Source organism: Actinomyces sp. zg296, from assembly GCF_009829695.1.
GTDB lineage: Bacteria > Actinomycetota > Actinomycetes > Actinomycetales > Actinomycetaceae > Actinomyces > Actinomyces marmotae.
On sequence record NZ_VWPG01000011.1, the window covers coordinates 1 to 57,289 of the forward strand.

Annotated in this window: 45 protein-coding genes (1 of these 45 cut by a window edge); 7 read left to right on the plus strand and 38 right to left on the minus strand. The window is 72.5% G+C overall.

All coding sequences use genetic code 11. The annotated features are described in order from the left end of the window. Nucleotides 1-608: septum formation family protein (locus tag GVV76_RS08725; protein ID WP_201292227.1), on the plus strand; the 608-nt coding region annotated here is incomplete at its 5' end. Between the two features lie 26 nt (nt 609-634). Here GVV76_RS08725 and GVV76_RS08730 read toward each other — a convergent pair. Genes GVV76_RS08730 through GVV76_RS08750 form a run of 5 tightly spaced genes read right to left on the minus strand, consistent with a single transcriptional unit; the run spans nt 635 to nt 6,302 of the window. Further along, the gene (locus GVV76_RS08730) at nt 635-1,351 is read right to left on the minus strand and encodes a hypothetical protein (RefSeq protein WP_159626445.1); all 717 of its coding nucleotides are present in this window, start codon (nt 1,349-1,351) and stop codon (nt 635-637) included. After that, a complete protein-coding gene (gene hisB / locus GVV76_RS08735; protein ID WP_159626447.1) occupies nt 1,351-2,004 on the minus strand; it encodes an imidazoleglycerol-phosphate dehydratase HisB in 654 nt (217 codons plus the stop codon). Before hisB ends, GVV76_RS08730 begins: the two co-directional genes overlap by 1 nt. After that, nucleotides 2,001-3,158 (minus strand): histidinol-phosphate transaminase, encoded by a 1,158-nt coding sequence (locus GVV76_RS08740; protein ID WP_159626449.1) that lies wholly within the window; start codon nt 3,156-3,158, stop codon nt 2,001-2,003. Before GVV76_RS08740 ends, hisB begins: the two co-directional genes overlap by 4 nt. A gap of 11 nt (nt 3,159-3,169) precedes the next feature. Next, a complete protein-coding gene (locus GVV76_RS08745; RefSeq protein ID WP_159626451.1) occupies nt 3,170-5,089 on the minus strand; it encodes a cation:proton antiporter in 1,920 nt (639 codons plus the stop codon). 25 nt (nt 5,090-5,114) lie between these two features. Next, entirely contained in the window at nt 5,115-6,302 is a 1,188-nt protein-coding gene (locus GVV76_RS08750; protein WP_159626453.1) for a cobalamin-independent methionine synthase II family protein, read from the minus strand. A gap of 336 nt (nt 6,303-6,638) precedes the next feature. On the opposite strand from GVV76_RS08750, the gene GVV76_RS08755 reads away from it, so the two are divergent. Beyond that, a complete protein-coding gene (locus tag GVV76_RS08755) occupies nt 6,639-8,954 on the plus strand; it encodes a DEAD/DEAH box helicase (RefSeq protein ID WP_159626455.1) in 2,316 nt (771 codons plus the stop codon). A gap of 41 nt (nt 8,955-8,995) precedes the next feature. On the opposite strand, the gene GVV76_RS08760 is transcribed toward GVV76_RS08755, so the two are convergent. The 6 genes from GVV76_RS08760 to hisD form a co-directional block, all read right to left on the minus strand. Further along, nucleotides 8,996-10,630, minus strand: a complete 1,635-nt coding sequence (locus GVV76_RS08760) for a Tat pathway signal sequence (RefSeq protein WP_159626457.1) — start codon at nt 10,628-10,630, stop codon at nt 8,996-8,998. Beyond that, complete coding sequence (locus GVV76_RS08765) at nt 10,627-12,555, minus strand: DUF2334 domain-containing protein (protein ID WP_159626459.1); 1,929 nt, start codon at nt 12,553-12,555, stop codon at nt 10,627-10,629. Before GVV76_RS08765 ends, GVV76_RS08760 begins: the two co-directional genes overlap by 4 nt. Before the next feature lie 39 nt (nt 12,556-12,594). Then, nucleotides 12,595-13,797: a non-hydrolyzing UDP-N-acetylglucosamine 2-epimerase gene (gene wecB, locus GVV76_RS08770; protein ID WP_201292228.1), complete on the minus strand. Its 1,203-nt coding sequence runs from the start codon at nt 13,795-13,797 to the stop codon at nt 12,595-12,597. A gap of 20 nt (nt 13,798-13,817) precedes the next feature. After that, entirely contained in the window at nt 13,818-14,579 is a 762-nt protein-coding gene (locus tag GVV76_RS08775; RefSeq protein WP_159524516.1) for a hypothetical protein, read from the minus strand. Continuing rightward, nucleotides 14,576-16,075, minus strand: a complete 1,500-nt coding sequence (locus GVV76_RS08780; RefSeq protein ID WP_159524515.1) for a glycosyltransferase family 2 protein — start codon at nt 16,073-16,075, stop codon at nt 14,576-14,578. Before GVV76_RS08780 ends, GVV76_RS08775 begins: the two co-directional genes overlap by 4 nt. Before the next feature lie 650 nt (nt 16,076-16,725). Continuing rightward, a complete protein-coding gene (gene hisD / locus GVV76_RS08785) occupies nt 16,726-18,075 on the minus strand; it encodes a histidinol dehydrogenase (protein ID WP_159626461.1) in 1,350 nt (449 codons plus the stop codon). 198 nt (nt 18,076-18,273) lie between these two features. On the opposite strand from hisD, the gene GVV76_RS08790 reads away from it, so the two are divergent. After that, nucleotides 18,274-19,206, plus strand: coding sequence for a hypothetical protein (locus GVV76_RS08790; protein WP_159626463.1), 933 nt, complete (start codon nt 18,274-18,276; stop codon nt 19,204-19,206). Here GVV76_RS08790 and GVV76_RS08795 read toward each other — a convergent pair. Next, complete coding sequence (locus GVV76_RS08795) at nt 19,128-19,613, minus strand: hypothetical protein (protein WP_159626465.1); 486 nt, start codon at nt 19,611-19,613, stop codon at nt 19,128-19,130. The genes GVV76_RS08790 and GVV76_RS08795 overlap by 79 nt on opposite strands. Beyond that, entirely contained in the window at nt 19,610-21,871 is a 2,262-nt protein-coding gene (locus GVV76_RS08800; RefSeq protein WP_201292229.1) for a right-handed parallel beta-helix repeat-containing protein, read from the minus strand. The genes GVV76_RS08795 and GVV76_RS08800 overlap by 4 nt, the downstream gene beginning before the upstream one ends. 251 nt (nt 21,872-22,122) lie before the next feature. Between GVV76_RS08800 and GVV76_RS08805 the strand changes: the two genes are divergently transcribed. Next, nucleotides 22,123-22,353: an RNA-binding S4 domain-containing protein gene (locus GVV76_RS08805; RefSeq protein WP_159626528.1), complete on the plus strand. Its 231-nt coding sequence runs from the start codon at nt 22,123-22,125 to the stop codon at nt 22,351-22,353. 169 nt (nt 22,354-22,522) lie between these two features. Here the strand turns inward: GVV76_RS08805 and dnaE are convergent, their stop codons facing one another. The 23 genes from dnaE to dinB all read right to left on the minus strand — a co-directional run bounded on the left by dnaE (nt 22,523) and on the right by dinB (nt 49,830). Then, nucleotides 22,523-26,122, minus strand: coding sequence for a DNA polymerase III subunit alpha (gene dnaE / locus GVV76_RS08810; protein ID WP_159626468.1), 3,600 nt, complete (start codon nt 26,120-26,122; stop codon nt 22,523-22,525). 174 nt (nt 26,123-26,296) lie between these two features. After that, nucleotides 26,297-26,485: a hypothetical protein gene (locus GVV76_RS10470; protein ID WP_236263351.1), complete on the minus strand. Its 189-nt coding sequence runs from the start codon at nt 26,483-26,485 to the stop codon at nt 26,297-26,299. Between the two features lie 117 nt (nt 26,486-26,602). Continuing rightward, nucleotides 26,603-27,523 (minus strand): RluA family pseudouridine synthase, encoded by a 921-nt coding sequence (locus GVV76_RS08820; RefSeq protein ID WP_159626470.1) that lies wholly within the window; start codon nt 27,521-27,523, stop codon nt 26,603-26,605. After that, nucleotides 27,520-28,359, minus strand: a complete 840-nt coding sequence (gene lspA, locus GVV76_RS08825; RefSeq protein ID WP_328703569.1) for a signal peptidase II — start codon at nt 28,357-28,359, stop codon at nt 27,520-27,522. The genes GVV76_RS08820 and lspA overlap by 4 nt, the downstream gene beginning before the upstream one ends. Before the next feature lie 113 nt (nt 28,360-28,472). Then, nucleotides 28,473-29,111, minus strand: coding sequence for a DivIVA domain-containing protein (locus tag GVV76_RS08830; RefSeq protein ID WP_159524508.1), 639 nt, complete (start codon nt 29,109-29,111; stop codon nt 28,473-28,475). A 177-nt stretch (nt 29,112-29,288) separates the two neighbouring features. Continuing rightward, nucleotides 29,289-29,594, minus strand: coding sequence for a YggT family protein (locus GVV76_RS08835; protein WP_159524507.1), 306 nt, complete (start codon nt 29,592-29,594; stop codon nt 29,289-29,291). A gap of 9 nt (nt 29,595-29,603) precedes the next feature. Continuing rightward, a complete protein-coding gene (locus tag GVV76_RS08840) occupies nt 29,604-30,056 on the minus strand; it encodes a cell division protein SepF (RefSeq protein ID WP_159524506.1) in 453 nt (150 codons plus the stop codon). A 148-nt stretch (nt 30,057-30,204) separates the two neighbouring features. Then, a complete protein-coding gene (gene pgeF / locus GVV76_RS08845; protein WP_159626472.1) occupies nt 30,205-30,978 on the minus strand; it encodes a peptidoglycan editing factor PgeF in 774 nt (257 codons plus the stop codon). Between the two features lie 14 nt (nt 30,979-30,992). Then, on the minus strand, nt 30,993-32,315 hold the full coding sequence (ftsZ, locus tag GVV76_RS08850) for a cell division protein FtsZ (protein WP_159524504.1): 1,323 nt from the start codon (nt 32,313-32,315) through the stop codon (nt 30,993-30,995). A gap of 156 nt (nt 32,316-32,471) precedes the next feature. After that, nucleotides 32,472-33,476 carry a cell division protein FtsQ/DivIB gene (locus GVV76_RS08855; protein ID WP_159626474.1) on the minus strand — a complete coding sequence of 335 codons (1,005 nt, stop codon included), beginning with the start codon at nt 33,474-33,476 and terminating at the stop codon, nt 32,472-32,474. Then, nucleotides 33,473-34,975, minus strand: a complete 1,503-nt coding sequence (gene murC, locus GVV76_RS08860) for a UDP-N-acetylmuramate--L-alanine ligase (protein ID WP_159626476.1) — start codon at nt 34,973-34,975, stop codon at nt 33,473-33,475. Before murC ends, GVV76_RS08855 begins: the two co-directional genes overlap by 4 nt. Continuing rightward, a complete protein-coding gene (locus tag GVV76_RS08865) occupies nt 34,972-36,186 on the minus strand; it encodes a UDP-N-acetylglucosamine--N-acetylmuramyl-(pentapeptide) pyrophosphoryl-undecaprenol N-acetylglucosamine transferase (protein WP_159626479.1) in 1,215 nt (404 codons plus the stop codon). The genes murC and GVV76_RS08865 overlap by 4 nt, the downstream gene beginning before the upstream one ends. Next, nucleotides 36,179-37,591 (minus strand): FtsW/RodA/SpoVE family cell cycle protein, encoded by a 1,413-nt coding sequence (locus GVV76_RS08870; RefSeq protein ID WP_159626481.1) that lies wholly within the window; start codon nt 37,589-37,591, stop codon nt 36,179-36,181. Before GVV76_RS08870 ends, GVV76_RS08865 begins: the two co-directional genes overlap by 8 nt. Then, nucleotides 37,588-39,072, minus strand: coding sequence for a UDP-N-acetylmuramoyl-L-alanine--D-glutamate ligase (murD, locus tag GVV76_RS08875; protein WP_159626483.1), 1,485 nt, complete (start codon nt 39,070-39,072; stop codon nt 37,588-37,590). The genes GVV76_RS08870 and murD overlap by 4 nt, the downstream gene beginning before the upstream one ends. Nucleotides 39,073-39,166: 94 nt before the next feature. Beyond that, the gene (gene mraY / locus GVV76_RS08880) at nt 39,167-40,309 is read right to left on the minus strand and encodes a phospho-N-acetylmuramoyl-pentapeptide-transferase (RefSeq protein WP_159524358.1); all 1,143 of its coding nucleotides are present in this window, start codon (nt 40,307-40,309) and stop codon (nt 39,167-39,169) included. Beyond that, nucleotides 40,306-41,820 carry a UDP-N-acetylmuramoyl-tripeptide--D-alanyl-D-alanine ligase gene (locus tag GVV76_RS08885; RefSeq protein ID WP_159626485.1) on the minus strand — a complete coding sequence of 505 codons (1,515 nt, stop codon included), beginning with the start codon at nt 41,818-41,820 and terminating at the stop codon, nt 40,306-40,308. The genes mraY and GVV76_RS08885 overlap by 4 nt, the downstream gene beginning before the upstream one ends. After that, entirely contained in the window at nt 41,805-43,412 is a 1,608-nt protein-coding gene (locus GVV76_RS08890) for a UDP-N-acetylmuramoyl-L-alanyl-D-glutamate--2,6-diaminopimelate ligase (protein WP_159626487.1), read from the minus strand. The genes GVV76_RS08885 and GVV76_RS08890 overlap by 16 nt, the downstream gene beginning before the upstream one ends. 214 nt (nt 43,413-43,626) lie before the next feature. Then, entirely contained in the window at nt 43,627-45,453 is a 1,827-nt protein-coding gene (locus tag GVV76_RS08895) for a peptidoglycan D,D-transpeptidase FtsI family protein (RefSeq protein ID WP_159626489.1), read from the minus strand. A 6-nt stretch (nt 45,454-45,459) separates the two neighbouring features. Beyond that, nucleotides 45,460-45,963, minus strand: coding sequence for a hypothetical protein (locus GVV76_RS08900; protein WP_159626491.1), 504 nt, complete (start codon nt 45,961-45,963; stop codon nt 45,460-45,462). Then, entirely contained in the window at nt 45,960-47,042 is a 1,083-nt protein-coding gene (rsmH, locus tag GVV76_RS08905; protein WP_159626493.1) for a 16S rRNA (cytosine(1402)-N(4))-methyltransferase RsmH, read from the minus strand. Before rsmH ends, GVV76_RS08900 begins: the two co-directional genes overlap by 4 nt. Nucleotides 47,043-47,220: 178 nt before the next feature. After that, nucleotides 47,221-47,652 (minus strand): division/cell wall cluster transcriptional repressor MraZ, encoded by a 432-nt coding sequence (gene mraZ, locus GVV76_RS08910; protein ID WP_017176957.1) that lies wholly within the window; start codon nt 47,650-47,652, stop codon nt 47,221-47,223. Nucleotides 47,653-48,044: 392 nt separating this feature from the next. Then, a complete protein-coding gene (locus GVV76_RS08915) occupies nt 48,045-48,437 on the minus strand; it encodes a DUF3040 domain-containing protein (protein ID WP_159524364.1) in 393 nt (130 codons plus the stop codon). A 166-nt stretch (nt 48,438-48,603) separates the two neighbouring features. Then, the gene (gene dinB / locus GVV76_RS08920) at nt 48,604-49,830 is read right to left on the minus strand and encodes a DNA polymerase IV (RefSeq protein WP_159626495.1); all 1,227 of its coding nucleotides are present in this window, start codon (nt 49,828-49,830) and stop codon (nt 48,604-48,606) included. A gap of 170 nt (nt 49,831-50,000) precedes the next feature. Between dinB and GVV76_RS08925 the strand changes: the two genes are divergently transcribed. Further along, nucleotides 50,001-50,774, plus strand: coding sequence for a spermidine synthase (locus GVV76_RS08925; protein WP_175994109.1), 774 nt, complete (start codon nt 50,001-50,003; stop codon nt 50,772-50,774). Between the two features lie 28 nt (nt 50,775-50,802). Here GVV76_RS08925 and GVV76_RS08930 read toward each other — a convergent pair whose 3' ends face one another. Further along, on the minus strand, nt 50,803-51,717 hold the full coding sequence (locus tag GVV76_RS08930; RefSeq protein ID WP_159524367.1) for a PAC2 family protein: 915 nt from the start codon (nt 51,715-51,717) through the stop codon (nt 50,803-50,805). Nucleotides 51,718-52,089: 372 nt separating this feature from the next. Here GVV76_RS08930 and GVV76_RS08935 point away from each other — a divergent pair, with 372 nt between their 5' ends. Next, nucleotides 52,090-54,666 carry an AAA family ATPase gene (locus tag GVV76_RS08935; protein WP_159626499.1) on the plus strand — a complete coding sequence of 859 codons (2,577 nt, stop codon included), beginning with the start codon at nt 52,090-52,092 and terminating at the stop codon, nt 54,664-54,666. Nucleotides 54,667-54,725: 59 nt separating this feature from the next. Next, nucleotides 54,726-56,531 carry an AMP-binding protein gene (locus tag GVV76_RS08940; RefSeq protein ID WP_159626501.1) on the plus strand — a complete coding sequence of 602 codons (1,806 nt, stop codon included), beginning with the start codon at nt 54,726-54,728 and terminating at the stop codon, nt 56,529-56,531. Nucleotides 56,532-56,660: 129 nt separating this feature from the next. Here GVV76_RS08940 and GVV76_RS08945 read toward each other — a convergent pair whose 3' ends face one another. Beyond that, nucleotides 56,661-57,289, minus strand: partial view of an aldo/keto reductase gene (locus tag GVV76_RS08945; RefSeq protein ID WP_159626503.1) — the 3' portion only. 250 nt of this gene lie beyond the right edge of the window; the window shows 629 of its 879 coding nt (coding positions 251-879); its start codon lies beyond the right edge, outside the window; its stop codon occupies nt 56,661-56,663.

Below are 57,289 nucleotides of genomic sequence, written 5' to 3' on the forward strand. Positions count from 1 at the left end.
CGGCCATGGGCGCCCCCTCCGGGCGGCCGGCGCGCTCCCGCCCAGGGCGCCGCATCGCCGCCGCGGCCGCCGTCCTGGCCGTGGGGGCGGGCCTCGGCGCGGGTGGGGCGTGGCTCGCCTGGGACAGGGGCTCGGAGACGACGACGGCGATCGGCCACTCCTCATCGCCGCCCGCCACCGGCGCGGAGCCCGCGGACCGGCGGGCGGCACCGGCCGCCCAGGACGGCGCCGCGGGAGCCGCTGGCTCCACTGGGGTCGCGGGCTCCTCAGGCGCTCCCGAGACAGCCGCTTCCGAGCCGCCCCATCCCAAGGGCGCGTGCCTGGCCGGGATCACGTCGATCTCGGGCCAGTCGAGCGCCAGAGCAGTGGACTGCGCCCGGTCGCACTCCTGGAGGGTGTTCGCCGTCGGAACGCTGGATGCCACGACCGTCTCCGGCTCGGATGACAGCCTCATGGCCGACGCCGTGGTGCGCAAGACCTGCACATCGGCCGCCGCCGAGGCCTCCGGCTACGCCGACGACGATGCCAAGCTCACCGTGCTCGGCCCCTCGGAGGCGGCATGGCAGGCCGGCAGGCGCGGGTTCTCCTGCCTCGCGTCCACCGGCTGACGCCGCGCCGCCCAGGGCGACGCTCCTCAGTCCGCTCCGGGACGGCGCAGGCCGCGCCCGAACCAGCGCATCGCGCGCCCGGTCTTGACCTCGCTGGTCAGCACGGCGCCGGGGGCCTCCTCCGGCCGGGTGATCCCGAGCAGCACGTCCTCGACGACCTGATCCATCTGGGACAGGATGAGTCCGGCGGAGGCCTCCTCGCCCGGCTTGCCGCCGGCGAAGCGGCGCGCGGTGATCGTTCCGGACAGGCCCTGCTCGATGCCGACATCGGTGGCCAGATCCGCGGTGAGCAGCACGGATCCGCCGCGGCTCAGGCGGGACAGGGTGGCGGCGAGCTCGGCGGCCTCGGCCGGCTCGTTCTCCGAGCCGCCCAGGAGCTCGGCGATGTCCCACTCGGCGTGGGCGGAGGCGAACTCCTTGACGGCGAAGGCGCCGCTGGAGGCGGGCACGACGACGCAGTCGAGCCCACTCATGGCGCACAGGGAGGCGAGGGCCTCGGCGGTGGGCAGAGGCGTGAGGACGACGGCGATCTTGAGGGCGCGCGCGGCCGGGGAGCCAGTCGGCGCGGGGCGCGCCGCGCCTCCGTCCGGGGCCCCCGCCGCCCCATCCCAGGCGGTGAGGCCCTCGGGGCCCTGGCCCTGCCCGGTGGCGTCCTCGGCGCCGCCCAGGTCTAGGCCTTCCACGAGGGCGGCGAACTCGTCGTCGATGCGGTCGGCGTCGTCGGGGGTGGTCTGGTCGTTCATCACAGGGATCCCTTCGTGGAGGGGATGCCGTCCACCCGCGGGTCGGGCTCGACGGCGGTGCGCAGGGCTCGCGCGAGGGCCTTGAACTCTGCCTCGGCGATGTGGTGGGGGTCGCGCCCGGAGATGACGCGCACGTGCAGGCAGATCCCGGCGTGGTAGGCGATGGCCTCCAGGGCGTGGCGGACCATGGAGCCGGTGAAGTGCCCGCCGATGAGGTGGTGGACGAAGGCCTCGGGCTCGCCGTCGTGGACGAGGTAGGGGCGCCCGGAGATGTCGACGACGGCGGTGGCCAGCGCCTCGTCGAGCGGGACGGAGGCGTCGCCGAAGCGGCGGATGCCGCTCTTGTCCCCCAGGGCCTGGCGCAGGGCCTCTCCGATGCAGATGGCGGTGTCCTCCACGGTGTGGTGGACGTCGATGTGGGTGTCCCCCGTGGCGCGCACGGTGAGGTTCATGAGGGAGTGCTTGCCCAGCGCGGTGAGCATGTGGTCCCAGAAGGGGACGGTGGTGGAGATGTCGGTGGCGCCGGTGCCGTCGAGATCGAGGTCGACGACGACGCTGGACTCGCTCGTGGTCCGCTCGACGCGGGCGGCGCGGTCGACGCGGGCCGCGCGGGCGGCGCTGATGCGGCTGGCAGGGCTGGGGGTGCTGCTCATGCGGGTTCCTGGGGGTCGGGGCCGACGGCGCGGGCGCCGCTGAGGGCCTTGGTCAGGGCGGCGCGGAAGGCCGTCATCTCCTCGGGCGTCCCCACGCTGGCGCGCAGGAAGCCCTCGGGGCCGACGACGCGGATGAGCACGCCGTCGTCAAGGAGATCCTGCCAGACGCGGTGACGATCGGCGAAGGGGCCGAAGAGCACGAAGTTGGCGTCGGACTCGTGGGCGGTCAGGCCCTGGGAGCGCAGCCAGGCCACGAGGGAGTCGCGCTCCTCGCGCAGGGAGGCGACCTGTCCCATGAGTTCCTCCCGGTGGGCCAGTGCCGCCAGGGCGGCGGCCTGGGTGATCGCGGAGAGGTGGTAGGGCAGGCGCACGACGCGCAGCATGTCGACCAGCTCGCGGGAGGCGGCGAGGTAGCCCAGGCGCAGGCCGGCGGCGCCGAAGGCCTTGCTCATCGTGCGGGACACGGCCAGGTGGGGGTTGCCTTCCAGGAGCTCCAGGGCGCTGGGAACGCCGGGCCGGCGGAACTCCGCGTAGGCCTCGTCGATGACGACGACGCAGTCGGTGGGGGCGCCGTCGGCGGCGGTGGGCCCGTTGCCGCGGGCGGCCTCCAGCAGGGCGCGCGCGGCGGCCGGGGGCAGGGCGGTACCGGTGGGGTTGTTGGGGCTGGCGGTGATGAGCACGGCGGGGCGGCGCTCGGCGATGGCAGCAGCGGTGGCATCCACGTCGATGCTGAAGTCGTCCCGGCGCGGGATCGTCACGTACTCGGTGAGGGTGTCGCGGGCGTACTCGGGATACATAGAGTACGTAGGGGTGAGGGACAGGCAAGCCCGCCCGGGCCCACCGAAGGCCTGGAGGAGGTGGAGCATGACCTCGTTGGAGCCATTGGCCGCCCAGATCTGGTCCCGCCCCAGGCGCGCGCCGGACTCGACCCCGAGGTAGTCGGCCAGGGCCTGGCGCAGGGCGGGGAAGTCGCGGTCCGGGTAGCGGTTGAGACCGGAGGCGGCCCGGGCGACGGCGTCGGCGATGTCCGCGACGACGGCGGGACTGGGCGCGTAGGGGTTCTCGTTGACGTTGAGGCGCGCGGGCACGTCCAACTCCGGGGCCCCGTAGGGGGTCTGGCCCTCGAGCCCGGGGCGGATGGGAAGGCTGCTCACGGGCAGTGAGTCTACGGCGCCGTCGACGGCGCCGTGTGACCGCCCGACGGCACCGGGACGACCCGGGCCGGCGGGTCCTCGTGGATGGCCTCCCGGTAGACCAGGGTAATCTCCTCGTAGTCGAGCCGGGTCAGGGCGTACTCGATGAGCCCGGCGGAGTAGAGGCCGAGCTCGCCAGCGTCGAGCAGGGCCTGGCGCTGGGCCCGGACCATGTCGAGGGAGAGCGCCCGCGCGCGCGCCTGCTCCGCGCGCCGCGCGGCCCAGCCGGCGTCCTCGCCGCCCTCGAACGCCTCCTCCCGGGCCGCGTGGGCCACGAGGGCCGAGGCCCCCTGCGCGGCCAGGACGATGCGCCTGCGGGCGTCGTCGGTGAGGATGTGGTCATCGTCGTTCTCCGGGATGACACCCTTGGCCGCGCTGATGAGGAGCCCCATGAGTTCGCGGCGCTCGGCCTCATCGGCGGGGCCCTCCATCGTCGGCCTGACGGCCCTGACCACCCACGGCAGGGTCAGTCCCTGGACGACGAGGGAGCCGGCGGCCACCAGTATCGCGATGAGCAGGAGGAAGGGGCGGTTGGGGGCGTCGGCGGGGAGGGTCTGGGCGGCGGCGAGCGTGACGGCGCCGCGCATCCCCGCCCACACGATGATGGTCCCCTCCCGGGCCCCGAGGGGGGCCTGCTGGTAGTAGGCCATGTCGGCGTCGACCCGTCGGATCCTGTCGATCGCCTGCGCGGCGTGGGCACGCGCATGCGCGTGCCCCGTCCCTCGGCGCCCCTTGGCCAGGCGCTTGGCGAGGCCCTTGAGCCTGCGCCTCACGCCGCGGCGGCTGCTGTCCCAGGGGACGAGCATGTCCTTGGGGATCTCTCCGCGGGCGATCGCCTGGCAGCGCTCCTCGAACTCCTGGCGGGGCTCGCTCATCCCGTCCCATCTCTCGGCCCGGCGCGCTCCCCTGCGGCGCAGCCACAGGAGCATCGGGGCGACGATCGCGGCCCGCACGGCGACGCTCAGCACCCCGGCCAGGACGGCGAGCCAGACGGCGGTGGCGATCGGCGGCCCCTCGGCCCGGACGTCCTCCACGACCCCGAACAGCTGCAGGCCCATGACCAGGAAGATGAATCCCTCGAGGACGAGCTCGACGGTGTGCCAGGTCTCGTTGCCGGCGATGCGGTGGTCCGGGGGCAGGAGCCGGGGCGAGCGGTGCCCGGTCACCAGGCCGGCGACGACGGCCGCCACCAGGCCGCTGCCGCCCATGTGCTCGGCGGGGATGGCGGCGAGGAAGGGCACGGCGAAGGAGATGACCGTGTCGACGCTGGCGTCGGTGACGCGGGCGCGCAGGTGCAGCGTGAGCTCCCCGACGATCCAGCCCACGGCCACGGCGACGACGACGGCGAGCACGAAGTTGCCCAGGACTTCCCCCGCGCTGGTCCGCCCGGCCACGGCGGCCGAAATCGCCGAGGACAGGACCACCAGGGCGGTGGCGTCGTTGAGGAGCCCCTCGCCCTCCAGCACGGTGATGACGCGCTGGGTGACCCCGAGGCGCCGGGCGATGGAGATGGCCACGGCGTCGGTGGGGCTGAGCACCGCGCCCATGGCGACGGCCCAGGCCACGGACAGGCTGGGCAGGACCAGGGTGAGCACTCCCCCGATCACCGCCGAGGAGACGGCGACCAGGAGGACGGCGAGGATCGCGACGGGGGTGAACTCCCGGCGGAAGTTGATCGCGGGGATGGCCACCGCCGTCGCGTACAGGAGCGCCGGGAGGAGGCCCTCAAGGATGACCTCCGGCTCGATCACGATCGCGGGCACCGCCGGAAGGAACCCGACGGCGATCCCCATGGTCAGGAGCAGCAGCGCCGGCGCCACCCGGAGGCGGTCGCTGATCTGGCTGGCGCCGGCGATCGCCAGGAGTCCCGCGACGATGATGAGGAGGTTCATGGCGTCATTTTGCCATCCAGGGCCCTCAGAGCCGGTCGCCGGCCAGGCGGGCGCCCTCGGCCAGGGCCTCGAGCTTCGCCCAGGCGATGGAGGGGTAGACGCGCCCACCCAGGCCGCAATCGGTGGAGGCGACGACCCTCTCGGGACCCACGAGGCCCGCGAAGCGCGCGATGCGCTCGGCCACGAGCTCGGGGTGCTCCACGACGTTGGTGGCGTGGGAGACGACGCCCGGGATGAGGTACTTCTCGGCGGGGAGCTCGACTTCCTCCCAGATGCGCCACTCGTGCTCGTGGCGGGCGTTGGCGGCCTCGAAGCTCAGCCCGTTGGCGCTGACGCTCAGGGCGAGGTCCACGATGTGCTTGAAACCCAGGTCGGTTGAGTGCGGGCCGTGCCAGGAGCCCCAGCACACGTGGTAGCGCACGAGGGCGGGGTCGATGCCCTCCAGGGCATGGTTGAGGGCCTCGATGCGCACGGCGGAGAAGGCCCGGTAGTCCTCGAGACCCGGCTCGGTGATGAACTGGTCCCAGGACTCCGCCAGGTCGGGGGCGTCGATCTGGACGGTGAGCCCCGCATCGGTGATCGCCTTGTACTCCTCGCGCAGCGCCTCGGCCCAGGCCCACACAGCGGCCTCATCATCCTCGTAGTAGGTGTTGCCCACGCGCGCCGCCGACGCCGGGGACAGGGCCGCGACGAAGCCCTCTGAGAGCGGCTTGCCCGCCGCTTCCAGGCCGCGCTTGGTCAGGGCGATGTCGCGCGCGACGAGGTCGGCGCCGGTGTAGGCCAGGGGGCCGGTGACCGTGGGGAAGACCCAGGGCTGGCGGTTGGCGATGTGGATGCCGCTGGCCGGGTCGGCGTAGGCGTCGGCGAAGGCCACCCAGTCACGGCGGTCGGTCATCGCGTCGAGTTCGAGCTTGTCCGAGGGCTTGCGCGCGGGGGGCTCGGGGAGGACCTCGAGGCCGGAGAAGCGCAGGAAGGAGTAGCCCCACCAGGCGCCGTAGTCGACGGACTGGGTCATGAGGTGCCCGTACTCGCCGTCGTTGACGATGTCGATGCCGATGGAGGCCTGCCTGGCGATGACGGAGTCGACGGCCTCAGTGATGATGGCCTCGAAATCGGCGTCGGGCAGGGCGCCGTCCTGGTGATCCTTGTTGGCGGCGATGAGGGCGTCGGTGCGGGGAAGGGAGCCGACGTGGGTGGTGCGGATTCGTGTCATGGTGCGGTCCTCGATGATCCTGGCGGCAGCGCCGCCGTCCGGGGTGGTTCGGTTGGGACCGGAACCGCGCCTGGCGCGGCTTGGGGCTGAGGCGTCCGGGCGCCTCAGCGGCGCATGAGCGCCCCTGCGAGGCGCCGTGGCGCGCGCAGGGGGCACTCCGTCCTGGTGGGGGCGTGCGCCCCATCCCGTAGTGTCATCACTGGCCTTCCCCCACCTTAAGTGGTGGTGAGCCGAGGATAGTGCACGGCTCGGCCGTCGCACCCTCCCTGTCCCAGGAAGTGAGCCGCGGCCGAAGGCGCGCGCATTCGCGTCAGGGGCTCGGGCTACCGTGGGCCCATGAGCGCCCCAGCATCGTCCACGCCATCGTCGGCACCCCTGGCCGCGCTGCGCGAGCGCGCGGAGGCCGCGCTGCGCGCGCTCGTCGGCAGCCCGGACGCGCGGCTGCGCCCCGATCAGTGGCGGGCGATCGAGGCGCTGGTGGTGGGCCGCCGCCGAGCCCTCGTGGTGGAGAGGACGGGATGGGGTAAGTCCGCCGTCTACTTCGTGGCCACCACGCTGCTGCGCGAGGGCTGGGGCGAGTGGCACGGGGGAGACTCCCTCCCACCCCACGGGCGGGAGGGAGCGGGCGGCTCCGGACCCACGATCATCATCTCCCCACTATTGGCCCTCATGCGCGACCAGGTCGCCGCCGCCGAGCGCGCCGGCATCCGCGCCGTCACCATGAACTCGGCCAACAGCGCCCAGTGGGGCCAGGTCGAGGATGAGATCCGCGCCGGGCGCGCCGACGTCCTCCTGGTCTCGCCCGAGCGCCTCAACAACCCCGTGTTCCGGGATGAGGTCCTTCCGCATCTGGCAGCCAGCGCGGGCCTCGTCGTCATCGATGAGGCGCACTGCATCTCGGACTGGGGGCATGATTTCCGGCCGGACTACCGGCGCATCCGCACCCTGCTCGCCGGCCTGCCTCCCCGCACCCCCGTCCTGGCGACGACGGCCACGGCCAACGAGCGCGTGACCACGGATGTGGCCGAGCAGTTGGCCGGGCGGCAGATGGGCGTCCGGGCCCCGGAGGCGCTCGTGCTGCGCGGGAGCCTGCAGCGGGACTCCCTGCGCTTGGGCGTGGCGCGCCTGGAGGACTCGGCCACGCGCTTGGCGTGGCTCACCGACTACCTCCAGCGCACCCAGGGCTCCGGGATCGTCTACTGCCTCACCATCTCCGCGGCGGGTGAGACCGCCCAGGCCCTGCGTGCCGCCGGCCTGGAGGTGGCCACCTACACCGGCCAGACCGAGCCCGCGGAGCGCGAGCGCCTCGAAGCCGATCTCAAGGCCAACCGCGTGCGGGCGCTCGTGGCCACCAGCGCCCTGGGCATGGGATTCGACAAGCCCGACCTCGGATTCGTCATCCACATGGGCGCGCCCGCCTCGCCCGTGGCCTACTACCAGCAGGTGGGCCGCGCGGGGCGCGGCGTCGACAGGGCGGAGGCGATCCTGCTGCCCGGCGCGGAGGATCAGGCGATCTGGGACTGGTTCGGCTCCCAGGGCTTCCCGCCGCCCGAGCGGGTCCACGAGGTGCTCGACGCCCTTCAGGCGGCCGATGGCCCCCTGGGGATCGGCGCGCTGGAGACGGTGACGAGCCTGCGGCGCGCCCGCCTGGAGTCGATGCTCAAAGTGCTCGACGTCGACGGCGCCGTGCGCAGGGTCAGGGGCGGTTGGCTGGCCACGGGCGAGCCCTGGGCGTACGACGCCGAGCGCTACGCCCGGGTGGAGGAAGCCAGGCGGTCCGAGCAGGAGGCGATGCTCGCCTATGAGCGCCTTCGCGCCCCGGAGTGCCGAATGGCCTTCCTGCGAGCCGCGCTCGATGACCCGGAGATGCCCGAGGGCTGGCGCTGCGGCGCCTGCGACCTGTGCGGGGGCCTCACCCTCCCCCAGGGGCCGGATCCGCAGCGGGTGGGGGCGGCGCGGGAGTCGTTGGAGCGCGTCGGGATCGAGGTCCCCGCCCGGCGCCAGTGGCCCGTGGGCATGGAGAGGCTGGGGCTGGGCGCCCTGCGGGGCAGGATCCCGCCTGAGCGGCGGGCGGGCACGGGCATCGCCGTCGGCAGGCTTGACGGCCTGGGCATCTCGTCGGCGCTGCGCGGGCTCTTCGACTCCGGGGAGGACGGGCTCGTCCCTCCCGGGCTGCGGGCCCCCGTGCTGGAGGCAACGGACCGCCTGGCCGCTCTGGCCCGCGCCGAGGGCGGGGCCGACGGCGCCTCTGCGGGCGGCGCGAGCGCACCTGAGGGGCGGGGCGGCGCGGAGGGCGCCGAGGGGATCATCGACGCCGTCGTCATCATCGACTCCCACCGCCGCCCACGGCTGATCCGCCACCTGGGAGGGGCGGTCGCCCACCGCCTGGGCGCCGAGCGCCTGGGCGTCATCGCCACTGGCGGGCAGCCGGGGCGCCATGACGTCAACTCCGCGACCCGCCTGGCGACGGTGGCCCGGAGCCTGAGCCTCGACGGCTGGGGGCCCGACGCCCTGAGGCGCCTCGACGGCGCCAGGATCGCCCTTGTCGACGACTCAACGGACTCCGGATGGACCCTCACGGTCGCGGCGGATCTCCTGCGGGGCTCGGGCGCCGCGGCGGTCCACCCCCTCGTGCTCGCCCAGGGGTCCTAGCCACTGGGCGAGGGGCGGGGCCCGGCCCGCGGGGCCCGTTCTCAGGATCCGGGGGCCGAGGCGCGCTCCGAGGCCCGCTTGAGCGAGCGCCCCACCGGTCCAAGGCCCCCGGGCCCTCCGGCGGAGGCCCCGCCGCCGCTCCCGTCGGCGTCATCGGCGCCGCTCGCGCTGGCCTCCTCGTCATCCAGGAAGTACCACCAGAAGGGAGCCCCCCAGGCCTGGGGGCGGCCCAGGGCGGCGCCCGTCACCTGGGCGATGAGGGCGATCCGGGCGGCGTCGGCGTCTTCCCGGGAGCCGAACCACCAGGGCCCCTCATCCAGGTCGCCCCCTCCGTAGCCGAGTTCGGTGACGGCCACCCGCTTGCCGGGGAAGCGATCCGCGAGGGCGCTCATGACCCGGTCCGCCGCGGTTCCCAGCGGGTGGGACTGCGGGTAGACGGAGATGCCGACGACGTCGACGAGCCCCATGAGCTCGCCCCCCGCGAGCGAGGCCGCCACATTGAACAGGGCCCCCTGGGCCGCCGCCTGCCCGAGCTGGTAATAGAGGGTCAGGACGGTCAGAGCGCCGGTGCGCTCCTTCACGGCCCGGGCCGCGCGCGTCGCGCGCCCCACCGGGTCCTCCCCCAGCCAGTCGCCCCCGAGCTCGTTGCCTACCTCCCAGGAGTCCAGCCCCGGCAGGGCGGCCAGCACGGCGTCGAGCCTCTTGTCGAAGTCCGAGTCGCTCAAGGCGGCGAGGCCCTCGGAGTCGCAGATCTGCCCCATGACGTGGATCCCGGCGCGCTGGAGGGCGTCGGCCGCCTCCCGCCAGGCGGCGAGGGCCGGGGCGTTCGCGTCGTCGAGGACGAGCCGCACGGCTCCCCGCCTCGCGGAGCCGGTGGCGGCGATGACGGCGCCCCGCTGCTGCGGGCTGGGCGCCTCGGTGAGCGTCGCGCCGATGAGCGCGCCCGGCGGTGCCGCGCCGATGAGGGCGGTGTCGAGGGCGACCTGGGCGGTGGCGGCGAGCTCGAGGAGGCGCGCCCCCTGCTCGTCGCCGATGCCTGAGTCGATCGCGGACTGAGTCGCCGCGTGGGCGCGGCGCGAGGCCTCGAGGGCGCTGGCCGTGCGCCCAGTGGGGCCGGCCGCCCCACTCGGGTCGGCCAGGGCGGCGAGGGCCGCCCGCTGCCGCTGGTGCAGGTCCCTGGCAGCCAGGGCGAGGACCTCGGCGCTGCCGTGCGGGGGCAGGTCGGCGATCAGCGCGGAGTAGCCCTGGGACGTGGGCCAGGACAGGCACAGGGCGCAGTCCCGGCCCTCGGGCACGTCGACGAGGATCGCCCCGTCCTCCTCGTAGAGGGGCCCGATCGCTATGACCTCGAGGGTCGTGGAGTCCAGGAGGGCGTCGTCATAGCCGTCCTCGCCCCTGCCCGCGGACTGGATGGCGCGCGCCTGGGCCAGGGTCATCGGCGCGCCATCGGCGTCGCGCAGCACCAGGGTGATGGTGGTGGTGGGGCTCGCGCCGTCCGGGCCCAGGCGGGTCATCAGCGCGCCCGCGGCCCCACCGGCGAGCGCCAGGCCCCCCGCGGTGAGCAGGGCCCGACGACGCGTCATCCCCCGCCCGGTGGCCTCCGGAGCGCCGGGCGGGCCCGGGAGGCGGCTCGCGCCGTCCCCCGGGCCCGCTGGGGCGCCGCCGGGCTCCGTCATCGAAGGTCCTGGGCCGCCACGAAGGTGTAGCCCTGGGACTTGATGCCCTCGACGATCGTCTTGAGCTCGCTCAGCGGGTAGTAGGGGTGGAAGAAGAAGCTCGCCGTGGCGTGCGTGACCGCCAGGTTGAGGCGGGCGGAGTCGATCACCTGCTGGGCCGAGCGCGGCGGGTGGTTGTTGATGTCCTTGGGCTCGTAGTTGCCCAGGTTCTCGGGCAGGACGTGCGTGCCGTAGGGGTCGTTGACCGAGTAGGGGAAGAACTGGCCGATGTAGTCGTGCGGCCCGCCCGGCTTGCCGGTCAGGGTGCCCGCGTACATGAGCTCGCGCTCGTAGCGGGTCGAGTAGACCTTGTTGATGCCCTGGTAGCCGCTGCGGGAGGCCGAGTAGTGAGGGGTCTCGAAGATCTTGGGAGTGGGCAGGCCGAGCTTCTTGAAGTACTTGCGGCCCTCCTTGACGCGCTTCTTGGCCCACTTGGCGCTCGTGCCGGGAAGCTCCCCGCCGATCTGAACCCAGGAGTTCTGCTGGCAGGGCGCCACCGGCGCGTCCGGGGAGTTCTCATCGGAGCACCACGAGCGGATGAACTCGAAGTCGTCGCTGGACACGCCGTTGTAGGGGTTGTTCAGGTTGCCGAACTGGTGGGTGGTTCCGTGCTGGATGATGGTGCCGCCCTTCCTGACGGCGTCCTTGAGGACGGCGACGAGCTCAGGGGTGTCCTTGAGGGTGATCGACTGCGGCGTGCCGTCGTTCTTCGCCCCCGAGGGGTCCTTGTACACGGGGAAGACCGCCATCTGGAAGGGGACGCCCTGGGAGTACAGGTAGTCCACCATCGCCTGGAGCTCGGCCGGATCGGTGTCAGGGCCGACGTCCTCGATGCGCACTGCCGCCTGGCGGATCTGCTTGGCTCCGGGCTGGAGGGAGTCCAGGACGATGCCGGCCGCCGCGATGTAGCGGTCCTGCTCGCTCATGTAGGTGACGGGGACCTCGCCGATGAACGTCAGGCCGCCGGAGGACACCGCCCAGGGGAAGGACGTCGTGCCCGACTGGGCGATGCTGGCGCACTGGGTGGAGGCGCCGTCGGCCGAGGAGCACAGGGCCTTGCCGAGCACGGTGACGGCGCCCTGATCAGTGATGTGGGGGGCGGTGATGCCACCCTTGTTCAACTCGTTGCGGCCGAAGGTCCGGCCTTTGTACTCCACCTGGGTGACGCGGTCGGTGGCGTCGATGTAGGACGTGGCGGCGTCCCATCCGAAGCGGGCGGTGAAGGCCGCCCGGTCCGCGTCGGTCTTGACGAGCTGCCAGATGTTGAACCCGGACCACAGGACGGGGATGTTGCCGGTCAGGACGTCGTCGATGAAGGCGCGGGGCAGGGGCTCGTCATAGGTCGACCCCGTGTAGATGACGTTGGTGTAGCGCCCGGCCAGGCCGGCCTGGTAGTCGGCCACCGGCAGGGCGGTGACGAGCCCGGAGTGGCTGGCCAGGTTGCCCATGGCCATGGCGTAGTACTCGCCCAGCTTGCTCCAGTCCCCGGTGGTGTCGTAGAGGACCAGCGTGGAGGCGGGGCCGGCTCCCCGATGGGAGTAGGTCACGGCGCGTCTGGGCACCGCTGGCGGGTTGGCCCTCAGGTCGCGGACCTGGGGCGCTGCCCGGACGGGCGCGGGCGCGGCCAGGTCGACCGCCGCCGCGTTGTCGTTGGCCAGGGGAAGAACCTCGGCCTGGGCCGCGGCGGGCGCGGGCGGCGCCTCGAGCGGGGCGGCCGAGCCGAGGTCATCGGCGGGGCCGCCCGTCGCGGGCGCGAGGGCCGCGCTGCGCGCGGTCGGGGCGCCGTCGGCCGCATGGGCGGGGCCGACGAGGCCGATCGAGGCGCTGAGCGCCACGAGGGCCGCCAGGGCCGCTCGGCGCCGGCGCGCGTGGGTCGTTGTTCTCATAGGGGATCTCCTTGTCAGGGTGAGGGTCGGTCAGGGGGATCAGGCGCGGGAGGGCTCGAAGTCCGGCAGGGGCTCCCCCCTGCCGAACATGGCGGCGATCGCCGCCATGACTCTCTCGCAGGCCCGGCCGTCGCCGTAGGGGTTGGCGGCCTGGGCCATGGCCGCGTAGGCGGCGTCGTCGGTGAGCAGGGTGGTCACGGCCTCGACGATCCGCTCCTCGTCGGCTCCGACGAGCCTGGCGACGCCGTAGTCGATGGCCTCGGGGCGCTCGGTGCTCTCGCGCATGACGAGCACGGGCTTGGACAGCGCGGGGGCCTCCTCCTGGACGCCCCCGGAGTCGGTGAGGACGATGTGCGCCCGGTTCATGAGCGAGCAGAAGGCCCCGTACTCCAGGGGGTCGGTGACCACCACGTTGGGCAGCCCCTCGATCCTGGGCAGGAGGGCCCGGCGGACGATCGGGTTGCGGTGGGCGGGCAGGACAATGAGCGCGTCGGGATGGGCGCGGGCGAGGCGGGCGATCGCCCGCCCGATCCCCTCCATGGGCTCTCCCCAGGACTCGCGACGGTGCGCGGTCACCAGCACGACCCGGCGGGAGGGGTCCTCGAGGGCCTCGCGCAGCGCCGGGTCGGCGGGGGGCGTCGGCCTCGTGACCGCCTCCAGCAGGGCGTCGATGACGGTGTTGCCCGTGACGCGCAGTGAGGCGGGATTGACGTCCTCCCGCAGCAGGTTGTCCCGGCTGGTGGCCGTCGGGCACAGGTGCAGGGAGGTGATCTGCCCGACGAGCTTGCGGTTGGCTTCTTCGGGGAAGGGCGAGGTGATCGTGCCCGTGCGCAGCCCGGCCTCGAGGTGGAGGACGGGGGTGGAGTGGTAGAAGGCGGCCAGCCCCGCGGCGAACACCGAGGTGGTGTCGCCCTGGACCAGGACGGCGTCGCAGGGGTGCTCCTCCAGGGCCCCGCCCACGCCCTCCAGGCACCGGGTGGTGACCTGGGTGAGCGTCTGGCCCGGGGAGTGGATGTCGAGGTCGATGTCGGGGGTGATGCCGAAGAAGGTGTTGACCTGGTCGAGCATCTCGCGGTGCTGCCCGGTGACGACGATGACCGGGTCGAAGCGCTCGTCGGCGCGCATCCGGTTGATGAGGGGGGCGACCTTGATCGCCTCGGGCCTCGTGCCGTAGACCAGCATGATCCTCAGGGGCGCTCCCTGCGGCCGCTGATCGGATGGGGTCGCTGGCTCGGTGGTCATCGGTGCTCCTTGGTGTCGTGTCAGTTGCGTGAGTAGGTGGTCGCGGCGAAGGTGACGATGGCGTCCTCGGTGTAGGCACCCACGGGGCCACTGCGATAGGGGCTGTCGGCATCCTCGATGACGCCGAGGTCCTGGCCGTCCGCCGTGACGGTGAAGGAGACGGCATCACCCGTGGTGTCGACCCGCACCTGGACGAGGTGGGCCACGCCGACCTCGAAGGACGGCTCGTGGGCGGAGGCGAGGAATCGCTGGTTCCCGGGGTAGGCGGGGTCCTGCTTGGAGACCTCCCAGCCGTTGGGCTTGAGGGCGAGGGCGTAGAAGTGCTCGTTGTCCTGGAAGGACCACAGGAGCCAGGCGACCTCCCAGGGGTTGGGCGCGAGCCCCTCGCGCAGCTGCTTCTCAGTGGTCATCATGGAGGTGATGGTCTGCGTGGCCCGGTCCACGACGGCGGCGGCGGTGGAGATGGCCAGGGCGGCGTGCGTGCGCTCGTGCTCGGTGGCCGAGTTGGGAGCGAGCCGCAGGGCGCCGCCCTGGCACGTGGCCTCGCCGTAGCCGTCGAAGATGACCCTCCAGTCGTCGCAGCTCGTCTCCTGGGTGGAGAGGTAGCGGTACCCGAGCGCGGCCCCTCCCCCGATGAGCGACACGAGGGCTCCCCCGAGCACGAGACGACGGCGCAGCAGCGCGGACCTCGCACCCTCCTCCCAGTCCGACGGCGGGGCGGGCGCGCGCCGGCGATCCTCCGGCGGGGGGCCGGTCCGGGGGGAGGCCTCCGGGGCGCTCATGCGGCCACCTCATGCTCTCGGGGGACCGGCGGGCGCGGCGGGCGCGGTGGCCGCTGGGGCATGGGCGGGATGGCGGGGGCCGACGGCGAGGGCCGATCGACGCGCGAGAGCGCGGGCCGGATGCGGATGCCCTGCGGGTCCGGGGCGGCCTCTGGGCGCGCCGCCCCCGGCGCGGGGGCGGTCGGCCCCGCCGGCGCGGCCGCCCCCACCGGGTCCTCGGCCTCCCGGGCGGTCTTGGCCCACCCGGTGCGCCCGGTGATCTCGCGAAGCAGGGCCCGCCACCCGAAGAGGGCGGGGAGGAGCCCGTAGAGGACGAAGACGTGGGCGTAGGCGAGGGCCTTGAGCGGGCCGAGCCCCTCGGAGCGCTCGATCCTCCAGTACAGCAAGCCGAAGACGACGCCGGGGCCGAAGGCGAGGAGGTAGGCGCTGAGCAGCCACCACCAGGTCTGGCTGTGGCCGAGAACCGCCTTGGACACCACGATGAGCACGGTGATCGCGAATGAGGCCATGAGCAGCGAGGCCGCCAGGAGGACGTAGGGGGTGAGGATCTGCCAGGTGGTATCCGCCCTGGCCAGGCCGCGCTGCTCGCGCGCCGCGCGGCCGAGCAGGTTAAGGGACTGGATGTTGCCCTGGAACCAGCGCGTGCGCTGGCGCAGGAGCCTCCTGAGGCTGGTGACGCCCTGCTGGTGGACCGCCGCGGTGGGCCTGAAGTCATTGACCCACCGGGTGCCGTTGAGACGGACGCCGAGGTCGAAGTCCTCGGTGAGCGACTTGGTCCAAGGCTTGTCGCCCAGCGCGCTGAGGGCGTCGAGGCGGGCGAACTGCGCGTTGCCGCCCATGCCGACGCTGTGGAGATGGCGCCTCCCCCTCTGGAAGACCTCGGTGAAGATGACGAACTCCATGTCCTGCATGCGGGCGAGCAAAGAGGAGAAGCGGTTGTTGATCCGCACGCCGAACTGCACGGCGCCGATGCGCCGATTGCGGAAGGCCCGCCGGGCCTCGTCAATGGCCTGCGACTCGAGGCGGCCATCGGCATCGACCACCCCGACCACCACATCGGTGCCCGGGTCCCCGCCCCATGTGGCGCGCACGTGGTCCAAGGCGTCGTTGAGGGCCTCGCCCTTACCGAGGCGGGCGCGCGGGGGGACCCTGCGCATGACGCTCACGCGGGGATCCGGGATCGCCCTCACGACGTCGGCGGTCCCGTCGTCGGATCCGTCGTCGATGACGAGGACGCGCAGCCTGTCGTCGGGGATGTCGAGGAGACGGCCCACGCTCGCGCCGATGACCCCGGCCTCGTTGAGGCACGGCATGAGGATGACGACGAGGATGTCCTTCGCCCGGGAGCTGCCGCCGTGCCGGGGCCGCTCGATCCGCGGAGGCCGCCTGGAGATGAGGAGGAGGACGAGCACGTAGACAAGCCCCATCCCGATCATGATCACCGCACCCCAGTGGCCGATCATCTCGACCGGGTCGCCGGCGCCCCCGCCGATCATGCGCCCCTCCTGTGTCCCGGTCCCCGGTACCAGCCCAGGAGAACGCGCCTGAGGGCCCCGGTGAGGTTCACCCACAGCCAGGCGATGGCCACGACTGCGAAGAGGAATCCGGCCAGGAGGGAGAGAACATGCGCGATTGTCCCAGCGACAGCGAGAATACGCGCCATGGCGCCCGGACCGGGCAGCCACGAGGAATGCGCAAGAATCAGGGAGCAACTGCTCATCGCACCGTCATTTCGACTCAAGGGATCAGGGTGGAACCACGATGATGATCGTTCGCAGCGGGACACATCCAGATGGGGACTGGATGTATCTAAAACGAAGATAACAATTTGATATAGTCGAACAACACTGTGGAATCACACAATCTGAATATGTTTGAGTTGTGCTACACCACATGCCCGTTGGGATATCAGCGGTGCTCGGCGGCCCATCCCACTCCTGTGAGCTGATGTCAGTAGCGGCTATCACATTCTCAGCATTATTCGATCACCACCATCAGAAGCGCGATGGAATCTGGGCGACGATCGCTCCCCTTACAAGTCCCGTCAGCGCGGATGTACGAAAGCAGGATGCCCTTTCCTCCCTAGGACGAGAATCCGCGCCGAACACCCATCCATGGGCGCTCGGCGCGGATTCCAGGGGCGCGTTCAGTCGCGGCCGCGAAGACGCGCTCCGACGGCCTCCGCATGGGCGGGAAGATCCTCCGCCTGGGCCAGTGCCGCGAGCGGGCCGGACATCGCTCCCAGGGCCTGGGCGCTGTACTCGATCATCTGAACGGGCTTGAGGTAGGCCATCACGCTGAGCCCCGCCGCGAACCTCGCCGTGCCGCCGGTGGGCAGGACGTGGTTGGAGCCGGCGAGGTAGTCGCCGAGCGGGACGGGGCTGTAGGGGCCGACGAACACCGCCCCGGCATTGCGGATGCGGCGCGCCACGTCGGGCGCCCCCTCGGTGTGGATCTCGAGGTGCTCAGCGGCGTAGGCGTCGGCCACGGCGATGCCCTGCTCGATGTCCCGGACGAGCACCACCCCCGACTGCGCGCCACCCAGGGCGCGGGCGGCGCGCTCCCGGTGCCGCGTCGCCGCGAGCCGGCGCTCCAGCGCGGCGTCGACGGCGTCAGCCAGGGCGGGGCTGTCGGTGATGAGCACTGATCCCGCGTTCGGGTCGTGCTCTGCTTGGGACAGGAGGTCGGCGGCGACGTACTCGGGGTTAGCGGAGGCGTCGGCGAGGATGGCGATCTCGGTGGGCCCGGCCTCGGCGTCGATGCCGACGTCCCCAAGCACGGCCCGCTTGGCAGCGGCGACATACACATTGCCGGGCCCGGAGATGACGTCGACGGGCTCGCACAGGACACCGCCCGCGCTCGCCTCCTCATCGGCCTGGGTCTCGGGGCCGGCGCCGTACGCGAGCATGGCGATGGCCTGCGCGCCGCCCGCGGCGTAGACCTCGGTCACGCCGAGCAGGCCGCAGGCCGCCAGGATCGTGGGATGGGGGAGGCCGCCGTGCTCGGCCTGGGGCGGCGAGGCGAGGACGACGCTCTCAACCCCGGCGACCTGAGCCGCGACGACGTTCATGACCACCGAGCTCGGGTAGACGGCCAGGCCCCCGGGGACGTACAGGCCGACCCGCCGGACGGGGATCCAGCGCTGGGTGATGATCCCGCCGTCGGTGATGCGCGTGACCCGCTCGGAGGGCATCTGGGCGGCGTGCCCCGCGCGGTTGTGGGCGATGGCGAGCTCCAGGGCCCCACGGACGGCTGGATCGAGCCCCTCGACGGCGCTCTGGATGGCCTGCTGCGGGACGCGCAGGCGCTCGGGGCGGACGCCGTCGAGCCTTTCCGCCGCGTCGCGCAGGGCGGCGGCGCCGCGGGCCCTGACATCACTGATGATCGGCTCCACGGTCGCCAGGGCCGAGGCGACGTCCAGGGCCGCTCGTGGCAGGCGCTGGGCGAGCTGGAGGGGGGTGAGATCGGTGTCACGCAGGTCGATGCGGGTCAGCATGAGCACAGGTTATCGGCATGGGCGCGCGGCTCGGGCCGCTAACCGGAGCCTGGATGCGGGCCGGGGCCCATCTGGCGGGCGTGACCGGGATGCGCCTGAGACCGAGGAGTCACGGCAAGAGGCCCGGCAAGATGGTTACAAAACGATAACCTTACGGCTATCGATCCCCCTGTTATCCCTGACAATGAGGAGCCCTCCATGAGCATGCCCCGCATGCCGCTACCCACGATGCCCAGTGGGCGGGACTGGACGGGGCTCCTACGGCCCGCGTCGGGCGCCCTCCTCGGCGCAGCGGCGGTCCGCGCGGGCGCCTCCCCGCTGATCGCGCCCCGGTACGCCGTACCACTGATCGTCGCCGGTGCGGCGGTGATGGCGCCCTTCGCGCTGTGGACCGCCATCAGGCTGGCGGAACTGGCGCGCCTCGCGTGGCGGGCCCACCGCTTTCACTCCGGCCATCCGAGCGCCGCGGAGTCCCGGGAGCTCGAGTGGCGCACGGGGCTGGCCGCCTCCCAGGATCAGGCCAGGGCCGTGGCGCGGGGCCTGGTCATGGGCGGAGCCTTCGACCTCGGTCGCCCCTGGGATGTCGCGATCGACACGAATGAGCAGGTCCTGGCCGACTGCCCCTCCGACTACGCCCGGTACTACAGCGAGGAGGCGCACCCCCTCCAGCCCGGCACCAGAGTCATCGGTGGACCCGGCGGCGCATCGGCGGGACTGGACGCCGCACCCACGGCGCAGCGCCGCCGGCCATGGGCGAGGGGGCCTCAGGGGTACCGATGGCGAGAGAACCAGTCCGTCCGCGCGCTGGTCACCCAGCGGCGCGTCCTCGTCCAGCGCAACGACCTCCATTGGCTGAGCTTCCACTACGACGCGATCGTCGCGATCCGCCCGCAGCTGCCTGCCGGAGTGCTCATCCTGGAGTTCGAATCGGCGTCGCCCCTGCGCCTGGCCGGCCCCGCCTCGGCGGTGACGGCCGTGGCGGCGGTTTACGCCCTCTTCGGCGCCCAGGGGCTGCGCGATCACCCGGGATTGGAGCCCCTGCGCATCCGCGACTACGGCCGCGCTGAGCCTCCAGCCGAGTCGTCTACCGCGTCCCCGGCCGAGGCGCCGGAGGCCGCCTCACCCGCCTGAGCCACGGCGGCCCCGCGGCGGCCCCTCCCGGCGCCCTGGGAGCGGCTGGACCACAGGTCCCAGCAGGCCTGGCGGCTGGGAGGCGCCCAACGCGCATCCGGGGTCGAGACCTCGCCCGTGCCAGCGGACACCACGAGGGAGGCCAGGCTGGGCTCGTCGCGAGCGGCGCAGTCATGGGCGATCATCGACAGCAGCGGCCCCATGTGCCGGGGCAGGACCGCCCCCGCGATCTCGTCGCTGAGCTCGCCGTAGGTGATGACCTCCCGGTGCTCGGCCACCTCGATGAGCGCCTCCCGGCAGAGCGCGACGGCGCGCGCCAGCCGCTCGGAGAGCAGGTACTGCCGCTCCCCCACCGGATAGCGCGCGCCGACGACGATCGCCAGGGGCTCCTCCCCCGATGCGCTCATGCGCGCAACGACAGGAACAAGCGCCGCAGGTACGGACCGAGGACACCGACCAGGAGCGAGGCGAGGGCCCCACCGGCCATGACCGTGCGCGCCTTGGGCTTGACGTCCTTGGCGATCTCCGCCCTGGCCTGGGCCGCCTGAGCGGCGGCGGTCGGGGTGTTCTTGGCGGGGGACTCCTGGGCGGCGTCACCGGCGGGGGCCGGGGCCGGCGCCTCGGTGGTCGGCGCGGCCTGAGCGCCGGGCTCTGCCGGCTGCTCGGCGCCGGGCGCCTGAGCGGCGGGCTGCTCGCCATTCCAAGCGGCGTTGACCAGAGCGCCCATGTTCACCGCCACGCCCGCGTCGGCGCCGATCTTCTCGGCGATGGCCTTGGGCAGCGCCGCGCCAGCGCCGGAGGCCGGGCTACCGGGCTTGAGGCGGAAGTCGGAGGCCTTCCAGTTCGGGCCACTGGCCTCCTTGACGAACAGCGGGTTGGCGTCCGGGGTGCCGCGCAGGTCGAGGCTGTGGCTCTCCTTACCGCCGGTGGTCACGCCCTTGTGCGAGCCGAAGGTCTTCAGATCCTGAGAGTAGAAGGCCTCGTTGATCGAGTTCTTCCCGTACTGCCACCAGTGCAGGAAGTTGTATTCACCGCCATGCGGCCGGTAGTAGGCGTTGTGGTCGATGCTGGAGATCATCTGGTTGGCGTAGAAGGCGCCGGGGGCGTGACGGTTGGTGTCGCCATCGACGTTGACGATGGAGGCGTAGCGCCAGGGGTCATTGGGTGAGGCCTGCGTCTGCTCCGAGGAGAAGATGTTGTTGGTGACCACCGCGTTCGTGGTGTCCCAACTCAGGCCGCGCTTGGCGCTCCAGGGCTCCAGCGAGGTGCAGGTGCCGTCCGCGCTCCTGGCGTTGCAGCCCTTGGAGCGGGTGTCCTCGCGCACCACGAGGCTGGTCAGCGCGTGCGAGACGGTGTTGTTCCACACCGAGGAGTTGTCAGAGCCCTGCACCAGGATCGCCGTTCCCGCGCCGTCGATGATGTTGGAGGCGATGGTGGTGTGGGAGGAGACCTCGTCGAGGATGCCCAGGGGGACGTTGATGAAGTGGTTGCCCACGATGTCGGAGTTGATGACGCCCTCATCGAACCAGATTCCGGCGGTCTGCACGGTCTCGTTGTTCTGGGGCAGCGAGGCGTCCTTACCCGACGCCGAGTTGTCCACGGTGTTGAAGGCGTAGCGCACGTTCTCCGAGTGGGTCACCTTGGTGTCGGCGATGGTGCAGTAGGCGCCGCAGTCGGTCGTGATGAACCCAGCGGAGTTCGTCCCCCGCCAGTAGTTCTTCTCGATGACCGTGCCGGAGGAGGCGTTGACGTTGAGCGCGGCGCCGCCGTTGTCCTCGAAGCGGTTCCCCGTGACCTTGGTGTTCGGGGCGCTGGCCAGGTGCAGCGCGCTGCCGGCCGCGGAGTAGCGGAAGGTGTTGTTCTCGATCGTCTGGCCCTCCTTGGACACGACGACGGCGCCGCCGCCGGTGAACACGCCGATCTCGGGGTCCTGGTAGTCCCACCGCTGGAGCGGGGAGTACTTCTCGACGACGATCCCGGACAGCGTGGTGTTGGCCCCTTGCAGGGTGAGCGCGCGGTGCTGCTGGACGACCTCGACGGTGTGCTTGGAGGGATCGACCCCGATGACGTAGGAGGTGCCGCGATGCGGCTTGGCGTTGAAGCCGCTGTAGGAGTCGCCCGGCTTCTTCAGGGTCACGGGGTCCGGGTCGTCGACGTAGAAGGAGGAGGCGTTCACCTCGCCCCTCGAGGCGACCTGCGTGAGCGGCTTGCCGTCAACGAAGACCTGCTCGGGGTGGGCCGCCATGCCCTCGACCGCGGGATTGGCGTTGGTGGTGCACACATCGCAGAAGCGGACCATGTCGTGGCCCGTCGACCATGTGCCGTCCCCCCCGGCCTTCCAGGAGGTCGGCACCTCGGCCCCGGACAGAACCGGGGTGGCGCCGGCGGCGGCGCGGATGGTCACACCCTTGTCGACGTAGATGTTGCCCTCTCGGTAGGTGCCATCGGCGAGTTCGACGACCTGCCCCTCGCTGGCCGCCTTGAGGGCGGCGCCGAGGGTCTTGTAGGGCTTGGCGGCGGAGCCGTCGCCGGAGTCAGATCCGGACGAGGCTGAAACATGGAGCACGGACTCCTGAGCGGCGGCTGCCGGGGCTGTGAGCCCCGGGGCCGCCACCCCTAGGAAGAGGATGGCGAGCAGTGCTGTGAATCGACAGTATCGGCGCATCATTAGTGTCGTCGTCTCCTGTTGGTGGGTGAACCCCGCAACCGTACCGTTACGAGGGAGGCCCAAAACGGTGACGTGGCGCGCATCAACACCTGTCTGGGTTCTCAGGAGGAGCCTTCCAGGTTCCTCCAAGGAACCGTCCACTTGCGCTTGACCCGCAGTGGGAGGGGTTCCTGCGATCGATGCTACACGCCGTCACGAGCCACATGTGCACCACTGGTCACATCTGTCACAATCGGATCATGAGCAACATGCCGTATCCCACCATCCTTGTTCGCGGAGAGATTAAGCTGGGCCAGTTCTTGAAGCTCGCCGACCTCGTCGAGGACGGCGCCGAGGCCCGGATCGCGATCCAGTCGGGCGATGTGAGCGTGAATGGCGAGGTGGAGCGGCGTCGTGGGCACCGCCTGTCCGACGGCGACCTCGTAGTGGTCGACCTCCCCGCAGGATTGGCGGGAGCGCAGGTGAGAGTCGAGCCCTGATCCGAGCGCTGGGAGGCGCGCGCCATCCGCGGGAGCGCCGAGCCACGGCTCAGCCATCGCACTTAGGGGCGAGCAGGGCTCCATGAGCGGGGCCGTCAGCGCCCCGCAAGGGGGGATCTGCCCAGGCCTCATGCGATCAGTGCCTGGTCAGAGGCTGTTCAGCGGTTTCTCAGTGATGGAGGCACCCCGGCCCGAGGAGGGCCTTGATGTCGGAGTAGAAGGCCTGGGAGGCCTCCACCCTCAGTGAGGGGGCGAGCTGGGTGCGAACCTCCCGGCCCGGACTGGTCAGGTTGAGGCGCACGACGCTCGCGCCGGGGTGGCGCTGAAGGAGGTCGCGCAACTTCTCCACCAGGGGCCCGGTACAGCGGTTGGTCGGCAGTGTGAGCGTGACGGCCTCATGCGTGGCGCTGGAGATGTCGGGGAGGGTGAGCTCCTGGGCGTAGAGGGAGACGGCGCCGTCGCGGCGGGTGAGCCTGCCCCGAATGGTGACCACCGTGTCCGGGGCCAGCATGGTGGAGACGGTCTGGTAGGTGGAGGGGAAGAAGAGGGCCTCGATGGAGCCGCCCAGGTCCTCGATCTGGGCGATCGCCCACAGGTTTCCCTGCTTGGTGGTCTTGCGGGTCAGGCCGGTGATGAGGCCGGCGATGGTGACCATGGCGCCATCGGGGCGCTCGTCGTCCTCCACAAGCTCGGAGATCTCGGTATCGGAGAGCTTGGCCAGCAGGGGCTCGATGCCGAGCAGTGGGTGATCGGAGACGTAGAGGCCGAGCATGTCGCGCTCGTAGGCGAGCTTGTCCCGCTTGTCCCACTCGGGCAGGTCGGGGATCTCGGCGGAGAACACGGGCCCGGAGGAGAAGGGGTCATCGGCGTCGTCCGACCCGCCGTCACCCATCAGGGAGGCGAAGAGGTCGAACTGGCCGGCGGCCTCGTTGCGCTTGACGCCGATGATCTCGTCGACGAAGTCCTCATGGCAGGCCTGGAGCGCGCGGCGGGACTTACCCAGGGAGTCGAAGGCGCCGGCCTTGATGAGGGAGTCGATGGTGCGCTTGTTGCACACGACGGCGGGGACCTTGTCGAGGAAGTCCTCGAAGGAGGTGAACTCGCCCTTCTCCTTGCGGGCGTTGACGATGGCCTCAACGACGTTAAGGCCGACGTTGCGCACGGCGGACAGGCCGAAGCGGATGCCTCCCCCCACAGCGGCGAAGCGCGCGCGGGAGGCGTTGACGTCCGGGGCCAGGACGGTGATGCCCATGTGACGGCACTCCCCCAGGTAGACGGCGAGCTTGTCCTTGTTGTCCTTCTGGCTGGTCAGCAGGGCCGCCATGTACTCGGTCGGGTAGTGGGTCTTGAGGTAGGCGGTCCAGTAGGAGACGACGCCGTAGGCCGCGGAGTGCGCCTTGTTGAAGGCGTACTTGGCGAAGGGGACCACGACGTCCCACAGGGTCCGGACCGAGTCCTTGGAGAATCCGTTGGCAACCATGCCGGCCTCGAACTCGACGAACATCTTGTTCAGGATGTCCATCTTCTTCTTGCCCATGGCCTTGCGCAGGGCGTCGGCCTTGCCCATCGTGAAGCCCGCCAGGTCAGTGGCGATCTTCATGACCTGCTCCTGGTAGACGATGAGGCCGTAGGTGGTGCCGAGGATGGGCTCGAGGGCGTCGGCGAGCTCGGGGTGGATCGGGGTGATCTCCTGAAGGCCGTTCTTGCGCAGGGCGTAGTTGGTGTGGGACTCCGCGCCCATGGGGCCGGGGCGGTAGAGGGCGCCGACGGCGGAGATGTCCTCGAAGTTGTCCGGCTTCATGAGGCGCAGGAGGGTGCGCATGCCGCCGCCATCGAGCTGGAAGACGCCGAGGGTCTCACCCCGGGAGAGGAGTTCGTAGGTGGCCCGGTCATCGAGCTCGATGTGGTCGATGTCGAGGGCGGGCTTGCCGTTGGCGACGATGTTGTCCAGGGCGTCGGAGATGACCGTCAGGTTGCGCAGGCCCAGGAAGTCCATCTTCAGCAGGCCGAGGTGCTCGCAGGTGGGGTAGTCGAACTGGGTGATGTAGGCGCCGTCCTGAAGGCGCTGCATCATGGGGATGATGTCGGTCAGGGGCGCTGACGACATGATGACGGCGCAAGCGTGGACGCCCCACTGGCGGGTCATGCCCTCCAGTCCCTTGGCGAGCTCGACGATCTTCTGGGCGTCGGGGTCCTCGGCGTGGAGCTTGCGGAACTCCTCGGCCTCCCCGTAGCGCTCATCCTCGGGGTTGAAGATCCCCTTGATGGTGATGTCCTTGCCCATGATGGTGGGGGGCATGGCCTTGGTGAGGCGGTCACCGACGGCGTAGGGGTAGCCCATGACGCGACTGGAGTCCTTCAAGGACTGCTTGGCCTTGATGACGCCGTAGGTGACGACCTGGCTGACCTGGTCGGAGCCGTACTTGTCCTTGACGTACTCGATGACCTCGTCGCGCCGGCGCTCGTCGAAGTCGACGTCGATGTCGGGCATGGAGATGCGCTCGGGGTTGAGGAAGCGCTCGAAGATGAGCCCGTGGTTGAGGGGGTTGAGCTCCGTGATGCCCATGGCGTAGGCGACCATGGAGCCGGCCCCGGAGCCGCGGCCGGGTCCGACGCGGATGCCGCGCGCCTTGGCCCAGTTGATGTAGTCGGCCACGACGAGGAAGTAGCCGGGGAAGCCCATCTGGACGATGACGCCGATCTCGTACTCGGCCTGCTTGCGGCAGTCCTCGGGGATCTGGCCGCGGAAGCGCTTGTCCATCCCGGCCCAGCACTCCTTGATGAACCACGACTCCATGGTCTCGCCCTCAGGGACGGGGAAGACGGGCATGAAGGAGGCGCCGTCGTCGACGGTGGCGAAGTGGACGTCGCACTGCTCGGCGACGAGGAGGGTGTTGTCGCAGGCCTCGGGCATCTCCTTGAAGAGCTCGCGCATCTCGCGGCCGGGGCGCAGGTAGTAGGTGTCGCCGTCGAACTTGAAGCGGTCGGGGTCGGACAGGACGGAGCCCGAGTTGATGCACAGCATGGCGTCCTGGATGGTGCGGTCCTCGGGGCGCACGTAGTGGGAGTCATTGGTGGCCAGCAGGGGCGCGCCGATCTCCTTCGCCAGGAGCAGGAGGTCCTTGGTGACCCTCCGCTCGATCTCAAGGCCGTGGTCCATGAGCTCGACGTAGAAGTAATCCTTGCCGAAGATGTCCTGGAGCTCGCCCGCGACCCGACGGGCCTCCTCCCACTGGCCCAGCCGCAGGCGGGTCTGGACCTCGGAGGAGGGGCAGCCGGTTGAGGAGATAAGGCCCTTGGCGTAGCGGCTGATGAGCTCGCGGTCCATGCGGGGCGCCTTGCCCATCTGGCCCTCGAGGGAGGCGAAGGAGTCCAGTCGCATGAGGTTGTGCAGGCCCTCGTCGTCCCGGGACAGCAGGGTCATGTGGGTGTAGGAGCCCCGGGCTGAGACGTCGTCGGAGCGCTGGGACTCATCACCCCAGAAGACGCGAGTCCTGTCATGGCGCGAGGTCCCGGGCGTCACATAGGCCTCAACGCCGATGATCGGCTTGATACCGGCCTTGCGGGCCGCGGCGTAGAACTCGTAGGCGCCGAACATGTAGCCGTGGTCGGTGATGGCCAGCGCCTTTTGGCCCAGGCGCTTGGCCTCGGCGACATAGTCCTTGATCTTGCCCGCGCCGTCCAGCATGGAGTAGTCGGTGTGGACGTGGAGGTGGACGAAGTCGTCCACTGGAGTCGTCTGTTCCCGCTCGCCGCTCGCACCTGCCATGACCTCATCCTAGGGTCCTGGCGAGGGGGGCGCGAAGCGGGTGGGGCCCGCGCCGACACCCGAACCGAGGAATGGCGAGGTTTGAGGATTGCTCGGCCCCTTCACCGCGCGCAGCGCGGCACCGGCACGAGCGGACTCCCGCTGACCTGCACCATCGCAGGTAGTGACCTGATGTCAGAAAAAGGAATCCTCAAACCTCGCCATCCGAGGGGGCCTCATCTCCAGGAAGATCCTCCCCGTCGCCAGTGGCGTCCCATCAGCCCCCCGCGCGAGCAGATGGATGGTCGACGCCTCGAAGTCCCGGGCGTCGATCTCCTCCACGAACGGCACACCCTGCTCGTCGACGAAGACCTCCAGGCGCACATCCGCCGCGGCGCAGCGCGTCAGCCTCGGGCCCCGACTCATCGCCGACCGCGCTGGTCAAACCGATCGGCTCGATCGTCGCCGACGGGATCCGCAACGCTATCGTCCCCGCCAGGCTCATACGGCCCTCATCGCATCGAGGGCGCGCGCCAGGTCCTCCGGGTACTCCGAGCGGAAGCGCATCGACTCCCCCGTGATCGGGTGGTCGATGCCCAGCTCCACGGCGTGCAACCACTGCCGGACCAGCCCGGTCCGCGCCGAGAGCGCCGCATCCGCCCCATAGGTCTCATCCCCCACGCAGGGGTGCCCCACCGCCGCCATGTGCACGCGGATCTGGTGGGTGCGCCCCGTCTCCAGGTGCACCTCCGCCAGGCACGCCCGCGGCATGACCTCAATGACGTCGTAGTGGGTGATCGACTCCCGCCCGCCGTCGATGATCGCCATCCTCCACTCCCGGCTCGGATGCCGGCCGATCGGCGCGTCGATCGTCCCCGACGAAGGATCGAGATGCCCCTGGACGAGCGCGTGGTAGACCTTGTCCACATCATGGTTCCGGAATGCCCTCTTGAGCACGGAGTACGCGCGCTCCCCCTTGGCCACGATCATCGCCCCGGAGGTGCCCACGTCCAGGCGCGAGACGATCCCCTGCCGCTCCGCCGCGCCGGAGGTCGCCACGCGCACGCACATCGCCTTGAGCGCACCGAGCACGTCCGGCCCATCCCAGCCCATCGACGGGTGCGCGGCCACGCCCGCCGGCTTGTCGACGACGACGATGTCCTCGTCCTCGTACAGGATCCCCATCCCTTCCACCGGGGTGGCCACGGGCTCAGCGGGCCGGGGATCGGGAAGGTCGATCTCCAACATCGCGCCGCCGACCACGCGATCCGACTTCCCCAGAGGGGCGCCCGCCATCCTGGCCCCGCCCTCGGCGCAGATCTCAGCGGCCTTGGAGCGGGACAGGCCCGTCATGCGGGAGACAGCGGCATCGGCGCGCTCGCCATCAAGCCCATCGGGCACGGGCAGGAGGCGCCGGCTCATGAGACCGCCCCCGACTCATCGCGCCGCCTGGCCCGCCGGGACCTCCTCGTCTCGCCGTCCCCCTCGGTCGCGGCCACCGCGCCCTGGGCACTGTCAGCGCCGTGATGATCATCGTCCTCGCCCGTGCGGGTGCCATCGAGATTAACGCCCAGGACCGACAGGACCATGATGACCCCGGCCGCGCCGACGATCGCGATGTCGGCCACGTTGCCGACGAACTGGCCCCCGTAGTCGATGAAGTCGACGACGTGCCCGTGCAGGAATCCCGGCGCGCGCACGATCCGGTCGATGAGATTGCCGATGGCCCCGCCGAGCACGAGGCCCAGGGTGATCGTCCACGCGCGCGACCCGAGCCCGCGAGAGGCCCGGACCACGACGACCACCACCACGAGCGCGACGAGGGAGAAGATCCACGTCTGGCCCGTGGCCAGGGAGAAGGCGGCACCGGGGTTGCGAACGAGGACGAGCCCCAGCAGATCACCGATGATCGGGATCCGCGCGCGCCCGGACAGGGCCGCGACGGCCCACAACTTCGTCACCTGGTCAACGGCGATGAGGATCGCGGCGATGAGGCAGACGACCGGCAGCGCGCCCATGCGGCCGCTCCGACCGCTCGCTCCGCGAGTGGGCGTCTCGTCGCAGTGAGAGGCGGGATCATCGGCATCCTCGCCCGGGATGGCGGAACCGCCCGGCTCGCCCGGGGCGGCTACAGGAGCGGGCCCGCCGGGGGCCGTGACCGGCCCGGGGACCCGGGCCGAGCCGCTCGGGTCGGCGGGCCTGGCCTCCGAGCCGCCCAGGGGCGTGGGGTTGATCTGGGAGATGTCGTCGTCGGTCATGGGTTCTTCCAAGAGTCAGCGCGGCGCGCCCACACGTCGAGGGCGGCCACCCGGCTGGGGTCGCCGCCCTCGACGTTGGGCATGCGGTGCCGGCGCGCGGGGCGCCGGGCCGATCAGATGTGGCCGGCCTCGGTGCTGGAGCCCTCCTCGACGTTGGTGAGGAGGTTGGTGAGGTAGCTCTTGAGGCGGGTCCGGTAGTCGGACTCGAAGCGGCGCAGCTCGTCGATCTTGTGCTCCAGGCCGGAGCGCTCCTTCTCGAGCTGGGCGAGAGTGCGGTTGCGCTGGTCCTCGGCGTCGCGGACGATCTGCTCACCGGTGGCGCGGGCCTCGGCGACGATGCGCTCACCCTCGGCCTTACCGTTGGACACGTGCTCGTCGTGCAGGCGCTGGGCGAGCTCGAGCATGCCGGAGGCCGCGCCGGGCTCATCGCCGTTGCCGCCCATGGCCGACATGGCCGACAGCGCCGGGGAGGCAGTGGGGGCGGAGACCGCCGGGGGCTCGTTGACAACCGGAGCGGAGGCCACAACGGGGGCGGCGCCGGTGCTCGCGGGAGCGGCCTGGGAGAGCTCCTCGATGCGGCGGTTGGCGGCGTCGAGCTTCGCCTTGAGCTCGACGTTCTCTGCCTCGAGCTGGCGCATCGCCTCGACGACCTCGTCAAGGAACTCGTCGACCTCGTCCTGCTCGTAACCCTCGCGGAACTTCGTCGCCTGGAACTTCTTGTTGAGGACGTCGTCTGCTGTCAGCAGCGTCATATCGTCACCTCGGTGTCGTTACGGACATGGTCACAAGCACCGGATCAACCGGTGACTCACGTTGACTACAGTACCTGAACTGACGCCGTGCGGGGCCGGAGAGGGATGCGAATCACGCTGTCCTCGTCACACCCGGAGTGGGGAGGAGCGGGTCCACCGGGCTTTCTGAGCGGCCCCTCACAGGAGTCTGTTGAGGATCGCCAGGAGGTACTGGACGATCATGATGCCGAACCAGAGCGCCAGGAAACTCAGGTCGATCCCGAAGGAGCCCAGGTTGAGAGCGGGGATCCGCTGCCTGAGGAAGCGCAGCGGGGGGTCGGTCAAGGAGTACACCAGATTGGCGAGCAGGAGCACCGGGCCGGTGGGCCTCCACGACCTGGCGAACGCGGTCACCAGGTCGAGCACCACCCTGATCACGAGGATGAGGATGTAGATGTTCAGCAGGCTGTTGATGATCGAGATGATCGAATGCGACGCCTCCACCCCGATGGCTCAGCTCTGATTGAAGAAGCGGCCGTGCTCCTCGGCCTCACCGTCGTCGATCTCGACGCTCGCGGGGGTGAGGAGGAAGACGCGCGGGGTAATGGGCTCGATGGCGCCGCGCAGGCCGTGCACGAGTCCGGCGGAAAAGTCCACCATCCGGCGGGCCTCGGCCTCGCTCATGCCGGTGAGGTTGATGATGACGGGCGCGCCGTCGCGAAAGGCCTCGCCGATGACGCGAGCCTCGTTGTACGTGGAGGGGTGCACGGTGACGATGCGGCGCAGATCGGGCACCGACACCGGCTCCAGGGCGGCCTCATAAGCGCTCGGGGCCGACGGCTCGGGCTCGGCCTCCTCGGCCGCCTGGTCGAAGACGGGGGCGTAGGCCTCCTCGTCCTCCGCATAGAGGTCCTGCTCGGGCTCGGTGTATCCGAGGAATGTCGACATCTTGCGCAGTGCGCTCATGACTGGCTCCTTCTCCGTTGGCTCCACCGGGCGTCCCCTGGCCTCCCGGTGTGGGCGACGTTATCGGTCATCGGAGCGCGCATCGGTGATTGGGCGCGGCGTGTCCTCCGGGCGACCATGGGGCAAGACCTCTACGATCAGGCAATTCTCAGATTGTTGTCAGGACGATACCAGCCAGGCGCCCCGTGGCGCCCTCGCGGCGGTAGGAGAAGAAGCGCTCATCCTCGAAGGTGCACCACTGGCCCGGCGCGATCCGCGTGACGCCGGAGCGCTGGAGCTGGGCGATGACGCCGGCCGCGACGTCGAGGCCGGGGGTCCCCCAGGAGGTGGTGGCGGCGCAGGCCGGCTCAATGGTGGCGGCCTCATCGCGCATGGTCGCGGGCACCTCGTAGCAACGCCCGCAGATGCTCGGGCCGATGGCCGCGCTGATTCCCGACGGATCCGCCCCGAGCCGCGCCATCTCCTCGACCGCCCTGGGCACGATGCCGCCGAGCAGGCCCCTGCGGCCGGCGTGGACCGCGGCCGCCAGGCCCCCGTCCGCGGAGGCGAGCAGCAGTGGCACGCAGTCGGCGACCAGCACTCCGGCGCCGCGCGGCGACCGGGGGCGGGCCTCCTGGGCGCGCGCGTCGAGGATGAGGGCGTCGGCGGTCGGGGTGCTCCCCCGCCGGGCATGGGCGACGATGTCGGAGTGGACCTGGTTCATCCAGGCGATGCCCCCGCCCCTCAGGCCCACGGCACCCTCCAACCAGGCGCGGCAGGCGGCCACATGGGCGGGGTCGTCCTCAACGTGGGTGGCGAGATTGAGCCCGGCGTAGCGCGCATCGATCGGCGCGGGCAGGACGGGGGCCCCCGCGCCGCGGGTGGTGAAGTACCCGCGGACGCGGGGGCCCAGGTCGGCCTCGATGAGGCCGGGGATCCTCATGCCGGCTCCTGCGCTCAGCGCAGGAAGTCGGGCAGGTCGATGGTGTCCTCGGCATCGGCGCCCAGCATCGGGGGCACCGCGAGTTCCACGGGGGGCTGCTCGGCAGCGGCGTCCACGAACACGGGAACGGAGCCGGTGTTGTCCGAGGGCGAGACCGGGACGGAAGCGGGGCGCTCCTGGGCGGCGGGCCCGGGCAGCGGGGGGACCGCGGTGGGGGCGGAGGAGGCCACCGGGGCGGGCTTGACCGCCTGCGCCTGCGGGACCGGGGTGGTCACCGAGGCGAGGTCCGCCGCGTGCGAGGAGCCACGGGGCTCAACGGTGCGGGTGGGCGGCTGAGCGGTGTGGCGGGCGCTCTTCTGGGAGGCCGCGCGGTCGAGGCCCGCAGGGACGGGCTCCTCGTCAAAGCCGGCCGCGATGACGGTGACGCGGACCTCGTCGCCCAGGGCGCCGTCGACCACGTTGCCGAAGATGATGTTGGCCTCGGGGTGCACGGACTCCCGCACGAGGTTCGCGGCCTCGGAGATCTCGAAGAGGCCGAGGTCGGAGCCGCCCTGGAAGAAGATGAGGACGCCGTGAGCGCCGTCGATGGAGGATTCCAGCAGCGGGGAGGCGATGGCCTGTTCGGTGGCGGCCAGCGCGCGGCCCTCGCCGGTGGCCGAGCCAATGCCCATGAGGGCGCTGCCGGCGTTCTGCATGACGGACTTGACGTCGTTGAAGTCGACGTTGATCAGGCCGGGGGTCGTGATGAGCTCGGTGATGCCCTGAACACCTTGAAGCAGGACCTGATCGGCCTGCTTGAAGGCGTCGACCACGGAGATGTTGCGGTCCGCGATCTGCAGGAGGCGGTCGTTGGGGATGACGATGAGGGTGTCGACCTCGGCGCGGAGCTTGTTGACGCCCTCCTCGGCCTGGGCGGCGCGACGACGACCCTCGAAGGAGAACGGACGGGTGACCACGCCGATGGTCAGGGCCCCGAGCTCGTGGGCCACGCGCGCCACGACGGGCGCGGCGCCAGTGCCGGTACCGCCGCCCTCGCCCGCGGTCACGAAGACCATGTCCGCGCCCTCGAGGGCCTCGCGGATCTCCTCCTCGTGGTCCTCGGCGGCCTTGCGCCCGATCGACGGATCGGCCCCGGCGCCCAGGCCGCGGGTCAGGTCCCGGCCGACGTCGAGCTTCGTGTCCGCGTCAGACATGATGAGGGCCTGGGCGTCGGTATTGACCGCCAGGAACTCCACGCCGCGCAAGTCGGCCTCGATCATGCGGTTGACGGCGTTGACTCCGCCACCGCCGACGCCCACGACCTTGATGATCGCCTGGTAGTGCTGGGACTCCACCACTGTCTGCCTCCGCGCTCGTGCGAGCCCTCCGGGCTCCCCTCGACCCTCAACCTCACGTTGAGGTTTATACTTATGTCATTCTTGCGATGACAAGGGCAACGCTATGGGTCCGTGGCGCAACCTGCCTGGATTTTCCTCGGCGTGTCAGGCGCGCGCTCACCGGGTCGTCGGGTTGTGCGGCGCGGAGACGTCGTAGACGCTGGCCGGCGTGGTCAGCAGGGTGGCCAGGACCCGCGCCTTGAGAGCGTTCTGGGAGCCGTCTCCCCACACGGCGCTCGCCCCATTGGCCAGGGACAGCACCACCTGGCCCGCGGTGGACACCGTCGCCCGGGAGACCTGCTGGCGGGTCGTGGCGTCGAGGCTGCCCATGATGGCCGTCATCGTGGCGACCTGCGCGGCGGTCAGACGCGGGGCGCCCTCCCCCGCCCCGTCGGTGGCCAGGCGCGTGAGGCCCGCGGGCGCCTCGGCCACGGTCTCGAGGACGACGGCCTCGGAGTCGAGCACCGCGTATCCCCCATCGGTCTCCTGCGCGGCCACCGGGTTCCTCAGCTCCAGGGAGACGGCCAGGCCGTGGGGCCAGGAGCGGGTCACTGAGGCCGAGCGCACGCGGACCAGCCCGTCGGCGACCTCGCCGCCGAGCCGATCGACGTCGAGCCGCACGAGGGACTCCCCCTCGTGGGCGGCGAGAACGCCGCGCACCTGGTCGGCGCTCACCGCGCCGCTGGCGTCCTCGGCCCCCACGACGGTGATATCCGCCGGGCGCAGGGCCAGGAGCGGGGAGTAGAGGACGCCCCAGGCGATCGCGGCGATGACGAGCACGACGACGACGGCGCCCGTCAGGCGCCGCAGCCTCAGGGAGCGGGCGGCCCGGCGCCGCTCAGCCAGGCGGTCGGTGAGCCCGGTGGAGACGACCGAGGAGGCGGCGTATTCGCGCAGCCGCCCGAGCGAGCCGGGATCGGCCCTGGTGGCGACCCCGGTCGAAGCGGCGGCTGGGTCCGCGCCGGGCACTACGGCGGGGTATCGCGCGGGGCCGGCCCTCTCGGGAGCGGCGGGGCCGGGATGGGCACTCTCCGCGGCCCGCTCGGGGGCCCGCCCGGCCTCCTCGGCGCCCGCGGGCTCGACGGGCTCGTGCGCCGGGCGCGGAGCGCGAGGCCTCCTCATCGGCCCCCCTGGCCCTCGCCGTCGGAGGCGGGCGACGCCGTGAGATCAGCGAGGACCACCTCGCCGAGCGCGGTGACATCCCCCGCCCCGACCGTCAGAAGGAGGTCGCCGGGGCGCGCGAGGGCGGCGATGGCGTGGGCGGCCTCGATGCGGTCGGGAACGAAGCGGGCCTTGCCCCCGGGGATCTCGGCGACGATCGTCCCGCCATTGACACCGGGGAAGTCCTCCTGAGCCTCGCGGGCGGGATAGACATCGGCGACGACGACGGCGTCGGCCTTGGCTAGGGCGGCGCCGAAGCGGGGGGCGAAGGCGGCGGTGCGGGAGAAGAGGTGGGGCTGGAAGAGGACGAGCAGGCGCCCGCCCCGCGCGGTGGCGACCCCGCGGGCGGTGGCCAGCAGGGCCTCGATCTCAGTGGGGTGGTGCGCGTAGTCGTCCACCACCCGCACTCCCCCGGCCTCTCCGCGGTCCTCGAAGCGGCGCCCCGTGCCGCCGAAGGCCCCCAGGGCGTCGGCCATCGCCTGTCCGGCGACCCCCAGCTCGACACCCGCGGTCCAGGCGCCGGCGGCGTCGAGGGCCACATGGTCGCCCGGGACCCGCAGGTCGAGTGAGACCGTCTCCCGCGCGCCGTCGGCAGTGGCGCGGGTCAGGACGGCGGAGGTGGAGCCCGCCCCCCTGCCGGTGATCCGCAAGAGGGTGTGGGCCTCGTGGCTGGGACCGAGGAAGGCCGGCTCGGCGGTGCCGAAGGTGGCCACACGCAGTCCCTCGGCAACGGCGGAGGCGGCGAGGCGGGCGGCCCCCGGGTCATCGGCGCAGGCCACGAGCAGCCCGCCGGGGACCAGGCGCCGCGCGAAGTCGACGAAGGCGGCCTCGAAGGCCTCGGGCGTGCCGTAGTTGTCGAGGTGATCCGGCTCGACATTCGTCACCAGGGCGATGCGCGGAGCGTAGTTGAGGAAGGAGCGGTCCGACTCGTCGGCCTCGGCCACGAAGGCGCGGCCGGAGCCCAGATGCGCGCCGGTGCCCAGGGCGCGGACCACGCCGCCGATAGCGAAGGAGGGGTCCTCCCCCGCCTCGGTGAGCGCCTCGGCGAGCATGCCGGAGGTGGTGGTCTTGCCGTGGGCGCCGGCCACGGCGACGAGATCGCGGCCCCGCGCGGCCAGGGCCAGGGCCTGGGAGCGGTGCAGGACCTCCTGACCGCGCTGGCGGGCGGCGGCCAACTCGGGGTTGTCCCCCTTGATGGCGGTAGAGACGACGAGCGTCGCGCCGGGCGGGACGGTGCCGGCGGCGTGGCCGATGACCACGCCGATCCCGGCCGCGGCGAGGCGGTCGAAGGCCTCGCCCCCGTTGGCATCGGAGCCGGTGACCGTGGCGCCGCGCTCGACGAGCAGTTGGGCGACGACGCTCATGCCCGCGCCGCCCACGCCCACGAGGTGGAAGGCCCGGCCCTCCAGGCCGGAGCGCCCAAAGGTCCCCGGATGAGTGGACTGCTCGCTGGTGCTCACTTCTTCTTCCCTTCGGCATCGGCACTGCTGGTCACTGCGGCTCGGATAAGGGCTCCGAGCCGGGCGGCGCCGTCACTCACGCCCACGCCGGCCGCGGCCCCCGCCATGATGGCGCGCTGCTCGGCGTCGGCGATGACGCCGGTGAAGGAGAGCAGGGCGCTGGCGTCGAGCTGGGCGTCGGGGACGATCCGCCCTCCCCCGGCCCTCACGCAGTCGGCGGCGTTGAGGCGCTGCTCGCCGTTGCCGATGGGCAGGGGGACGTAGAGGGCGGGGAGTCCCAGCGCCGTCAGCTCGGCCACGGTCCCGGCGCCGGAGCGGCACACGACGCCGTCGGCGCAGGCGTATGCCTGCTCCATGGCGGTCAGGTAGTCGAGGACCCGGTAGCGGTCCGGAAGGGACGGGTCCTGCCCGGCGGCGCTCTCCAGGGCCTCGCGGACGGGGGTGTCCTTGCCCCTGCCGGTCAGGTGGAGGACCTGGAGCCCCTTGGGCAGGCGGGGCATCGAGGCGGCGAGGACCTCGTTGAGGCGCTGCGCGCCGAGCGAGCCCCCGGTGACGAGGAGGGTGGGGCGCTCGGGGTCGAGGCCGAGGGCGGCGGCGCCCTCGCGCCGGGCAGTGGCGGCGCCCTCGGCGGTGGCCCGGGACGCGACGAGCCCGGCGATCGCGGGGCGCAGCGGCAGCCCGGTGATCTCGATGGAGCCCTTGGCGGCCTTGAGCGGGGTGGAGGCGAAGGTGAGGGCCACGGAGCGGGCCCAGCGGGCGCCCAGCCTGTTGGCCAGGCCGGGGCGGGCGTTCTGCTCGTGGATGACGATGGGCACGCCGGCGCGGCGGGCGGCGAGGTAGGCGGGGGCGGCGACGTAGCCGCCGAAGCCGACGACGACGTCGGCCCCCACGCGCTCGATCGCCTCGCGCGCGGCGCGCACGGCGGAGCGCAGGTTGCCGGGCAGGCGGAGCAGGTCGGGGCCCGGCTTGCGGGGCAGGGGGACGCGGGGCATGAGGGCGAGGTCATGGCCGGCCTCGGGCACGAGGCGCGCCTCCAGGCCCTGGCGAGTGCCGAGGACGAGGATCCGGGTGCCCAGATGGCCGCCCATGGCGGGGTCGGTCAGGGCCGCGGCGGTGGCCAGGAGGGGGTTGACGTGGCCAGCGGTGCCTCCCCCGGCCAGGAGGACGCGCAGGGGGCGCGCCAGGGCGTCGTCGGGGCGGTTGTCAGGCACGGTTCCTCCTGCGGGTCGAGATCACCGCAAGCGTACGGCGCACGGCGCCGGGCCGTGATCTCAGCGCCTGCTGAGCCCCCGGCTCCCGCCTGGCGAAGGACAGGGCTATCCCGATGGCGAGCAGCACGGATATGAGCGCGCTACCGCCCTGGGAGATCAGTGGCAGAGGGACGCCCAGCACCGGCAGGAGGTTGGTCACCACGGCCATGTTGATGATGGCCTGGCCGATGATCCACACCATGATGCCGCCGACGACGACGCTGGCGTACAGGGAGTTGGAGCGCCGGATGATCCGGGCCAGGGCCCAGCCCAGGACCGCGAACAGGACGATGACCAGCAGCGCCCCGACCAGCCCGAGCTCTTCGCCGAGGACCGCGTAGGCGTAGTCGGACTCTGCCTGGGTGAGGTAGCCCCACTTCTGGCGCGATGATCCCGGCCCCACGCCCCGCCACCCGCCGGTGGCCATGGCCCAGCGGGCGTGCTTGGGCTGGTAGCCGATGTCCAGGGGGTCGTCGCGGTCGGGGTGGAGCCACACGAGGATGCGCGTGCGCCGGTTGAGGGAGATGACCGAGGCGAAGACGAACAGCGCCGCCCCGACCGCCCCGATGGTCACGAACCAGCGCTTGGCCAGCCCCGCCATCCAGCCCGCGCCGGCCAGCAGGACCCCTAGGATGATGACAGTTCCCAGGTCCCCGCCGCCCATGACCAGGGCGATGGCGGCGGCCGGGAGGAGGGCGGCGGCGGTCTTGACGAGCCAGTGCAGTCGCTGCCAGCGCCCCTCCGCGAACCAGCGGGCGGCGATGAGGCCCGTGTACAGGCTCAGCCCCACCTTGATGAACTCCGAGGGCTGGGCGGTGCCGATGCCGGGGACCTCCACCCAGTTGCAGTTGCCGCCGGTGCAGGTTCCCAGAGGCGTGAAGACGAGCGATTGGAGCGCGGTGGCGCCCACGAGGACGGGGATCGCCAGGTAGCGCAGCGCGCGCTCGGAAAGCAGGGACATGCCCCACATGCCGATCAGCCCGACCCCGGCGAAGATGAGGTACTTGGAGAAGTCGACGACGGCGTCGCGCTCGCGGGCGGCGGACACCACCTGCTGGACGGAGAAGACCGTCATGAGGCCGAGCGTGAGGAGCAGGACGGTGGCCAGCAGTAGCGCGTAGTAACTCAGCAAACTGTGGTCGGCGTCCCTGGGCCCGTCGGGGCCGCCGATCCGCCTGGCGGCGCGGCGCAGGACGCGGCCGATGGGCCCGGGCCGATGCGCGGGCGGCGCGGCGGGCGGCGCGGCGGCTTCACGCCCGGGGGGCGGGCCCTCCACCGGCGCGGGGATGACGGGTGGCCGAGAACGCTGTCCGCGCGCGCGACCGCTGGGGCCCGTGCCCGCGGGCCGACGTTGCTGGGCGCTCATGACCGCCCATCATCCCCGTTCTCGACGCTCGCGGCGTGGTGGCGCGCCGCCTCTGCGAAGAGGTCACCGCGCTCGGCGTAGGAGGTGAACTGGTCCCAGGAGGCGCAGGCCGGGGCGAGCATGACGGTGTCCCCCGGCCGCGCCATGGCGGCCGAGGCGGCCACGGCGCCCTCGATGACCTCGCGGGGGGAGCCGTCGGCGACGCTTGTGACGGGCAGGCCGGGGGCCTGGGCGGCCAGGGCCTCGGATATCGCGGTTTGGTCGCGCCCGATGAGGACGACGCCACGCAGGGCGGGGGCGACGGCGCGCACGAGCTCGTGGAAGGTGGCGCCCTTGGTGTCCCCGCCGGCGATCCACACGCCGGTGCCGGCGGGCAGCCCGGCGAGGGCGGCCCGCGCGGAGTGCGGGTTGGTGGCCTTGGAGTCGTCCACCCAGGCGACGCCACCCGCCTCGGCGACTGTGACGATGCGGTGGGCGCCGGGGGCGAAGGCGCGCAGTCCCCGGGCCACGGCCTCGGGTCCGACACCGGGGAGGCCCGAGCTCAGGGCGAGGGCGGCCGCGGCGAGGGCGTCGGCGACGATGTGGGCCGGGAGGCGGTCGGCGCTCCCGCCGGGCGCCAGGTGGGCGAGGTCGGCCAGAGTGGCGATCTCGCGGCCCTCGGCGCGGCGGGCGGAGTACAGGGCACGGTCCACGAGGAGGTCCTCGACGAGGCCGACCTGCCCCAGGCCGGGGGCGCCCAGCGTGAAGCCGACGGCGAGGCAGCCCTCGACGACGTCGGCGTCGGCCACCATGGCGCGGGTGGCCTCATCCTGGCAGTTGTAGATGGCCGCGCGCCGGGCGCGGGCGTAAACGCGCGCCTTGTCCGCGGCGTAGGCCTCAGGGCCTCCGTGCCAGTCGAGGTGGTCAGCGGCCACGTTGAGACAGGCCGCCGACACCGGCGAGAGGGTGCGGGTGGTGTGGAGCTGGAAGCTGGAGAGCTCGACGGCCAGCGCGTCGGCCTTGCCAGCCAGGACGGTGGAGATGACCGGGTCGCCGATGTTGCCGACGGCCGGGGCGGCGAGCCCCGCGGCGGTGAGGATGGCCGCGAGCATGCCGACCGTCGTGGTCTTGCCATCGGTGCCGGTGACGGTGAGCCAGGGCACGCCCGGGCGCGCCGAGGCGCGCTGGAGGCGCCAGGCGAGTTCGATCTCGGACCAGGTCTCGATGCCGGCCGCCTGGGCGGCGCTGAGGATCGGGCCGGTGGCGGGGACTCCCGGGGAGACCACGAGCAGGCGCAGATCGGAGGGGCCCAGGGCGGCGGCGATGTCCTCGGGGCTGCCCGCCATGCGCGAGGCGACTGGGGCGGCGAGGGCCTCGACGGCCTCGGCGCGGCCGTCGTAGACGTGGACCTTGGCGCCCAGGGTCGTCAGGGCGTCGACGACGGCGGCCCCGGTCCTGCCCAGGCCCACCACTCCGACGCGCGCGCCGGCAAGCTCGTTCATCTCGGGGCTTCCATTCCTTCAGGTGCTCGGGAGGCGCCAAGGGCGCCGTGGGGCGAGGCGCCGCGGGCGCCGTCGCGGGGGGGGGTGAGAGAGATCAGGAGACGAGGAACTCCGCGTAGAACAGGCCCAGGCCCGCCACGACGCACAGGCCCGCGATGATCCAGAAGCGGATGACGACGTTGACCTCGGTCCAGCCGCCGAGCTCGAAGTGGTGGTGCAGGGGCGCCATGCGGAAGACGCGCCTGCCCGTGGACTTGAAGGAGACGACCTGGAGGATCACGGAGATGACCTCGGCCAGGAACAGCCCGCCCAGGATGACGGCGAGGAACTCGGTGCGCGACAGGATGGACAGCCCGGCGACCGCCCCACCCAGGGCGAGTGAGCCGGTGTCCCCCATGAAGATCTTGGCCGGGGAGGCGTTCCACCACAGGAACCCGAAGCAGGCGCCCATGAGGGCCGCGGCGATCATGGCGAGGTCGCGGGGGTCCCGTACCTGGTAGCAGGTGTTGACCACGATGTCCGGGTGCCCGTAGACGCAGGACTGGTTGGACAGCCAGACGCTCACGAGCGTGTAGGCGCCGAAGATCATCGCGGAGGCGCCCGCCGCGAGGCCGTCGAGGCCGTCGGTGAGGTTGACGGCGTTGGACCAGGCGGTGATGAGGAAGTTCGACCACAGGACGAACAGCACGAGGGCGACGGCCGCCCCCACCAGGGTCAGGCCGGTGGCGCCGCCGAGGCTGAAGGAGCCGCCCTCGCCGCGCAGGAAGGCCATGTCGATGAGGGAGTCGCGGGCGAAGGAGATGCGGGTGGAGGCGGGGGTCAGGCCGTTGCGATCGGCGAAGAGGAGGCCGGCCACGGAGAAGGCGATCCCGATGACCGCTTGGCCGAGCATCTTCTGCCAGGGGGTCAGGCCCAGGGACCTCTGCCGGGAGATCTTCTCGAAGTCGTCGAGGAAGCCGATAAGTCCCAGCCCGACGATGAGGAAGAGCAGGAGGATGCCGCTGGCCCTGGGCATGCGGAGCTCGACGAGGTTGGCCGCGGCGTAGCCCAGGACGAGGGCGATGATGATGACGAGGCCCCCCATCGTGGGGGTGCCGCGCTTGATGAAGTGCCCCTCGGGGCCGTCGTCCCGGATGAACTGGCCGTAGTGGCGCCGCTCCAGGAACCTGATGAGGGCGGGCGTGCCCAGGAGGGCGACGAGCAGGGAGACGGCGGAGGAGACGAGGATGGCGGTCATCGGGCGTCCTTTCCATCACGTCCATCAGTCGCTTCGTGGCCGGCGGCCGTCGGGCCGCCGGCGGCCAGGTGGTCGGCCACGCGCCAGGCGCCCGATCCGTGCGAGCCCTTGACCAGGATCGCGTCCCCGGGGGCGAGGAGCGAGGGGATGCGGGCGATGGCGCCGTCGGCGTCGGGGGTCTCAACGACCTCCACGCCGCGCTGGCGGGCGGCCTCGGCCGCGGGCGCCGCGCCCGCGCCGATGGCCACCAGGAGGGAGGCGCCGGCGTCAGCGGCGAGCGCCCCTACGGTGGCGTGATCGACGGCGGAACTCTCTCCGAGCTCGAGCATCTCCGAGATGACGACGACACGGCGGCGGTCCCCGGCCAGCGCGGGCAGGGAGGCGAGCGAGGCAGTCATCGAGTCGATGTTGGCGTTGTAGGAATCGTCAATGAGCCGGCCGCCTCCGGGCAGATCGCTAACCGCCATGCGGTGGGGGCTCTCCAGCCCCGCGGAGGCGATGGCATCCAGGAGGTCATCCGCGCCCGCGCCCGCGGCGAGGGCCAGCCCGAGGGCCGCCAGGGCATTGGCGACGTTGTGGGCGCCGGGCAGTCCCAGGCGCACGCGGCGGGGGGCGGCGCCGGGCAGGTGGATCTCGGCGACGGCGTGGGCGGCCTCGTCGAGCTCCACGGCGGTGGCGCGCAGGTCCGCGCGCTCGTCACCGCTGGCGGAGAACGTGAGGACACCGGCCGGCGCGAGGGCGCCCATGGCGGCGGCCCGCTCGTCGTCGAGGTTGAGGATGGCGGTGCCGTGGGGAAGCAGGCCGCGCACGATATGGCTCTTAGCAGTGGCGACGCCCTCGATGGAGCCGAAGCCGCCCATGTGGGCGTGGCCGATCATGAGGACGGCGGCGGCGTCCAGTGGGGCGATCCCCACCAGGTCCGCGATGTCATCAGGTCCGGAGGCGCCCATCTCAAGGACGAGGTAGCGGGTGGACTCGTCCGCCTCGAGAACGGTCAGGGGCAGACCGATCTCGTTGTTGAACGAGGCGACCGGCGCGATCGTGGGCCCCTGGGCGGCCAGGAGCTGGCGGGTGAGGTCCTTGGTGGTGGTCTTACCCACCGAGCCGGTCATCGCGACGACGGCCAGACCCCGATCCCCCGCGCGCTGGCGCAGGTCCGCGAGGTGCCCTCGAGCGATGCGCCCGAGGGCAGCTACGGTGTCCTCCACGACGATGAGCGCCATCGCGGCGCCGGGCCCATCGGCCCGGCCGGCCTCGGCGAGGGCGGCGCGAGCCGCGGTCTCATCGCTGACCAGGGCGGCCGCGGCGCCGGCGCGGGCGACGGCGGCGAGGTAGTCATGGCCGTCCGCGCGCTCGCCCTTGATGGCCACGAAGAGCGAGCCCGGCCCGGCCCGGCGGGAGTCGGTGACGACTCGGGTCACCGGAGCCGCTGGCGGGGCGGGGGGGATGAGGCGGCCCTGGGCCCAGGAGGAGAGCTCGTCTATCGCGCGGGCGATCACGCGGCACCCCATTTCGCCTCAACGGCCTCGCGCATGACGGGGGCGTCGTTGTAGCGGATGAACTCGCCGGCCGCCTCAAGGAAGGGCTCGTGGCCCTTACCGGTGACGATGACGGTGTCCTCGGGGCCGCAGAGCTCGACCCCGCGGCGCACGGCGTCGCCGCGCCAGGTGGTGATCTCCTCGACGTCGGCCAGGTCTGGGCGCACCGAGCGCACGCCGTCCAGGATCGCGTCGCGGATCAGCTGGGGGTCCTCGCTGCGGGGGTTCTCGTCGGTGATGACGAGAACGTCCGCCAGGCGCGCGGCGACCTCGCCGAGCATGGGGCGCTTGCCCTGGTCGCGGTCGCCGTCGGAGCCGAAGACGACGATGAGGCGCCCGGGGGTGATGGGGCGGACGGCGGCGAGCGCCAGCTCCATGGCGTCGGGGGTGTGGGCGAAATCCACGATGGCCAGGCCCCGAGTGCCGTCGCGCTGGCTGATGCGCTGCATGCGGCCCGGGATGTTGTGCGCGGTGGCCAGCGCCCGGGCGGCGACCTCGGCGGGCACGCCGGCGCGGATCGCCATGACGAGCGCCAGAGCAGCGTTCTGGACGTTGACGAGCCCGGGAAGGGGGCAACTGGCGGCGATCTCCACGCCGTCGGGCCCGTGAAGGGTGAAGGTGGTGGCCGAGTCCGTCAGGGACACGGCCGCGTCGGTGACCCACCAGTCGGCGGGGGCGTCGCCCCCGTAGGCCCGCACGCGGTCCAGGGGGAGCCCGCCGGCCCGGGAGATGCGCTCGGCGAGCGCGGCCCCCCAGGAGTCGTCGACGCAGACGACGGCGCGCCCGGCCCGCTCGGGGGTGAAGAGCTGGGCCTTGGCGTCGAGGTACTCCTCCATCGTGTGGTGGAAGTCGAGGTGGTCGCGCTGAAGGTTGGTGAAGCCGGCGACATCGATCCGGGTGCCGTCGAGGCGGTGCAGGACGATGGCGTGGCTGGAGGCCTCCAGGGAGGCGGCGCCCACGCCCTGCTCGACGCTCAGCGCCATCATGCGCTGCAGGACGGGCGCCTCGACGGTGGTGCGGGGCGACTCCACGGACAGGCCGCCCGCGCGCAGCTCCACCGTGCCGGCCATCATGCAGCCGCCGAGGTGGGCGGTGAGCATGGCGTCGAGGAAGTAGGAAGTGGTGGTCTTACCGTTCGTGCCGGTGACGGCCGTGGTGACCAGCGAGCGGGAGGGATGGTGGTAGACCTCCGCGGCCAGGGGGCCCACGATGGCGCGCGGGTCGGCGCTGAGGAGCACGGGGGTCCCGGGGCAGGACTCGCGCACGATGCTCGCCCCCGCCTCATCGGTGACGACGGCGACGGCGCCGGCCTCGACGGCCTGGGCGGCGTAGTCGGCGCCATGGGCGCGGAAGCCGGGCAGGGCGACGAAGAGCTCTCCGGGGGCGATGTCACCGGAGTCCACGGAGGCCCCGGAGACGGTCAGGGGGACGGGGGCGCTGATGCCCTGGGCATCGGCGGGGGTGGCGGGGCTCAGGGAGAATCGCTGGGCGAGCTCGCTCAGAGCGATGGGAGCGTTTCGGCGCGGGCGCAGGGCCGCCGCCGACTCGTACGCGTGGTTGCTCATAGTCCCACAATCTATCGCGACCGGCGGCGTGCGCAGATCAGGAGAGGCGGCCTGGTTCTGTGATCCCCGCGTTGCCTCATGGGGCGCTTGAGGGGCGTGAGCAGCATCTCCCCCGGACCGGGAAGGCGCGTGAAGGCCCGCGGCGCGGCGCGCCCGGCGGTGGGCCCCATGAGCCCCTGCTCGGGCCCGGCCGGGGTGGTCAGAGCCCGCGCCATCACTCGCCCCGCCCCGAGGGCGCGCTCGCCCCGTGCCGGTCCACGGGGGCGGCCTGGGCGTCCTTGTGGGCCTTGGACGTCGCCATGACCGAGGGGTCCGGGGCGATGCCGAGCTTGTGGAGCGTGGCCAGGGCGATGGTCCGGAAGACGGGGGCGGCGACGACGCCGCCGAAGATGCCCGAGGGCTTGCTGACGATGACGGCGGCGGCGATGGCCGGGTCGTGGGCGGGGGTGAAGCCGACGAAGGACGCCACGGTCGCGTCCTCGGAGATGATCTCCGTGGTGCCGGTCTTCCCGGCCACGAGGTAGCCGTCGATCGAGGCCTCCTCGGCGGTGCCCCCCTCCTGGGTGACGCCGACGAGCATGGCGGTGAGCGTCTTGGCGGTGGCCTCGGACATGACGCGCACGCCCTCGGGCTGGGCCTGCCGCGTGACAGTGCCGTCCGCGGCGGTCCACGAGTCGATGACCCGGGGCGCCACGCGCACGCCGTTGTTGGCGACAGTGGCCAGGACCTGCGCGGACTGGAGCGCGGTCCCGGCGATGCCCTGGCCGAACATGGTGGTGTAGCGGGTGCGGTCGTCCCACTTCGAGGGGGGCGTGAGCAGCCCGGCGGACTCCCCCGGCAGCTCAATGCCGCTGCGGGCGCCCCAGCCGAAGCGCTCCATGTAGGCGTGGCGGACGTCGTCGGCGACCCTCTCCCCGATCTGGACGGTGCCGACGTTCGAGGACTCGGCGAGGACCTGGGCCGTCGTGAGCCGCTCGACGCCGTGGGGGTGGGAGTCGATGAAGGTCTGGCCGTTGGCGGAGGTCCAGGAGTAGGGGACGGTCCAGGTCTCCTCGGGCGTGACGGCGCCCTCCTCCAGGGCGGCGGCGAAGGTGACGACCTTGCCGACGCTGCCGGGCTCGAAGACGGCCTCGACGCAGCGGGCCCCGAGGTCGCGCCCGGCGGAGGCGGTGGGGTCACCGGGGTCGACGGCGCGGCTATCCGCCATGACGAGGACCTTGCCGGTGGACGGCTCCATGACGACGCAGCAGCCCCATTCGGCGCCCTGGGCGGTGACGACCTTGTCGATGGCCTGCTGGGCGAGGACCTGGAGATCGGGGTCGAGGGTGAGGGTGACGGTGGCCCCGGGGGTCGAGGCGGTCTCGGTCACCCTCCCTGAGGGGATCTGCGCGCCCGTGCGGCCCACCTCCATGGACCCCGAGCCGTTGACACCCCTGAGCCAGTCGTCCTGCGTGCTCTCAATGCCCGCCGTGCCCTCGAGGACGCGCCCCTCACCCTCGGCGGTCAGGCCGACGACGTTGCCCGCGACATATCCCGCCGGGTACGTGCGGCGCACCCGCTGGTCCGGCTCGACGCCGCGGATGCCCAGGGCCTTGATCTGGCGCCAGGTGTCCGGGGGGACCGCCTCGGCGATGACGGCGTAGGTGGAATCCCCCACCATCTTGGCCCCGAGCTCGGCCGCGTCGACCCCGAGGATGGGGGCAAGCTTGTCGGCCGCAGCGGCAGGCCCGTGCCCGACGACAACGGTCTCGGGCAGGCCGGTGGTGGGGTTGTCCTGCTCGACCTTGTCCTCCCACTGGGCGACCATCCGCTGGTTGACACCGATGTCGAAGCTCACCGAGGAGGTGGCCAGGATGGTGCCATCACGTCCGCAGATGTTGCCCCGCAGGGCGACGTTGGTCCACGTCAGGGTGCGCTCGGCGCGGGCCTTGTCCGCGAGGCCCGGGCCCTGGACCACCTGGAGCCAGGCGGTCCTGCCCGCCAGAGCGGAGAAGCCGGTGAGGCCGAGGAGCTGCAGGGCACGACGTCGGCTCGGGTTCATCGGCGGTCACTGCCCACTCGTGCCAGCAGCAGGGCCACCGGCGCTGGGCGCGCCACCCGCGCCGGGGGCTCCAGCGGCGCTGCCGCCGGTGACGGTGCCGTTGCGCAGGTCGACCACGCCGGGGGCGGCCGCGGGCACCATGCCGAGCTCGGCGGCGCGCTTGGCCAGGGCGTCGGGCGCGGCGGCGTCGTTCACCTGGCCGCGCACGGTCTCCAAGTGGTCCTGGACGACGTCGAGCTCGGTGGAGGCCTTCTGGAGCTCGTAGGCGGTGGCGGCCATCTTGGCGTTGAGCACCATCGTGATCGCCAGGGCGCCGATGAGGATCGCAGCGATGAGCAGCATGAAGGGGATGGCGGAGCGGCCGGGCGCGATGCCGCGCACCACGCGCAACTGGCGCTGGGGCAGCGGGGCCTCCCGCGCCCCGCGCTGGGGCCGGGGGCGCGCGCCGCCCTCCCAGGTCCTCTTGGTGGGGCTGGTGGGGCGGGCCGTGGCGGCGATCGCGGCGCTCATCGGCTCCTCCTTCCTCGATCTGTCGGTGCTCTGCGGCGGTGTGCCGGTTCAGGGGCCGGTGCAAGGGAGGTGGGGCGGGTTCGGGTGGCTGCCCGCAGGCGCACGGGGGCGCTGCGGGGGTTGGCGTCGAGCTCGGCCTCATCGGCCCGCTCGGCGCCCCGGGTGAGGGGCTCCAGGTAGGGGCGGTCCTCCTCGGGTATGATGGGAAGGCCCTGGGGGGCCCTGCTGGTGGAGCCGGCGGTGATCGCCTGCTTGACGATCCGGTCCTCCAGGCTCTGGTAGGACTCGACGATGAGGCGCCCGCCCACCCTCAGGGAGTTCAGGGCCCGGGGCACGGCGCGCTCGAGGACGTCGAGCTCGGCATTGACCGCGATCCGCAGCGCCTGGAAGGCGCGCTTGGCGGGGTGCCCGCCGGTGCGCCGGGCGGCGGCGGGGATCGCGTCGCGCACCAGCGCGGCGAGCTCGTCGGTGCGCGTCAGCGGAGCGCCGCCGTCCCGCCGGGCAACGATCGCCTGGGCGATGCGAGGGGCGAAGCGCTCCTCGCCGTAGACGCGCAGGATGCGGGTGAGCTCGGCGGCGTCGGCGGTGGCGAGGATCTGCGCGGCGGTGGGGCCCGCGCCCTGGTCCATACGCATGTCCAACGGGGCGGGGCGGGCATAGGAGAAGCCGCGCTCGGCGTCGTCGAGCTGGAGGGAGGAGACCCCGAGGTCCATGAGGACGGCGTCGACGACTCCCAAGCCCCCCTCGTTGGTCACGGCTCGCTCGCGCGCCACGTCCTCGACGGCGTCGTAGGTGGCCCGCACGGCTGTGAAGCGCTCGCCGAAGGGGGCGAGGCGCTCGCTGGCCAGGGCGATGGCCTGGGGGTCGCGGTCGATGCCAATGACGCGCAGGGTCTCGAAGCGCTCCAAGGCTCCCTCGCTGTGCCCGCCCATGCCGAGCGTGCAGTCGATGAGGACGGGGGTGGCGCCGCGAGCGGCGGCCCCCTCGATGGCGGGGGCCATGAGGTCGAGGCAGCGGGCGAGGAGCACCGGGGTGTGTCGCTGGGCCGCGGAACCCGCGGGGGCGCTGATAGCGCTCATCGGCGCTCCTCCTTCCTGTCGTGCTGCGGTGCTGGTGGGGGGGCGCCTTCGGCGCCGGGCCGAGTCGGTCGCGGATCGTCCTGCCAGGACTCCTCCCGCAGGTTCCGGCGCCGGGGAAGAGGCGTCGGACTCGGCGGCGGGCGGAGACCTCACGGGGCGATCCGGCTGGGCCGATCGGTTAGAAGAAGCCGGGGATGATCTCCTCGGCGGTGTCGGCGAAGACCTGCTCCTGGGCGCTCAGGTAGTTCTCCCAGGCGGTGGCGTCCCAGATCTCGACGCGCGACCCGGCGCCGATGACGGCCAGGTCGCGATCCAGGCCGGCGTAGGCGCGCAGCGGAGCGGGCAGGGTGATGCGGCCCTGCTTGTCGGGGATCTGGGAGTCGGCGCCGGAGAGCATGACGCGGACGTAGTCGCGCGCCTGCTTCTGCGCCAGGGGCGCCTCGCGGAGCTGGGCGTACATGCGCTCGAACTCCGCGGTGGTGAAGGCGTAGAGGCAGTGCTCCTGGCCCCGGGTCAGGACGATCCCGCCGGCCAGCTCCTCGCGGAACTTGGCCGGGAGGATGAGGCGGCCCTTGTCGTCGAGGCGGGGCGCGTGGGTGCCCAGGAACATCGGGTCCACTCCTCCCCCTCGGCGATCCAGTGGACTCCACCCTACTCCACTTTCCTCCCTTTCCAACCACCTCTACATCCACTTGTGATGGATATCCACCAACTTTCGACGGAAGAACCGCGAAATTCCGCGGTTTCACGCGGTGGAGGGAAGTGGGGGGACATGACGGCGCCGGGCCCGTCACCAGGGGTGGTGACGGGCCCGGCGGGCGGTAATGGGGGCGGGAGGAGGGCCGATCCGGGGGTCCCGACGGCGTCGGGGCGGGGCGTGGGGGCTCCCGTGGAGGGAAGTGGAGGAGGCCTGTGGGAGATGCCGGGGGCGCGGGGAGGGGCGCCGGGCCCCGAGGCTGAGGCGAAGGAGGGAGGTTGTGGGGAGCCCTGATCAGGAGGGGCTCAGCGCTCGTCGTACCGGCGGCGCTCCCAGCGCTCGGACTGGCGCTCCATGAAGGTGGAGCGCCCGGCGCGGGCCTTGGCGGCCCCGCCACGGGCATCGTTGAGCGTCGGGGGGCGGCGGACGATGAGCGCGACACCGGCGACCGCCAGGCCGAAGCCGGTCACGCCGACGAGGATGGAAACCAGCCCGTTGCCGTGCCCCAGGACGACACCGGAGATGACCACGACCAACCCGACGAGCACCAGGGCGATCCCCAGCCCGACTTTCCTCGGGGAGACGCGCGCGAGGTGGCGCTCGGGATGCTGGATGGTCTCCGCGAGGTCGGGATCCTCCTCATGGAGCTGGCGCTCGAGGTCTCGCAGCACCCGCTGCTCGCGCTCGGAGAGCGACATGCCAGTCCCTCGCTTCCTGTTCACCGCTTGAGCCTCGCCGCCCTGGGGTGATGGGAGCGGGGCAGGGCCGGGACCGGCTCTCGGAGCCCGGCCTGAAGCCCCGAGTCGGTCGCCCATGCAGATATGCCGAGCCCAGGGATTCGCCATCGAGTCTACTTGCTCTGGTTCACCGACCGCTAACCGGAGGGCGGAGAAGACTGGCCGGGGCCACGGCTCCCGCTCCCCATCTGCGCCTGACCTCGTCCGCCGCGCGCTCGGGCGCCCCCCGGCGGGGGTCGTCGTCGAGGAGGAGCTGGACGCCGTCATCGCCGCGGCTCAGGCCCTCGCAGCGCACGCCGAGGAGACGGTACCCGCCCGGCGGGGTGGGCAGGGCCTCGAAGAGAGATTCGATGGTCTGCCATACATCGCGGGCCAGGTCCGTGGGCTCGACCAAGGTCCGTGAGCGGGTCACCGTGGTGAAGTCAGCGCCGCGGGCCTTGAGGACGACGACGCGGGCCCGCAGATCCCCCGCCCTCAGGCGCGCCGCGCATTGGTGGCACTGGTCGAGCAGGACGCGGCGGGCGTGATCGCGGTCGCGCAGGAGGTCGAAGAAGGTGGACTCCGTGCCCACGGACTTCTCCTCACGGGAGGGAGTGACGGGGCGGGGGTCGATCCCGTGGGCCAGGGCGGACAGGTGGTGGGCGGCGGAGGGGCCGAGGATGCGGGCCAGGGCGCGGGTGTCCGTGGCGGCCAGCGCGCGCACGTCGGTGATGCCCCAGCGGGCCAGGGCGGCCTCGCTTTTGGCGCCCACTCCCCACATGGCGCCCACCGGCAGGAGGTCCAGGAAGTCCTGGGTGGCGGTGGCGGGGATGAGGAGGAGCCCATCGGGCTTGGCGTGGGAGGAGGCGAGCTTGGCGACGAGCTTGGTCGACGCGATGCCCACGGAGGCCGGAAGTCCCAGGCGGTCGTGGATCTCGCGGCGGATCCAGCGGCCGATAGCGGCGGGTCCCCCCATGCGGCGCCGGGATCCGGAGACATCGAGGAAGGCCTCATCGATGCTGACCTTCTCCAGCACCGGGGTGACCTCTCCCAGGATGCCCATGACGGCCCGGGAGACCTGGCTGTAGTGGCGGTGGCGCACGGGAAGGACGACGGCCCGCGGGCAGCGGCGCTTGGCCTCGGCCATGGACATGGCGGAGGCCACCCCGTGGGCACGGGCCTCATAGGTGGCGGCGCAGACGACCCCGCGCCCCCCAGTGCCGCCGACGATGACAGGGCGTCCGACGAGCTCGGGATGGTCGAGGAGCTCGACGGAGGCGAAGAAGGCGTCCATGTCGACGTGGAGGATGGGGGTGGCGGAGTCGTCGTCACCCCAGTCGCGGCGGGCGTCGGCGGCGCGCGGGGCTCTGCTCATGGGCCCTCCTCCCCCGCCGGCGCCCCGCGCGGCGCCCCGCTGATCCGATCGTGCTCGCGACGGCCTCAGGCTAGCGTGCTCCTGTGACACGCAAGCAGGCCCGGAGCGGCGATCGACGGCGCGCGGCGCGCTCCCCCGCGCGCTCACTGGCATCCCTCCCGGTGGGACCGGTGCCCACGTCCTTAGCCGTGGCGGAGTTGCAGGTGCGCGAGTCAGGCGTGCTCCTCCTCCTCGACGGGACGGAGTCGTCGTGGATCGACCTGCGCGATCCGGCGCATCTGGACTTCGAGTACCAGCAGCAGATGGAGGCCGTGCTCAACGCGCTGACCGGGACCGGGCCGGTGGGCGCGGCGCGCGGGCCCGGCGCGCCGGTCCACGCCCTGCACCTGGGCGGGGCGGGCTGCGCGCTGGCGCGCGCCTGGGACGCCACCCGGCCGGGCTCGACGCAGACGGCAGTGGAGATCGACGAGATCCTGGCGGGAAGCGTGCGGGAGTGGTTCGACCTCCCGCGCTCGCCACGGCTGCGGATCCGCGTGGGCGACGCGGCGCGAGTGGTGCCCGGGCTGCGCGCCGGCGAGTGGGATGTCATCGTGCGCGACGTGTTCGCCGCCGGGCAGGTGCCCGCGTCCTGCCGAGACGAGGCCTTCCTGAGGGGCTGCCGCGAGGCGCTGGCCGATGGCGGGCTGCTCCTGGCGAACTCACCGGCGATGCCGCGCGAGCAGGCCCATGGTGAGCTGGAGGCGGCCTCCCGCCTCTTCGGCGGGGTCCTCGTGGTGGCCGATCCGGCAGTGGCCCGCGGCAAGCGCCAGGGCAATGTGGTGATCGTGGCGCGCCGCGAGCCCTTCGGACCGGCTGAGGAGGAGGCGGTCGAGCGGGCGGTGCGGCGGCTGCCGCTGCCGGTGCGCACGTGGGGCGCGGACGCCCTGGCGCCTCGCGGGCGCTGAGCCGACCCCCGGCTCCCCCGCCCCGGGATCAGGACTGGTTGTGACCGGGGTCCTTCGTCTCAAGGAAGGCCTCAAGGCGCGCGCCGATCTCATCGGCGCTGGGCAGGTCGAGCAGGGAGGCGAGTTCGCCGACGCCATCGGCGTCCTTGCTCGGGGCCAGGGCGTCGTACTGCGCCTCCAGGGCGTTGACGATCGCGGTGACCTCGGGCTGCTGGGAGGCCTCGGCGTCGATCTCGAGCCTGTTGAGGCTGGCGGCGGCCTCGAGGTCACCCAGGGGCAGGGCGAGCCCGGCGGCATCGGCGACCGCGGCCAGCAGCGCTGAGGCGCCGGCCGGGTAGTCGTCACGGGCGACGTAGTGCGGGATGCCCGCGGCCAGCCCGCGGGAGTCGAGCCCAGCCTGGCCCAACCGGACCTCCATGTAGGTGGCGAAGGTGCTGGGGATCTCGACGGTGCCGAAGAAATCGGGCTGCTCGGGCAGCAGATCGAGGCGGCTTCCATGCTGGTGGATGAAAGTGGGGCGGGTGTGGGGCACGGCCAGGGGCAGCCCGTAGATGCTGATGGCCTGGCCGGCACCCAGCGAGACGGCCAGGTGGGTGATGGCGCCGGCGATCTCCTGCCAGCGGTAGTCCGGTTCGGCGCCATGGAGGAGCAGAAGCTGGGCGCCGTCGTCGTCGGTGAGGAGGTCCAGGACGAGGCTGGGCATCTCCACGTTGGTGAACTGGCGGGACTCGAAGCGCGCGACGGGCCGGCGGGCCCGGTAGTCGATGATCCCGTCGACGTCGAAGGTGGCCAGGCGCTCGTGCGGGAGGGCGAGGAGCAACTGCTCGACCGCCAGCGCCCCGGCGTGACCCGCGTCCATGGCGCCGTCGAAGTGGTGGAGGAGGACGCGCGGGGCGATGGGGCGCGTCAGGTTGGCAAAGGTGTAGAGCGGCGGTTGGATCATCCCTGGTCTCCTCTCGTGATCGTCGTCACATTTGTGATGATGCTTGCCCGGCTGCCCTGGGAGGGCAGGAGGGGAGCGCCGCATCGCTCCAGGCGAGGGGCGCCTCAAGAGCCAACGCGCTGGAGCCCCGGAGTGTTCCCGCGCCGCTCGCGCCCGGCCCGTTCCCGGGAGCGCCGCGCGGATGACGGGCGTGTTCGCGGTGGGCGTCGCCCAGGCCGCACCACGGCGCCCCTACGAGGAGAATAATGGACGCCCCTGTGCTGCGGGCGCATCGGAGGTCCACGAACCACCGCAGCGCGCCCGGGCCCGCCCGGAAGCGCGCTGGGCCGCCCCGCGGCCCGTCATATCCGTCATTGATCCCAGTGAGGCCCCGTGAGCACGTCGAGCCGGTCCCCCCAGGTTTCGCCAGATGCCGCCCCCGCGGCGCTCCCCGCCGACCAGGGCCCGCAGGAGGCGGCCCGTGAGCGCGAGATCGCTGTCGAGCAGCGGGTGGTGGACACCGCCTACGGAGAGCTCGACCGCCGGCTCGCCGAGGCCAGGTCTGCCCTGATCCGCACCGAGGCGCGCGGCGCGAGCGGCACCCATCAGTCCCGGGGCGAGCGCGACGCCTACGCCGTTCATTACTCGGGCCTGATCTCCACCCTGGAGGGCGTCGAGGAGCGCCTGGTCTTCGGGCGGATGGATATGCGCGCCGGCGACCCTGTCGCCCCCGAGGAGGGTGGGAGCGGCGGGGATGCCGAGGGCGCGGGCGGCCCGGCCCCGGGGGATGGGGCGGGCACGGCTGGCGCCGTCGGCGGGCCCGCGCGGCACTACGTGGGCAGGATCGGACTGCACGACACCGCCCGCCGCGAGGTGGTCCTGGACTGGCGGGCACCCTTGGCCAGGGCCTTCTACCAGGCGACCGCCTCGGAGCCGATGGGGCTGGTGCGGCGCAGGCACATCGATACGCGCGCCCGGCGCGTCCTGGGGGTGGAGGACGAACTCATCGATGTCTCGGCCCTCGACGGCGCTCGGGCCGTCGGCGGGCGGTCGGCGGGCCTGGCCGCGGAGGGGCTCCAGGGCGAGGGGGCGCTCCTGGCGGCGATGTCGGCGGCCCGCGATGGCCGCATGGGGGATATCGTCGCGACGATCCAGGCCGAGCAGGACCGGATCGTCACGGCTCCGGGCACGGGGGTGCTCGTGGTCCAGGGCGGGCCGGGCACGGGCAAGACGGCGGTGGCGCTGCACCGAGTGGCCTACCTCTTCTACGCCGAGCGCGAGCGCCTGGAGCGCTCCGGGGTGCTGCTGGTGGGCCCCTCGCGGACCTTCCTGCGCTATGTGGAGCAGGTACTGCCCTCGCTGGGAGAGACGGGCGTGGTCTCCACCACCATCGGAGACCTGGTGCCCGGGATCCGGGCGCGCGGCACCGAGAGCGCCGTCACCGCGGAGATCAAGGGGCGGGCCGTGTGGGCCCGGGTGCTGGCCCGGGCGGTCAAGGCCCTCCAGCGCGTGCCGGACGGGCCGCGGCCGATCGTGGTGGAGGGAACGGCGCTGGAGCTGAGGCCCGACGACGTGCGAGAGGCGATGTCACGGGCGCGGCGCGGCGGCAAGCCGCACAACCTGGCCCGCGAGCCCTTCGTGCTGTGGCTGCTGGAGCGCCTGACGGACCAGTTCGCCGCCGCGACCCGCCAGGACGCCTCGGACCCCGAGACGCGCGCGTGGATCCGCGAGGACATCCGCACCTCGCGCGACGCCCGCCGGGAGATCAACCTGTGCTGGATGCCGACAACGCCGCAGGGCCTCCTGGAGCGCCTGTGGGCGCGCCCGGCCCTGCTGGAGCGCCTGGCCCCCGAGCTCACTGGCGCCGAGCGCCAGGCCCTGCGCCGCTCGCCCGGTTCCGAGCTGACGCCCGCGGACATCCCGCTCATCGACGAGCTCGCCGAGTTGCTGGGCCCCAGTGACGATGCCCAGGCGCAGCGGGCCCGTCTGGAGGCGCGCCGTCGCGAGGAGCTGGTGGCCTACGCCGCCGAGGCGATCGAGTCCCAGGAGCTGGGCGGCGGGATCGTGACGGCTGAGATGCTGGCCGACCGCGTCGCCGACCACGGCCCCTCCCTCACCCTCGCCGAGCGCGCCCGGGCGGATCGGGGCTGGACGTACGGGCACGTCGTCGTCGACGAGGCGCAGGAGCTGGGGGCGATGGCCTGGCGCGCGCTGGCGCGGCGCTGCCCGGTGCGCTCCTTCACGGTGGTGGGCGACCTGGCGCAGTACTCGGGGCCGACGGCACCGTCGAGCTGGGGGCAGGCCCTGCGGGCGCTGGGCACGAGCCCGTCGGCGGATGGCGGGAGGAGCCCCCGGGGAGGTCATCACCAGCGCGGGCGGCGCGGAGGCCGGGGGCGGCGCGTCCCGCGGGAGGGCTCGACGCCGCTGCGCGAGGAGGTCCTCACCGTGTGCTACCGCACCCCGGCCACGGTCATGGAGGCCGCGGACGCGACGGCGGCCTCGCTGGGGCAGCCACCGGTCTACCCCGTGTCATCGGTGCGCGATTTGCCGGACTGCCTGCGGGTGGATCACGTGGGCCGGGCGGAGGGCGCCGGGGGCGCCGCTCTCGAGGGGGCGGTCCTGACGGCGGTGCGCGAGGAGATGGCGGCGCTCGATGAGGCGGTGGGCCCCGAGGGGGGCCGGATCGCCGTCATCGCGCCCGATCCCGAGCTCTGGGCCGCGCGCCTGGCGGCCGATGCCGCGCTGGCCGCCGCGATGGAGGCGCCGGGCGGGGACGTGCTGCGTTCGCGCCTGGCGGTCATGGGCCCGGTGATGTCCAAGGGCCTGGAGTTCGACGTCGTCGTGCTCGTGGAGCCGGGCCGGATCGGCCGGACGAGTCCGGGCGACCTGTACGTGGCCATGACCCGCCCGACCCGGCGCCTGCGCGTGGTCTCCTCCGAGCCACTGCCGAGCGGACTTACGGCACCGTAGGTTACGGTTGCGTAGGAGCGCGCCGCGCCTGGCGGCGCCGACCAACACGAGGAGGACGAGTGGATCAGGACCAGGTCGGCCCCGCCGCGCCGGCCCCTCAGACCACCGGCCCAGGGGCCTCGGCGCCCGGGCGGGCGAGCCGGCCGCACTACGCCCCGGGCGTGGCGGCGACGATCCCGCCCATCACCGAGCCGCTGTCCCGGATGCTCGACGACGCCGCGCGCGACTACCCGGACCGGGTGGCCCTGGACTTCCTGGGCGCCACCACCACCTATGAGCGGCTGGCCCGCCAGGTGGCCCGAGCCGCGGAGGCGCTGCGGGGCCTGGGGGTGCGGGCCGGCGACGTCGTCGGCCTCATCCTGCCTAACTGCCCCCAGCACGTCGTCCTCGCCTACGCGGCCTGGCGGATCGGCGCGATCGTCGCCGAGCACAACCCCCTGGCCCCGGCCGCCCAGATCCGCGAGCAGATCGAGATCCATCAGGGCGGGGTCATCATCGCCTGGGAGAAGACGATCGCCCGGGTCGTGGCGGCCACCGGATCGCTGGCCGAGGCCTCGCTGGAGGGCCGGCAGGTCCTCAGCGTCGACCTTTCGCGCCGGCTGCCCCTGGCGAGCCGCCTCGCCCTCAAGCTGCCGGTGGCAGCCGCCCGCTCCCAGCGCCACGAGCTGCGCGGGCGGGTGCCCGCGGGCGTGCGCTCCTGGGACGACCTCATGGCCGCCTCCCCCCTGCTTCCCGCGAGCCACCCACTGCCCGGCGTCGACGACGCCGCCGTGCTCCTGTACACCGGCGGCACCACGGGAACCCCCAAGGCCGTGCGGCTCACCCATGCGAACCTGCGCTCCAACGCCGAGATGAGCCTGGAGTGGGCCTCACGGGCCTGCGCGCCGGGCCGCGAGACCTTCTACGCGGTGCTGCCCTTCTTCCACGCCTTCGGGCTGTCCCTCAACCTACTGTGCGCCGTTGGCATGGCGGCCACCCAGGTGGTGCTGCCCAAGTTCAGCGCGGACATGGTGCTGACGGCCTGGAAGCGGCGGCCCGCCACCTTCTTCCCGGGCGTGCCAGTCATGTTCGACCGGATCCTCGCCCGGGCCAAGGCCACTGGCGCGGACCTGTCGAGCTGCTCGGTGGCGGTGTGCGGGGCGGCCGCGAATCCCAAGGCGGTGGCGCAAGCCTGGGAGGAGGCCACGGGCGGGGTCATCATCGAGGGCTATGGGATGACCGAGACCTCCCCCATCATCCTGGGCAATCCCATCTCCCCTGAACGGCGCGCGGGGGCGCTGGGGGTCCCCTACCCGTCGACCGAGGTGCGGCTCGTGGACCCGGAGGCCCCCCAGGTCGAGGTCGCGCCCGGCGACGTCGGCGAACTCGTGGTCCGCGGCCCCCAGGTCTTCGCCGGCTATTGGCACGACCCCGAGGAGACCGAGGCCGTCATGCTGCCCGGCGGCTGGCTGCGCACCGGTGACCTCGTGCGCCAGGAGGCCGACGGCTTCTACGTCATCGCCGACCGCCGCAAGGAACTCATCATCTCCGGCGGCTTCAACATCTACCCCACCGAGGTGGAGGCCGCCGTGCGCTCCATGCCGGAGATCGCCGACGTGGCCGTGGTGGGCGTGCCCAGCCGCGTCGGCGATGAGCGCGTGGTGGCGGCGATCGTCCCCCATGAGGGGCAGACCGTCACCCTGGAGCAGGTGCGCGCGTGGGCCGAGCGGACGCTCTCCCATTACGCCCTCCCCCGTGAGATCGCGATCCTGTCCGAGCTCCCCCGCTCGATGATCGGCAAGGTGCTGCGCCGCGCGGTGCGCGACCAGATCATGGCCGTCCGGGGCGAAGGCGCGGGAGGCCAGGGGCTCCAGTCCGATCAGTGAGGGGCGCGCCCATCAGCGAGGGCGCGCCCAGACGGATGACGATCAGCGGCCCGCGGCCGGCTGGCCCCGCTGGTTGCCCGGGGCCGTCGGCGGCCCGCGGCCCCAGCCCTGCCAGCCCGGTGAGCCCGGTCAGTCCCTGGGGAGGCGGTAGCGCTCCATGAGGCCCAGGGCGAACTCGGGGTCATAGTGGTTGGTGGTCAGGGGCGTCGCCTCGTCGAGGGCGGCGATGGCGTCCATCTCCTCCCCTGCCAGGCAGAAGTCGAGGATGTCGAGGTTGGCGACCATGCGGTCGCGGCGCGCGGACTTGGGGATGATGATGACATCGCGCTGCAGCAGGTAGCGCAGGGCCACCTGGGCGGCGGTTTTGCCATGGGCCTGCCCGATGGCGGTGAGCACCGGGTGGGTGAAGATGCCCTTGCGGCCCTGGGCGAGCGGCCCCCAGGACTCCAGGGCGGTGCCGTGCTTGGCGTACCAGGGGCGGGAGGACGCCTGCTGGTTGAAGACGTGGGTCTCCATCTGGTTGACGGCCGGGGCGACATCGACGTTCAGCGCCAGGTCGACGAAGCGGTCCGGGAAGAAGTTGGACACGCCGATGGCGCGGGCCTTGCCGGCCTTGAGGGCGGTCTCCATGGCGCGGTAGGTGCCGTAGTAGTCGCCGAAGGGCTGGTGAACGAGGAGGAGGTCGACGTAGTCGGTGCCCAGGCGTCGCAGGGAGGCGTCGATCGAGCGGGCGGCCGTGTCCTCGCCGGCGTTGGAGA

Bases quoted from the DNA above. Each gene is read 5' to 3' on its own strand.
- hisD (WP_159626461.1), bottom strand. From the start codon at position 18,075: ATGCTGACCCGCATCGACCTGCGTGACACCGATCTCACCCCCCTCCAG.
- GVV76_RS08765 (WP_159626459.1), bottom strand. From the start codon at position 12,555: ATGAGAACAACGACCCACGCGCGCCGGCGCCGAGCGGCCCTGGCGGCC.
- GVV76_RS08830 (WP_159524508.1), bottom strand. From the start codon at position 29,111: ATGACGCTGCTGACAGCAGACGACGTCCTCAACAAGAAGTTCCAGGCG.
- GVV76_RS08805 (WP_159626528.1), top strand. From the start codon at position 22,123: ATGCCGTATCCCACCATCCTTGTTCGCGGAGAGATTAAGCTGGGCCAG.
- lspA (WP_328703569.1), bottom strand. From the start codon at position 28,359: ATGACCGACGACGACATCTCCCAGATCAACCCCACGCCCCTGGGCGGC.
- mraZ (WP_017176957.1), bottom strand. From the start codon at position 47,652: ATGTTCCTGGGCACCCACGCGCCCCGCCTCGACGACAAGGGCCGCCTC.
- GVV76_RS08855 (WP_159626474.1), bottom strand. From the start codon at position 33,476: ATGAGGAGGCCTCGCGCTCCGCGCCCGGCGCACGAGCCCGTCGAGCCC.
- GVV76_RS08750 (WP_159626453.1), bottom strand. From the start codon at position 6,302: ATGACACGAATCCGCACCACCCACGTCGGCTCCCTTCCCCGCACCGAC.
- GVV76_RS08885 (WP_159626485.1), bottom strand. From the start codon at position 41,820: ATGGGGTGCCGCGTGATCGCCCGCGCGATAGACGAGCTCTCCTCCTGG.
- GVV76_RS08870 (WP_159626481.1), bottom strand. From the start codon at position 37,591: ATGAGCGCCCAGCAACGTCGGCCCGCGGGCACGGGCCCCAGCGGTCGC.
- GVV76_RS08790 (WP_159626463.1), top strand. From the start codon at position 18,274: ATGAGCATGCCCCGCATGCCGCTACCCACGATGCCCAGTGGGCGGGAC.
- dnaE (WP_159626468.1), bottom strand. From the start codon at position 26,122: ATGGCAGGTGCGAGCGGCGAGCGGGAACAGACGACTCCAGTGGACGAC.
- GVV76_RS08760 (WP_159626457.1), bottom strand. From the start codon at position 10,630: ATGACGGAGCCCGGCGGCGCCCCAGCGGGCCCGGGGGACGGCGCGAGC.
- pgeF (WP_159626472.1), bottom strand. From the start codon at position 30,978: ATGAGGATCCCCGGCCTCATCGAGGCCGACCTGGGCCCCCGCGTCCGC.
- GVV76_RS08745 (WP_159626451.1), bottom strand. From the start codon at position 5,089: ATGAACCTCCTCATCATCGTCGCGGGACTCCTGGCGATCGCCGGCGCC.
- GVV76_RS08820 (WP_159626470.1), bottom strand. From the start codon at position 27,523: ATGAGCCGGCGCCTCCTGCCCGTGCCCGATGGGCTTGATGGCGAGCGC.
- hisB (WP_159626447.1), bottom strand. From the start codon at position 2,004: ATGAGCAGCACCCCCAGCCCTGCCAGCCGCATCAGCGCCGCCCGCGCG.
- dinB (WP_159626495.1), bottom strand. From the start codon at position 49,830: ATGAGCAGAGCCCCGCGCGCCGCCGACGCCCGCCGCGACTGGGGTGAC.
- GVV76_RS08755 (WP_159626455.1), top strand. From the start codon at position 6,639: ATGAGCGCCCCAGCATCGTCCACGCCATCGTCGGCACCCCTGGCCGCG.
- GVV76_RS08895 (WP_159626489.1), bottom strand. From the start codon at position 45,453: ATGAACCCGAGCCGACGTCGTGCCCTGCAGCTCCTCGGCCTCACCGGC.
- rsmH (WP_159626493.1), bottom strand. From the start codon at position 47,042: ATGAGCGCTATCAGCGCCCCCGCGGGTTCCGCGGCCCAGCGACACACC.
- GVV76_RS08930 (WP_159524367.1), bottom strand. From the start codon at position 51,717: ATGATCCAACCGCCGCTCTACACCTTTGCCAACCTGACGCGCCCCATC.
- GVV76_RS08795 (WP_159626465.1), bottom strand. From the start codon at position 19,613: ATGAGCGCATCGGGGGAGGAGCCCCTGGCGATCGTCGTCGGCGCGCGC.
- GVV76_RS08730 (WP_159626445.1), bottom strand. From the start codon at position 1,351: ATGAACGACCAGACCACCCCCGACGACGCCGACCGCATCGACGACGAG.
- GVV76_RS08915 (WP_159524364.1), bottom strand. From the start codon at position 48,437: ATGTCGCTCTCCGAGCGCGAGCAGCGGGTGCTGCGAGACCTCGAGCGC.
- GVV76_RS08780 (WP_159524515.1), bottom strand. From the start codon at position 16,075: ATGATCGGCGGGGGCGCCGGCGACCCGGTCGAGATGATCGGCCACTGG.
- mraY (WP_159524358.1), bottom strand. From the start codon at position 40,309: ATGACCGCCATCCTCGTCTCCTCCGCCGTCTCCCTGCTCGTCGCCCTC.
- GVV76_RS08775 (WP_159524516.1), bottom strand. From the start codon at position 14,579: ATGAGCGCCCCGGAGGCCTCCCCCCGGACCGGCCCCCCGCCGGAGGAT.
- GVV76_RS08900 (WP_159626491.1), bottom strand. From the start codon at position 45,963: ATGAGCGCCGCGATCGCCGCCACGGCCCGCCCCACCAGCCCCACCAAG.
- GVV76_RS08840 (WP_159524506.1), bottom strand. From the start codon at position 30,056: ATGAGCGCACTGCGCAAGATGTCGACATTCCTCGGATACACCGAGCCC.
- GVV76_RS08800 (WP_201292229.1), bottom strand. From the start codon at position 21,871: ATGCGCCGATACTGTCGATTCACAGCACTGCTCGCCATCCTCTTCCTA.
- GVV76_RS08890 (WP_159626487.1), bottom strand. From the start codon at position 43,412: ATGAGCAACCACGCGTACGAGTCGGCGGCGGCCCTGCGCCCGCGCCGA.
- wecB (WP_201292228.1), bottom strand. From the start codon at position 13,797: ATGACCACCGAGCCAGCGACCCCATCCGATCAGCGGCCGCAGGGAGCG.
- murD (WP_159626483.1), bottom strand. From the start codon at position 39,072: ATGAACGAGCTTGCCGGCGCGCGCGTCGGAGTGGTGGGCCTGGGCAGG.